Raw genomic sequence first — 57,671 nt, 5'->3', positions numbered from 1 at the left:
GGCAGCTGGTAACGTGCCAGGGTCAGATAGCCATAAGGAATCTTTTCCAGGTAAAGTTCATCACCCACTTTAAGATGTTGTAAATTTGAAGTAAATTTACCTTCAGGCACCACGATTGAGAAAAATTCCAGGGTTTCATCGAAAGGTGAAGACACCACTGAATATGCCCGGACAACGAGTTCATCTCCTATCTTCAAGCCAATACGCGCAAACTGCCCTGCAGTAAACTTGAAGTGTGCAGGTCTGGTCATGGTGAAACTAAACAGCGTATCGGTCCAACGGTGTACAGATAAAACCTTTTCTAAGCTAAATTTTTCAATAGACATGATTCAAACGTGGCATCAAAGACTATGCTCATGGTAGCATGACAGCATAATTTATTAATATTTTTTAAATGTTAAGGCTCTATTCATGCGCATGACTCTACGCCAGTTGGCTGTTTTTGTAGCAGTTGCTCAAGAAGGTACCGTCACCAAAGCCAGTGATGCAGTCAAACTCACCCAAAGTGCGGCGAGTATGGCTTTAGCAGATTTAGAAGATGGTCTTGGCGCACCTTTATTCGACCGTCTAGGCAAGCGTTTACAGCTGAATGATTTAGGTCGTTTTCTTCTCCCGCAAGCACTGGAAATTCTTGGTCGCTGTGAAGCTTTTGAACAAGCTGCTAAAGGTGAACTGCAAAGCATTGACCTGCGTCTCGGTGCGACCCTGACCATTTCCGACTATCTGATGCCAGACCTAATGGCGGATTTTTTAAAAATCCAGCCACAGGCACACTTGCAACTTCAGGTGGGTAATACTCGCCAGATGATTGAAGCTGTGAACCAGTTCCAGCTGGATTTAGCTTTAATTGAAGGTTCTTGTCACTTACCACAGCTGCAATGCATCCATTGGCGTGATGATGAACTCGCAGTGTGCTGTGCTCCGGATCATCCACTTGCTCAGTTAAACCGTCCACTGACTGCTGAAGACTTTAAATCTGTAGAATGGATTCTTCGTGAAGAAGGTTCAGGTACGCGCGAAGTCTTTGACAATGCTATTCTGCAAGATGTTCCAGATGCTAATATCCGTCTGACACTCGGTCATAACGAGGCAATTCTGAAGATAGTTGCAGGTGGCATAGGTATGTCCTGTATTTCTAAACTGGCAATTGAACCTTTACGTGAAAAAGGTCAGTTGGTGATTCTTGATACACCCTTCTGGTCTCTAACCCGTCCATTATTTATGCTGGTACACCGTCAGAAGTATCAAGGTCCAGGTTTAAAAGCTTTTATGAAATTCTGTGAAGCCTAAATTTCTGTTCAAATTAAAAAAGCGCCTTAAGGCGCTTTTTTAAGAATGGGACAAATATCTTATTAAAAACTGAAGACTGACCTAAATTTCTCCAAATATCATGAATCCAAGCGCTGATACAAAAGCCAGCCAGAGTGTAGGACTAAAGAAAATACTGTTACGTACTGGAACAGCCACCATGGCAGGTGCTAGAGATGGCAGTACGACTACTTCAGAAACAAGTTCCTGTTGGGGTTTAATATCTAGACGCACCATATTTTCCAGTTGAATCTTATTTTGTTCTTCAATGATTCTGAATTTAAGCCGCTCCCCAACTTGAGGCATTATCTCAGGTGAAGGTAATTGCTGTAACTGGAAACCTAACTCCTGTGCCGTGTTTGCCAGTTCAATGCTTCCAGTCCCGCTTAGGGAGTCATAGGTTTTAACTCTTCCATCTGTAAACATGATATATGTCCCTGAATCATCATAGATGGGTATTTTAAGTGGAAGGCTATAAGATATATTGTGAGCTTTAGTAGGTATTTTATTGTTTTAGCAACATCGCACAGCATTTAAGTTAAAAAACTCGTTATAAAATTACATTAAATAAAAAATCAAATAAAAAGAGGCTCTAAAGCCCCTTTTCAGTTTAAATGGAAAGTAAAAATTTAACGTTTTAAGCTAGACAATAATTCAGTGGTAATTGAAGTATTTACCGCGACAGCCTTGGCTTTTTTCGCTTTCTTGGACTTATCAGCTACGCGTTCAATTTTAATAGCTTTGTACTTATCACCATTTTGAATCACGTTAAACTTTACCCGCTCATTACGCTTCGGCTCACCTGAGTCTGCAGGAAAATCCGAAATATGGAAAAATACATCACCTTCTGGAGATGAAATAAAACCAAAGCCCTTCTCTGCATTGTATTGTTTGACTTTGCCTTGATATTGTTCAGAACTCATTTACGTACCCTAATCTGACCATTATATTGTTCAGTATATAAAAAAGAGGCTATAAAAGCCCCTTTCCTGTTCATCTTCAAAAATCAGTCTTTTTGAACCGAACCAAAAATTTTGTCGCCCGCATCGCCCAGACCTGGAACGATGTAACCATTTTCGTTCAAGCCATCGTCCACCGCAGCCGTAAAGATCACCACGTCTGGATGTGCTGCTTCAACACGTTTAATACCTTCTGGTGCAGCAACCAGTACCATCACACGAATGTCTTTACAGCCGCTTGCTTTCAGCACATCAATTGCAGCCACCAGAGAAGAACCCGTCGCCAGCATTGGATCAATGATCATCGCAATACGGTTTTGTACATCTGGTACCAGTTTTTTATAGTAAGTCCGTGCTTCTAAAGTTTCTTCATCACGCTCAAGACCCAGTACAGATACTTTAGCGCTTGGAATCAGGTTCAGAAAACCATCCAGCATACCAATGCCGGCGCGTAGAATTGGCACAACGGTAATTTTCTTACCAGCGATACGGTCTACAGTGACTGAGCCGTTCCAACCGTCAATTTCATGCTCAACAACAGGAAGATCCTTGGTCGCTTCATAAGTCAAGAGCATGGTCACTTCTTGAGCCAGCTCACGGAAGTTCTTGGTACTGATGTCTGCACGACGAAGTAAACCGAGTTTATGTCGGATTAAAGGATGACGGATTTCATGGATAGCCACGGGAGAACACCTAAAAGGTTAAAGATAAATTGCTGCTTATTATAAAGCGATTTTCGTTTTTATATAAATAAAAAAGCCCCCTATCGAGGAGGCTTTTTTTGTAATAACGTTCTAATCTTTCGATTAATTAGTTATAACCGCTTTGCACCAGAGTGAAAATGAACTGTTGAAGCTCAGGTGAGATTGCAAAGAAAGCAAGCTTAGAGAATGCAATCATTGGATCTGGATAAACACCCAGGATCAATACCAGTGCAGCCACTGCCAGCACCATAATACCACCCACTTTTTGACCCCAGTGATTTACAGCGTCAAGACGAGGCGTTTCTGGTGGAGTCATGTACATTACCACCATTACACGCAGGTAGTAATACAGACCAATACCTGAACCCAGGATGACCATTGCAGCAAGGAACCAAGACTCGCCTGCTACCGCAGTTTTTATAACCAGGAACTTACCAATAAAGCCCGCTGTTAATGGAATACCAGCAAGAGACAGCATCATCACCGTTAATACAGCAGTCAATACTGGACGGCGCCAGAACAGACCACGGTACTCAGCCAAACTACCTGCTTCATCGGTGTTGTTGTACGGACTAGACATCAGAGTTACTACACCGAATGCACCGATTGTCGTCAACACATAAGTGATGATATACACATTCACGCTTTCAAATGTCGCGAAGCCCTGGATTTGCAGGAAGTCGGAGTTACGTGCAGAAACGATGGCAACCAGTACATAACCGAAGTGAGCAATTGAAGAGTATGCAAGGATACGTTTCAGGTTCACCTGTTTCACTGCCAGCAAGTTACCAGCAAGAATCGAAAGCACTGCAAGGATCGTAATGATAGTGACGAAGCTGTCTGCCAGGATTAAACCTGAAGACAATACATAACGTACAAACAGACCCAACATTGCCACTTTCGCAACAGTCGCAAGGAAAGTTGCAACCGGTGATGGAGCACCTGCATATACGTCTGGTGTCCATTTGTGGAATGGTGCAAGCGATAATTTGAATGCCACAGTAAAGACAATTAGCGCAAGACCGATTACCACAGCTGGCTGACTAAATGCAGAGAACATTTTGCCTGGTTCAGCAGTGAAGTTCAGTGTACCTGTGTACGCATAGATGTAAGCCATACCCATCAGCAGCATTGCAGATGCAGTTGCTGACAATACCAAGTATTTCACACCCGCTTCAAGCGACTGAGAACGTTGATGTGTATACGCCAACAGGCCGTAAACCGGAATCGACATTAACTCAAGGCTGATGAAGAATGAAGCATAGTGCGTGCTTGCCACCATCAACATTGCACCTGCAACCGAACACAACATCAAGATGTAGAGTTCTTCGCGGTTGTCTTTATAGGTTTCAATGTATGCATGTGACAGTGTGCTACACGCAAGTGCAGCAATCAAGATCACAAACTGGTACAGCATCGTAAACGGATCTACAATGAACAGGTTCATCACGTTGGCAGGTGCAAATTTACCCGCCAACAGGACGAAGATCATATATAACGCAGCCAGGTTTAAACCAATAACTGTCGTCGTCGCAACCAGGTTATGGTTACGCTTAACTGCTGTCACCAGCATTGCAACGATCGCAGTCAACGCCACGATCATCACAGGTGCTAGGGGCATAAGCTCAGAAAAAGACATTGTGAAGTTCATGGCTTATTGGATCTCCACATTTTCAGCTGAAACGGCAGCTTGCTGCACAGCATCAGCTGCTTCAGACACAGGAATGTAGCTATTTGCTAACCACGCCATGCTTGAGTTTGAAATATCAAGGAAGCTTTGTGGATATAGACCAAGCCATAACAGACCAAACGCACAGATCAACAGAATTACCACTTCACGCGCATTTAAATCTTTCAGCGGATTCGTGTAATGCTGTTTTTGCTCTTCGTTTGGCGTACCAAACAGTGACTTGTGAATCATGATCAGACCGTACAGACCAGCAAACACCAAGCTGATTGCAGCAAGGATTGTATAAGTCGGATATTGACCGAATGCACCCATCAGGATCAGGAATTCACCGATGAAGTTACCTAAACCAGGAATACCCACCAACGCTGCTACGAAGAACATCAGGAAGAATGCCAAGTATGGGAACTGACCGCGCATCCCCCCCATCAGACGCATGTCACGTGTATGAACACGCTCATACACCTGACCACACATAATGAACAATGCCGCAGATGACAGGCCGTGAGCTAGCATCATGATCATCAGACCTTGGAAAGTCAGTACGTTACCTGCATAAAGTGCAAGTAGAACGAAGCCCATGTGTGAAATAGATGTGTACGCTAACAGACGTTTCATGTCGGTTTGCTGGAATGCACACCATGCACCGTAGAAAATACCAATCAGACCCAGAATGATCGCAATGTCTGCAAACTGAGCCGAAGCTGCCGGGAAGAACGGCATAACGAAACGCAGTAAACCGTACGCAGCAGTTTTAATCAGGATACCTGCAAGGTCAACAGAACCCGCTGTTGGTGCCTGAGCATGCGCATCTGGTAACCAGCCGTGCAGTGGGAAAACTGGAAGTTTGACTGCAAAACCGATGAACATACAGATCATGAAGGCATAAGCCAATGCTGGAACTTGCGTATCCAGTGTATTCGCAACACCCAACAGGAAGTTGTAGTCAAAACGGATTTCGCCAGTCATTGAGTAACCAGCAACCACCAGACCCAGGATACCAATCAGCATCACCAGACCAGCAACCTGTGTGTAGATGAAGAACTTGGTTGCAGCATATACACGTGACTTGCCTTCTGCCCCTTTATGCCCCCAAAGCGCAATCAGGAAGTAGATCGGTACCAGCATCATCTCCCAGAAGAAGAAGAACAGGAACAGGTCAATTGCCAGGAACACACCAATTACGCCACCCAAAGACCATAAAAGGTTTAAGTGGAAGAAACCAACGTTTTTCTGAATCTCACCCCATGAACAGCCGACTGCCAATACACCAAGCAGTGCAGTCAAGCCAACCATCAGTAAAGATAAACCATCCACCGCTAGGTGAATATTAATGCCCAGGGTTTGAATCCAAGGCAATTTGAACTCAGCAGCCCACGAAGGTGTAGCACCGCCTAATTCATAAACATAAGTACCGTTTTGCCAGAGAACCACGGTTAACACCAGGGTTACCAGCATCCCGATTAACGCGATATAACGCGGTAGAGACTGGTCGAGCTTGTCGACCAACCAGCATACAAAACCTGCAATGAACGGAATGAGGATCAGAGCCGGCAAAATCATGTTGTTTGGAGCTTCCATTTTATTTCCCCACTACCTGAATCACGAGCAAGATCATCAGTAGGACAACGACACCGAGCCCCATACTAGATGCATATTCACGCAGTGAACCAGTTTGACGTGAGCTGGTAAAGCTGTGACCACCTTTTACAAGTGCAGGCAGTACTAACCACAAGCCATCAATTGGATCACGACCGAACAATTTCGCGAAGAATAAATAAGGCTTCACAAAGATCAGGTCATACAGTGCATCAAAACCAAGTGCATTGCGGCAAATGTTCGCAAGACCAGCACCCAGTGAAGTTTTAGCAAACGATTTCACTGCATTATAAGCAAAGGCAAATAATACTACGCCTAGCGCAAGACCTGCCAGTGCAATACCTACCGCAATATATTCTGCAGTATGCATGCCATGCTCAAGTGCTTCAGGAATATTAAACGCAGGAACTTTAGCTGAATTCAGGATGCTTTCTACAGGTGCTTTTAATGCTGCACCCACGAAAGTAGAAAGAACCGCAAGAATCGCCAATGGACCCCAGTAAGTCACACCCTTGATTTCGTGATAAGGGGTATTTTCTTTACCGAAGAATACAACCCAGATCAGACGGAAGGTATAGATTGAAGTCAGGAATGCCCCTGCAACACCTACCCAGTACAGTGAGTTATATACTGCAACTGATTGACCTTGTACCCATACCGCACCCAGGATGGCATCTTTCGAGAAGAAGCCCACAGTGATGAATGGAATTGCAGCCAATGCACCGCCACCAATCGCGAAACAAGCAAACAGGAATTTGTTCTTGTAGAACAGACCGCCCATCTTGAAGATATTTTGTTCGTGGTGGTAAGCCAGAATCACTGCACCAGAAGACAAGAATAATAATGCCTTGAAGAATGCGTGAGTCAGCATATGGAACAGACCTGCCTGATACGCTTCAGCACCAACAGCCATAAACATATAGCCCAACTGACTCATGGTTGAGTAAGCAAGGATACGTTTGATGTCTGTTTGAACCAGCGCAGCAAAACCAGCTACAAGTAATGTCACCGCACCAGTAATCGAAATGAACATCATCACTTCAGGCGCAAGTTCAAATACTGTGAACAGACGGCAGCACAGGTAAACACCCGCTGTAACCATCGTTGCAGCGTGGATCAGGGCAGATACTGGCGTAGGACCAGCCATCGCATCTGCCAACCATGTTTGTAACGGGATCTGTGCAGATTTACCTGCAGCACCCAGGAACAACATTAATGCAGTCCAGATGGTCAGTGATGAGCTTTGAGTCATCACAGTCGCAGCATTTTCGACGATGTACTGAGTATTCAGCGTACCAAATTGCTGGAAGATCAGGAACATTGCGATCAGCAGGAATACGTCACCGACACGAGTAACAGTAAATGCTTTGATTGCAGCTAAACCGTTTTTCGGGTTCTCGTAGTAGTAACCGATCAACAGGTAAGAACACAGACCTACGCCTTCCCAGCCCAGGAACAATAATGCTAGGTTATCGCCTAGAACCAACAGCAACATGCTCGCAACGAACAGGTTGAAGTAAGAGAAGAAACGTGCGAAGTCTTCTTCACCGCGCATGTACCATGATGCAAAGATATGGATCAAGAAACCAACGCCAGTCACCATACCAAGCATTAACAGAGATAGACCGTCTAAATGCAGACTGATGCCAGGAGCAAAACTGCCTACATTGAACCAGGTCCAAAGATGCTGAACTTGAGCAACGGAACCGTTAGCCGTAAAGTCCATACCCGCGATCAGTGCAAATAATGCAGACAGACCTACGGCACCCACACCAATAATGGCTGCAACAGATTCAGGAAGCTTGTTACGCCCTGCCGCTAAAAGGACAAAACCAATGAGCGGAAATAAAATTGTTAGATATAAATAACTCATCCGCGCATCTCACTAGCAGCATCCACATCCAGATGATGGAAGCGATGATAGAACTGAAGGACGATCGCAAGACCAATACACGCCTCTGCCGCAGCCAGCGTCAGAATAAAGATGAACATGATCTGACCATCTGGCTGTGCCCAGGCACTGCCCGCCAGGACAAACGCTAAAGCAGCAGCGTTCATCATGATTTCAAGGCTCATTAGAATGAATAGCAGGTTGCGTCGCACCATTACACCGTAAAAACCCAGTGCAAAAAGAATGGATGCAACGATCAAACCATGCTCTAAAGGGATGTTGCCCATTATTTATTGTCCTCTTCTGCACCTGGTTCACGTTTGCCAAGATGGTAAGCAGCAACAAGTGCGCCTAACAGTAACATCGCAGCAACTTCTACCAATAGTAAGTACTGTGTAAAGAGCGTTTGACCAACTGCTTTAGGGCCAACAATTTCCGCACCCATCACCAGAGATGGCTGAGCGTAATCTGAGTTCAGCACCCAAACCAAGATCAGACCGATCAGGAAGCTCATGAGTGCCGGGTAAGCCCAGGCACTTGAAGTTAACCACTTACGCTCCTGCTCAATGGTTTGTTCACCCAGGTTCAGCATCATGACCACGAATACGAACAAGACCATGATCGCACCAGCATAAACGATGATCTCAAGAGCACCGGCAAACGGCGCTCCCACGATCATGAACATGCCTGCAACTGCAAGAAGTGAAACAATCAGACTTAACAAAGCATGTACCGGGTTCGCGTTAGTCACTACACGAACCGTAGAGACGATGGCCACAAGCGCCATCAGATAAAACGGCCACATCATGGTAATAGACTCCGTACATCAACAGGCGCACTTTCACGCTGTGCTTGACCTTTCTCTTTACCAGTTACAGCCATACCTGTTACGCGGTAGAAGTTATAGTCAGGATATTTACCAGGACCAGAAATCAGTAAGTGTTCTTTTTCATAGACTAAGTCTTGACGAACATATTCACCGAGTTCGAAATCAGGTGTCATTTGAATTGCAGTGGTTGGACATGCTTCTTCACACATACCGCAGAAAATGCAGCGTGAGAAGTTGATGCGGAAAAATTCCGGATACCAGCGGCCATCTTCTTTTTCTGCTTTTTGCAGAGAGATACAGCCTACCGGACAGGCAACCGCACACAGGTTACATGCAACACAACGCTCTTCGCCATCTGGGTCACGCGTCAATACAATACGGCCACGGAAACGTGGTGGCACGATTTCCTCGGCTGGTACTTCTGGGTACAAGATGGTGTCACGTTTGCGCGTTGCATGGCTGAACACCATGAACAACGAACGAACGATTGACCCGAATCCAGCTAGAAATTTAAACATTTTGTTCTCCCTGCTGTCTTAGGCCTGATTCATCAGAATCACAGCACCAGTCACCAAAAGGTTAACCAACGCCAATGGCAAGCAAATTTTCCAACCAAAGTTCATCACCTGGTCATAACGTGGACGCATTAATGAACCACGTGCCAGTACGAACATCATTACAAAGAATGCTGTTTTGATAATGAACCAGAATGCTGGTGGAATGAATGAAATTTCCAGGTTGAAAGGCGCTAACCAGCCACCGAAGAATAAGGTTACGATCAATGCAGAGATCAGTACGACGTTGACATATTCCGCAACGAAGAACATACCCCATTTCATACCGCCATATTCCACATGGTAACCTTCAGCCAATTCCTGTTCTGCTTCTGGTTGGTCAAATGGATGACGGTGAGTCACCGCCACACCTGCAACCACGAAGATCAGGAAGCCAAGGAACTGAGGAATCACAAACCATACATCGCGTTGTGCTTCTACAATTTCACGCATGTTGAATGAACCAGCAATTGCCACTACACCCATCAACGAGATGCCCAGAAACACTTCATAAGAAATAGTCTGAGCTGCAGAACGTAAACCACCTAAAAGCGCGTATTTGTTATTCGATGACCAGCCACCGAACAGTACTGCATAAACTGCAATACCTGCCATTGCCATGAAGAACAACAGGCCGATGCTCATGTCTGCAACACCCAGGTAAGGTGAAACAGGAATAACCATGAACGACAGCACAGCAGTTGCCATCGCCACTGCAGGCGCCATACGGAAAGTCAGCTTGTCAGCAAATTTTGGTGTCCAGTCTTCCTTGAACATGATTTTCAGCATGTCGGCAACGATCTGGAACATACCACCTGGACCTACACGGTTAGGACCGTAACGGTCCTGCCACAAGCCCAGTAAACGACGTTCAATGAATGACATCAACGCTGCGATCAGTACCACAACCAGCAAGATCACGATCGCTTGAATGACTGAATAGGCAATTGGCCAGTTTTCAGCCCACAGCGGCGTCTGACGGATCAATTCTTGTTCCATGAATTATACTCCTACCGCGACTGAAACAGGCTCTGCAAGAGATACCGTCGGTGCTAGACCAATTGGGTAACCAATATAACCTGTAGGTAAATATTCAATCACTTGTACAGGAAGAACGATTGAAGTCTCGCCTGCTTTCACAGTGATCTTCTGACCGTCTTGCAGGTTCAAGCGTGTAGCATCCTGTTCGCCCACTGCAAATACTGCATCCGGAATACGTGATTCCATTGCTGGTGTTTTGATCGTGAATTCGCCAGAGGCAAAGATGTGATGCATCGGTACCAGACGGAAGCTTTCAGCGTTCACAAGCACAGGTGCTGGTGCAACGAAAGTACGCGCTGGACGTTTCGGTAACAGGTCGAACAGACGGATACCAGAATCACCACCTTTCAGATGACCACCCACTTTATCCTGGAATTTGTTCCAGGCTTGTGGAGAGTTCCAGCCCGCTGACCATGCAAATGGCACAAGTGGAGATGGAGTCTGGTCACCCACATAACCTTCCATCGAGAAGGTTAACGCAGTGTCTTGGTCAGTCGGCTGTTTCGGCTCGTGTACAGAAAGCGGTGCACGCATTGCAGTACGGCCAGAGTAACGACGTGGTTCACGTGCAACTTTCAGACCATGAACACGGAAGCCCGCGTCTGGAGCAACGTCTTGAATCGCTTCAAGTGCAGGAACATTTTTCGCTACTGCATCAATCACGTCATCAAGTACAGTCCAGGAAATTGACTGACCTTTCACACCAGTTTCAATGGCATGCAACCAGCGCCAAGATTCTTTGATGGCCAGTTCAGGATTGTAATAGCTTGGGTCATACACTTGGTAGAAACGCTGTGCACGGCCTTCTTGCGAGACTACAGTACCGTCACCTTCAGCAAACGATGCAGCAGAAAGTACGATATTGGCTTTCTTCACTGTCTCAGTTTCAGAATGATCAAGCACGATCACTTCTTTACCTGCCAGTGCAGCATCTACCTGAGCGGTTGGTAAACGACGGTAAAGGTCGTTTTCAACAATCACCACAGTGTCGTAATCTTGAGCGAATGCTTGCTCAAGACTGTGACCACCGAAGATTGCCAGACCCATTGAGTTCACTTCAGGAACAGTCAAAGTCAGACCAGCATTATCAAGGTTCTGTGCAACCTGTGCAGCAGCTTCCATAATCGCAGCGTCTTGCAAGCTAGTACCAGAAACAATCAGTGGTTTCTTCGCAGCTTTCAGCGTATCTGCAATCGTTTGTGCAAATGCTTTGGCATCGTCATCCAAACCAAGGATGCTTTCGCCTTTCACACCTGCCGCAATGGCAAAACCTAAACGCGCGATGTCATTTGGAGATGCAACCACTTCACCTGTTGCTACGTCAGCTAGACGTGTTTGTGTTGCTGCCAAAATGTAAATCGGAGATTTTGCATCTTGCGCAATACGTTGAACAGGCTCAGCCAGCCAGTCTGGTGTACGGCGCTCTGCCGCCATTTCTTTGCCTTTATTTTTCGCAGCTTGGCGAACAGATAAAGCCATGCGTGGCGCAGTTTGAGTCAGATCTTCACCCAGAATCAGAACAGCATCGTAACTTTCGATTTCACGCATGTTCGGGTTGTAAACACCCTCGGTTTGCATGATTGAAGCAGCCAGTTCAACCAGGTTTTGCTCTTTTTGAGACATACCAGTTGAGTAGTTGTCCTGACCAACTAACTCGCGTAATGCATAGTTGGTTTCAAGTGACGCACGTGGAGAGCCGATACCCAGAACTTTTTTGCCTTGGATATTTGCAATCACAGTATCCAGTGCAGTATCAACTGAAATAGTTTCTACGTTGTTACCTGTACGGAACTGTGGCTGACGTGGACGATCTTCACGGTTTACGTAACCTGTACCGAAACGACCTTTGTCGCACAGGAAGTACTGGTTAACATCACCATTGAAACGGTTTTCTACACGACGCAATTCACCATAACGCTCACCCGGAGAGATGTTACAACCTGAAGAACAGCCATGACATACGCTAGGCGCATACTGCATGTCCCATTTACGGTTATAGCGTGCTGAGTGAGTCTTATCGGTGAATACACCAGTCGGACATACTTCAGTCAGGTTACCCGAGAATTCAGATTCCAAAGTCCCTGATTCTGGACGGCCGAAGTACACACGTGATGCATTGGCATATACGCCAAAGTCGGTACCGCCAGCATAATCTTTGTAGTAACGCACACAACGGTAACATGCGATACAACGGTTCATCTCGTGCGCAATAAACGAACCAAGTTCCTGGTTGTAATGCGTACGCTTGGTGAAACGGTAGCGACGACGGTCATGCTGTGTCATTACTGTCATATCTTGCAGGTGACAGTGACCACCCTCTTCACAGACTGGACAGTCGTGCGGGTGGTTGGTCATCAAGAATTCAACAATCGAAGCACGAAAATCTTTTGCTTCTTTGTCTTCAATCGAGATATAGGTATTGTCAGACGCAGGCGTCATACATGACATGACCAAACGGCCACGCGTATCTTCTGGATTCGCGTACTGGGTCACAGCACATTGACGGCAAGAGCCGACAGAACCTAAGGATGGATGCCAACAAAAGTATGGGATGTCGATGCCCAGACTCAAACATGCTTGTAGCAAGTTCTCTGAGCCGTTGACTTCATACGATTTTCCATCGACATGAATTGTAGCCATAGTCGAATTCCTTAAGCTTGTTCTACGTTGCTGGTTTGAGCTGCGGCATTCACCACTTTTGCTTCAAACTCGCCACGGAAATGTTTGAGTGCGCCCATTAACGGTTCCATCGCACCTGGTGCGTGAGCACAGAAAGTTTTACCAATCCAAAGCTTACGGGTAAGCTCTTGTAAGTGATCGATATCTTCTTTCTTACCTGTACCATCTTCTAGTGCTTTAAGCGCTTTCACCGCCCAAGGTAAGCCATCACGGCAAGGCGTACAGAAACCACATGATTCGCGTGCAAAGAATTCTTCTAGGTTACGTGTCGCTGAAACCATACATTGGGTTTCATCTACCACCATCAATAAGCAAGTTCCTAAACGCGAACCTGCCTTCATGATGCTTTCCGCATCCATAGGAAGATCAATATGCTCGGCAGCCAGGAAGTCAGTTGATGCACCGCCCGGTAACCATGCTTTCAGTTTCAAACCGTCGCGCATACCACCCGCATGGTCTTCAATCACTTCACGTGCTGTCGTACCAAATGGAAGCTCCCATAAACCCGGGAATTTCACCTTACCTGAAGCACCATAAATTTTGGTACCTGGATCTTTCGACTTACCCGCAGACAAGTTGATATACCATTCAGGACCACGCAGCATGATTGCCGGTAAGTTGTTGTAGGTCTCTACGTTGTTGACAATCGTAGGGCGACCCCAAGCACCTGCAACCTGCGGGAATGGTGGTTTAGTACGCGGATTGGCACGGCGACCTTCAAGCGAGTTAATCAATGCGGTTTCTTCACCACAGATATAACGGCCTGCACCGGTATGCACGTGTAATTCGAAGCTCCAGCCTGAATCCAGGATGTTGTCACCCAGGTAACCTTTGGCACGAACTTGCTCAAGTGCTTCATTTAAGTACTGAGCAGCTTCGATGTATTCACCACGGATGAAGATATAACCATGGGTTGCTTCAAGCGTATAACCTGCAATCAACATACCTTCAATCAGCTGGTGTGGAAGATCTTCCATCAACAGACGGTCTTTGAAAGTACCTGGTTCCATCTCATCGGCATTACAAATCAGGTAACGAGGACCTGAATTGTCATTTGGCGCCATCAAAGACCACTTGATACCTGCCGGGAAGCCTGCACCACCGCGACCCTTAACAGTCGCTGCTTTAATGATTTCAAGCACATCTTTAGGCGGCATGGTGAGCGCTTTCTTAAAGCCTGCATAACCTTCTAAAGCTTCGTAGTCATCCACACTACGAACATTGGCTTGTTTGCTCAAACGCCAGGTCAATGGATGCGTTTCTGGATTACCGTCGCCATAAATTGGTTTTGGTTCAGTATTCATACATACTTCTCCAATAACTGTTTAATTGAGGTCACTTCAACCAGACCATGAGTATCTTCATCAATCATCAGGGTTGGACCTTTGTCACAGTTACCTAAGCAGCAGATTGGTAGCAAAGTAAAACGACCATCAGCGGTTGTTTGACCAAACGAAATCCCCAATTCACGCTGGAAAGCTTCTGCTAAAGTTTCCGCACCCATCAAGAAGCACGCGATCGAATCACATAACAAAATCACGTGACGGCCTACCGGCTGACGGTAAATACGGTTATAGAAAGTCGCAACACCTTCAAGGTCGGCAAGGCTCATGCTCAGCATCTGCGCGATGGCATTCATCTGTGCATCGTCTACCCAGCCATTGCGACGCTGTACACACTTCAGCGCATCTAGGCACGCTGCACGTGGGTACGGATAGTGACCAATGTGATGTTCAATCTCGTGGATTTCGTCAGCTGTCAAAATCCCTTCAACATTCACACGTGGCTTTTTATCAGTCAAAATCATCATAAAGCGTTTACCCCTTAGCGATCCACGTCAGCCATTACGACGTCAATTGTCGCTAAATAAATGATTAAGTCAGACATCAGACTGCCGTTAATCACGGAAGGCATTTGCTGCAAGTGGGTGAAGGTCGGTGTACGGATACGGGTACGGTAACTCATGGTTGACTTGTCTGAAGTCAAGTAGTAGTTCGATGCACCTTTTACCACTTCCGCCATTACAGATGCTTCACCTGCAGGCATTACAGGACCCCATGACACGCTCAGGAAGTGCGTAATCAAGGTTTCAATATCTTGTAAAGTCTTGTCTTTTGGTGGTGGAACAGCCAGTGGGTGATCCGCTTTGTATGCACCAGACGGCATATTGTCCAGACATTGCTTGATGATTTTCAGCGATTGTTCAATTTCACGATAGTGAACGATCACACGTGCATAGGCATCGCCTTCGTACTCCACCGGCACTTCGAAATCGTAGTTTTCATAACCACTGTATGGACGGTATTTACGTACGTCAAAGTCGATACCTGTTGCACGCAAACCAGTACCTGTTACGCCCCAAGCCAATGCAGATTTTGCATCGTATTGCGCAACGTTACGGGTACGGCCTTCAAATACTGAGTTTTTTAGTGCTGCAGTGTGGTATTCCTTCAAACGTTTTGGCATCCAATCCAGGATTTCACGGATCAGGTGCTGCCAGTTGTTTGGAAGGTCATGCGCAGTCCCGCCGATACGGAACCATGCTGGATGCATACGGTAACCAGTGATCGCTTCAATCGCGTCATAGATCTTTTGACGGTCGGCGAACATATAGAATACTGGCGTCATACCACCGGCATCCTGAATCGCAGTACCGATATACAGCAAGTGGTTATTGATACGGAACAGTTCCGACATCATGACACGGATACATTGCGCACGCTCAGGCACAGTAATGCCCGCCATTTGCTCTACACCCATCACGTATGGCATGTTCTGCGCACAACCACCAAGGTAGTCGACACGGTCTGTATACGGAATGAATGAATGCCAGGTTTGACGTTCAGCCATCTTTTCCACACCACGGTGGTGATAGCCAATATCTGGTACGCAGTCTTTAATTTCTTCACCGTCCATCTGCAAAATCACACGGAATGCACCATGCGCAGACGGGTGGTTAGGACCCAGGTTCAGGAACATGAAGTCTTCATCGGCTGTGCCGCGTTTCATGCCCCAGTCTTCAGGAACGAAACGAAGATGTTCCTGTTCGTAGTCCTGCTTCGCCTGGTTCTGACGGTACGGGGTATATTCAGTCGCACGTGCAGAATATTCTTTACGAAGTGGATGACCTTCCCAGTAAGTTGGCAACAGGATACGACGGAGCATTGGATGCCCTTCGAAGTTGATGCCAAACATATCGTAGGCTTCACGTTCGTACCAGTTGGCATTTGGCCAGATGTTGGTTGCAGTCGGGATATTGAGATCGCTCTCACTCAATGCAACTTTAATACGGATGTCCGTATTACGCTCTAGCGACAACAGGTGATAGAACACGGTGAAGTCAGACGCAGGTAAACCGTCGCGGTGCGTACGCAGACGCTCATCTACCGCTGACAGGTCGAACAACATCACGTATGGACGTGACACTGTACGCAAGAACATTAAAACGTCTTGTACACGTGCGCGCTCAACCCAAACCGTCGGGAAATCCTCGAAAGTTGTTTGCACATAGAAGTTCTCACCAAACTTGGTTTTGAGCTCTTCTACAATTGCAAATGCAGGGCGGGAATCAACAGATGTTGATTCTGGCATAGCAATGTCAGTTTCAGCCATTGGCTTGGCTTCCTATTTAATACAAATTCAGTCAACCTAAACGACAACTACACCCAAGTCGGGTGCATAAAGAAATTTGTCGCTTAAATTATTTAATTTCATCCATTGAGCGCAGATTTTTCACAGCAATACGCTGATCTTTCTTACGGTCACGTTCTGGCATCATCTTTGGCTTATACACTGGCTGAAGATCATCACCAATCACCGCAGAAAGCGGACGACGCTCAAGTTGAATCTGGTCTTGCAATAGCATGAGTGCTTGAATCAATGCTTCAGGACGTGGCGGGCAACCTGGAATGTACACATCCACCGGAATAATTTTATCCACGCCTTGTACAACTGAATAAATGTCGTACATACCACCTGAGTTGGCACATGCACCCATTGAAATAACCCATTTCGGTTCAAGCATCTGTTCATACAGACGTTGAATCACCGGAGCCATTTTCACGAAGCAGGTACCTGCAACAATCATCAAATCCGCCTGACGCGGTGAAGCACGAATAACTTCGGCACCGAAACGTGACAAGTCATGCACGCCGGTTAAGGTCGTTGCATACTCTACGTAGCAGCAAGATGTACCAAAGTTGAACGGCCAAACTGAGTTCTTACGACCCCAGTTTACTGCAGTGTGCAGCACATCTTCTAAGCGAGTCATGAATACGTTTTTATTCACTTCTTCTTGTAGTAACGGATCGTCGACAACAATACGTTCCTGAAGTGGATATTGATCAGCATCCGGATTCGCACGGGTTAGAGTGTATTTCATCCCGGGTTACTCCTTATCAGATAATGGAGCCGGTGAACCTTTCACACGACCAGATGATTGAGCTGGAATTTGACCAGTCGGGTCTATAACCAATTCTTCAATTGAGTTGAAGCGAGTGATTTCTGCGATATCCATGTTTGGCGAACCAATCTTAGTTTTAACTCCTGTCGCCTTACGTTTGTCTGAAGGTGCCCAGTTAAGTGCGCCGGTGGATAATTCGTAAATCAAACCGACAAGTAAAACTAAAATAAAGATAGCTGCAGTTGCAAAACCAATCCAACCCACTTCACGAACAGAAACTGCCCATGCATATAGATAAAGTGCTTCTAAATCGAATACGACGAAGAAGATTGCAACTAAATAGAATTTTGCAGACAAGCGGATACGAGCTCCACCTGCGCTGACTACGCCTGACTCAAACTGCTCCTGCTTGGCACGGCCCCATGATTTACCCCCGAGGAGTAATGGGACAGTAAGCATAAAGACGCATAAAAATGTAACGCCGATCACGAAGGCAATAATTGCCCATTCGTATGGAGTAATGGCACTCATGCGGGGATAACTCCTGGCAGGCCTATGTATTAACAAAGAATGTATGTATTGGCCTTCAAATACACCAAACACAAAATTAATCCCGCCAATTGTACCTGATTTTGGATTTCACTTGCTAGCTTATAAGCCTTAGTCTTTTGGATGATTTTTTGGACGAATACCCGATTTTTCTAGGTTCTATCGCCCATGTTGCGAAATAATCGCTTTAATAAATCAAAAACAATAAATTCATTATTTTTTCCAAAATCAGTTTAATTGTTTTAATGGCTGATTCTACTGAAACATAATTACTGCCTGTGAATTGTGTACTTTTTGCAACCACTTGCATCTGCAACTTCATCCCTTTATCTCTTTGTGTTATTCCTATAAACAGCATAAAAATGAACAAGAAGGATTGAATATATGAGTTTAAAGTTCACCCATAAACCTGATTATTTTCTCTATGCCCAGCTATTTGTTCGACATCTTGAAAACTATATTGTGAAGCATCCTGAGGAAAATGCTCCTAATTTCAACTTGCAGGATATTTATGATCTATTTGGCAAGGATTTCGCTTCTGCCTCGACAAATTTAGAAGGCATTTTAAATATTGCTGATGAATATCGCGTGGAAACTCTGCATGGCGACCAAAAACTGATTCAAGGCTATAACATCGATGGAAAGTACAATAACCTTCTGGTGAATCTGAATTCGGAAGCGGCCAAAAGTTTACGCGAAGGTAAACCGATCATTGAGCCCGATGCTGAAATCCACGAATAAAGCGAATTAAAAAACCTGAGTGCTTTCATAAATTAGCCTCAATAAAAAAACGATGCGGATGCATCGTTTTTTATAATCTACAGACACCTTTTTATAAGGAATCCAGGTCTTCTTTATGCTCTTCAACAGCCTTAAAGCGGGATTTCTTCTTATAACGTTGTGCTGGCCAGCTCATGGTAAAGCGTGCACCACCCAGTTTAGGACTTTGATCTACTTCGACCTTGCCACCAAACCAGAAGGCAATCCGGCTAACAATCGACAAACCCAGGCCATAACCACCAGATGCACGGGTACGACTGTCATCTAGGCGCGAGAAGGCTTCAAAGACGCGAGCACGATCTTCTTCCGGAATCCCCGCACCATCATCTTCTACGCAGATATAAGCCTGATGATTGGCATCAATACCACCGCTAATCATGATTCTTTCATCACAATAGCGCACAGCATTCCCGACCAGATTTTGTACCACACGATGCAAATAACGACGCTCGGCCTCAACCTCGATATCCATCGGCACCTGATGCAGCTCGACTTTCTTGCCAGTTTTTAGCGCTTCAGTTTCAGCCACAACCTGATCCAGCACTTCATGCAGATTAATCTTCTCGAAATCAAGGGAAGGTGTGCCCTGCTCCAGTTTGGCATAGGTCATGATCTCATCAATCAGCTTGTTCAAAGCCTCGATGTCTTTATCGATCTGTTCCATCTGTTGCAGACGATATTCATAATCATCTTCATCCGCCAGCATTTCCATAGCAAAACGGATCCGCGCAACAGGGGTCCGCAGTTCATGTGAAACTGCACGCATCAACTCACGCTGAGCTTCGATCAGACGCTGAATATGATCCGACATGGCATTATAGCTGGATGCCAATAATGCCATTTCATCCTTACCATCTATCGCCAGACGCACTGACATGTTACCGGACTTCATCTTGTTCAGGGCATAGCTAACTTCACGCAGCTTACGTTGCATCGGCACCAGCAAACCATATACCCCCAGACTCAGCACAAACATACTTAGCAAGGTAATCCCGGCTGCCAACTGGAATGGCATCCAGTTAAACAAAGGCACAGGCCCCATCACCAGTACTTCAGACACTGAGCTCGGAATCGGAGAAACAATTGAAATAGTGGTACCGCGAATCGTGGCACTATCACGATAGAGAATAATGCTGTGATCTAGACGTAGACGGCCAATCTGTTCTGAATCGAGCGGCAGGCTTTGCACATCCTGAATACTGATTGGATAAGAAAAATACTTCTGGATCTTTTCCAGATATTCTTTTTCCTGACCTGGGTAATAAACCAGATAGTCCAGAATAAATACCGGCAGCGCCTTCATCTGGCGCTCGGTAATATTGTCTGCCTTTATATATAGAAAATGCTTTGGATCATCACGCAATCCAATGACCACATAAGCCACTGAGGTTTGTGCATCCCAACGCACTACCGCCTTACGGTCTTCAATACGACGTTTCTCTGCACGGGTCAGATCAACTTTTTCAGCTTCTACATAATAGATCGGAAGCTCCAGCAAATCTGAAGCATCCGAAATCCAGTCCAGTTTCTGCTGCATATTCGGCTGGCGTGCCACCCCTTCACTCATGATATAGGCCATACCATCAGTCAAGGACTCACGATATACCTGCGCCCGCTGGTAGTTAATAATCTGCACCAACAGATAGCCGAACAGGGTCACCAGGAGTACCAGAATGACAAGTCCTGCATAAATACGCAAAAATATATTGTGTTTGAACACTTATAAGCTTTCCCGCTTATTCAGCTTAGGAATGGCATGTATTTACATGCCATTGGTTTCCTTAACGAACAGATAACCTTTACTACGAACTGTTTTAATACGTTTAGGGTTTTCTGGATCGTCCCCAATTTTCGGACGGATGCGCGAAATACGAACATCAATTGAACGGTCCTGGCCATCATATTCAATGCCACGAAGACGCTCGAAAATATCTTCACGCGAAAGAATACGGCCTGCATTTGATGCAAGCAACCACAACAGATCATATTCTGCACTGGTAAAGTCTACCAATTCACCATTCAAGGTCACAGAACGGCCACCATTGTCGATCACAAGATCGTCAAATTCAATACGTTGAGCCACTTCATCTTCAGGTACTTTATCAGTACGACGCAACAAGGCACGAATACGCGCCAATAGCACACGCGGCTGAACCGGTTTAGCGACATAGTCGTCCGCACCCATTTCCAGACCCAATACCTGATCCATATCTTCAGTACGTGCAGTCAGCATCAAAATCGGTTGATGATAATGTGGACGAACTTCACGACAGATGGTCAATCCATCCGCACCTGGCAACATAACATCTAAAACTACCATGTCTGGCTGCTCGGCGATAATGCGACGAATCGCACGATTACCGTCGGGCTCTACCCCTACCTCAAGTCCGTTACGAATAAGATATTCTTGAGTTAAACGAGCAAGACGCTCATCATCTTCAACGATTAGAATTTTGGGTAACTTTTCTTCTTGGCTCATATATTGTGCACCTTTATTCGATGGACGTATCCTTTTGAAATCTGATAGATACGGTGGATATAGCAAGCAATATACACACGTTTACATTGTAAACAAGATAGCGTTCACCAAACTGATACATCAAAGTAGCATTTTGTAATATTTTTTTGCAGATATTTCTGTTAGCGACATTTTTTATACAAAACATTGAACAAATCTAGGCTAGGTAACCGTCTATCTGAATAAAAAATGCCCCTCAATTTGCTCAAAAAGAGTTATCCACAATGTTATCTATAAGGACTTCTTGCCAGCTTTGTTATGCTATGCCTTGCCGAATAAGGCTTGCACCAAGATGATAAAAAAAGGATTTTTTTAATAAAGTTTCTCAGGTTGTTTCACTAAAATATTTATTAAAATGTCAATATTGATCTACCCTAAATTTTCCCGTATCTTGTGTTCAATTAATTTTTAAACCACTAGGTATTGTGTTTATTCCTCAAACACTGTGGCATAAAAATTGCCCAGTTCAAACGGTCCATAAACATAAAAATAGATGACAATGGAGCTATGCTAAAATGAGCGTAATTACTTCAACTCCTGGTCAACTTCAGGTGATTAAACGCACCGGTGATGTTGCCACTTTTGATGCAGAAAAAATTTCTGTCGCAATTGGTAAGGCTTTTTTGGCTGTTGAAGGCCAACAAAGTGCTGACTCAAGCCGTATTCACGATCGTATTGAGCAGCTGACGGAAATGGTCATGAACACTTTCAAACGTCGCTTGCCTTCTGGTGGGACGATTCACATTGAAGAAATCCAGGATCAGGTTGAACTTGCGCTTATGCGTACCGGCGAACAGAAAGTTGCGCGTGCCTATGTCATCTATCGCGAACAACGTTCTGACGCTCGTAAGCAGCTGGGTGCCAACCATCACCCTACCCTGCAAATTACTGATGCAGCGGGCAAACTCAAACCGCTTGACCTGAGCCAACTGACTGAAACTGTTGCTAAAGCTGCTGAAGGCCTTGAAGGAATCGACGTTCAGGCAATTGTCGATGAGACCGTAAAAAACCTGTATAACGGCGTAAAAGAGTCAGATATCTCTACAACCATGATGATGGCGACCCGTACCCGTATCGAACAAGAACCAAACTATACTTATGTAACTGCTCGTCTATTACGTAATGACCTGGTGGCAACTGGTTTAGAGTTCCTGGGTTTACCTACAGATACCGTTGAAGGCGATGCGCTAGAAACTTACCTGAAAAAAGGGATTGAGCTAGAACTTCTTTCACCTGAACTTCTTAACTTTGACCTGACTAAATTGGCTGCAGCGATTCAACCAGAACGCTCTAACCAGTTTACTTATCTAGGTCTGCAAACATTATTTGACCGTTATTTCATCCACTCGGATGGCGTACGTTTCGAATTGCCGCAATTATTCTTTATGCGTGTTTCAATGGGTCTGGCCCTGAACGAAGAAAACCGTGAAGAGCGTGCAATCGAGTTCTATAACCTGTTATCTAGCTTCGACTACATGGCATCTACGCCGACCCTGTTTAACTCAGGCACGCTTCGTCCACAGTTGTCTAGCTGCTACTTGACCACGATTGATGATGACCTGTTTGATATCTATGGCGCGATGCGTGATAACGCAATGCTGTCTAAATGGGCAGGCGGTTTAGGTAATGACTGGACACCAGTTCGTGCCCTGAACTCATACATCAAAGGTACAAATGGTAAATCACAAGGTGTGGTTCCGTTCCTGAAAGTAGCGAACGATACAGCTGTTGCAGTAAACCAAGGTGGTAAGCGTAAAGGTGCAGTATGTGCATATCTTGAAACTTGGCACTTGGACATCGAAGAATTCCTGGAACTGCGTAAGAACACTGGTGATGACCGTCGTCGTACCCACGACATGAACACAGCGAACTGGGTTCCTGACCTGTTCATGCAACGTGTATTCGAAGATGCAGAGTGGACACTGTTCACCCCTTCTGAAACGCCTGATCTGCATGATTTGACTGGTGCTGAATTCGCTGAGCGTTATGCTTACTACGAAAGCATTGCCAAAGAAACAAACATGTTGCACAAGAAAATCCGTGCAAAAGATTTGTGGCGCAAAATGCTGTCGATGCTGTTTGAAACAGGTCACCCGTGGATCACATTCAAAGACGTATGTAACCTGCGTTCACCACAACAACACGTGGGTGTAGTTCACTCTTCTAACCTGTGTACAGAAATTACGCTGAACACTAGCAAAGAAGAAATTGCAGTATGTAATTTAGGTTCAATCAACCTGGTTCAACACGTTCAAGGTGGTGTACTAGACCGCGAAAAACTTGCTCGCACTGTTAAAACTGCAGTTCGTATGCTTGATAACGTCATTGACATCAACTACTACGCTGTTCCTCAAGCACGTAATTCAAACCTGAAACACCGTCCAGTGGGTATGGGTATCATGGGCTTCCAGGATGCGCTCTACGAAATGAACCTTGCTTATGGTTCTGAAGCGGCGGTTGAATTTGCTGATGAATCGATGGAAGTGATTTCTTACTACGCAATTTCAACTTCAAGTGACCTTGCTGTTGAACGTGGTACGTATGAAACATTTAAAGGTTCACTGTGGGATCAAGGTATTTTACCAATTGACTCGCTTGACCTGGTTGCGAAAACTCGCCCAGAACGTATGTTCGAAGTCGACCGCACTCAACGTCTGGACTGGGATACTTTACGTGCCAAAGTTCAAAAAGACGGTATGCGTAACTCAAACGTGATGGCGATTGCGCCAACTGCAACGATTTCAAACATCTGTGGCGTGTCTCAGTCAATTGAGCCTACATTCCAGAACTTGTATGTGAAGTCGAACTTGTCTGGCGAATTCACCGTGATTAACCCGTACTTGGTACGTGCGTTGAAAGAACGTGGTCTTTGGGATGCTGTGATGGTCAACGACCTGAAACACTTCGAAGGTTCTGTGCAGAAGATTTCCCGTATTCCTGAAGAGCTAAAAGCGATCTTCGCGACTGCGTTTGAAGTTGAAACTCGCTGGATCGTAGATGCTGCTTCACGTCGTCAAAAATGGATTGACCAGGCTCAGTCTCTGAACCTTTACATCGCTGGTGCAAACGGTAAGAAACTGGACATTACTTATAAGATGGCTTGGTTACGTGGTCTTAAGACAACTTATTACCTACGTGCATTGGGTGCAACGTCTGCTGAGAAATCGACGATTAACACTGGCGCACTAAATGCTGTTAAAGCGACTGCAACTGCAGCGCCGGTTGCGGCAGTCGCTCCAGCAGTTGAAGCGAAACCTGAAGTTCCTGCAGAGGAAGAAGGTTTTGCAAATGCAGCACCAGTGCCAATGGCATGTTCAATTGACAATCCAGATTGTGAGGCTTGTCAGTAAGCTTCGCTTGACCTCCCCTAACCCCTCCTAAAAGGAGGGGGATCACAGCTCAGTCATCTGACATGTGAAAGTCCCCCTTTGCAAAAGGGGGATTTAGGGGGATTCAAAAGAAATTAGAAAATAAAGGAAACCACCATGCCGCATATGACTCACAATTACCTGTTAGGACTTGTGGCACTGGTCGTTTCCTTTGTACTTACCTTTTATTTGCCAATTGCCTATTTCTGGTTAAAGGCTCATAAATCGCGCAAGCAAAATAAGTAGTGGGGATTTTTGCTCTTCCGTACAAAAGCAGAGCAGTCATCGACAAAACTTAATTTTGCTTACATAAATTGAGCGTATAGTAGGACATTTCAGCGAGGCTGAATGTCTAATAAAAGATATAAGCATCGAAGAGAGAACTGATATGTCTATCTTAAGTTGGGACGATTTCGAAGATGATTCGCAAAAACCAGCTGCACAAACACAGCAGCCTGCGCCCGTCGAGCCGCAAAAAGCGTCTAATTCACAGGTGGTACCTGATGCAAGCAACACATCGTCGGATGTGGCAGCTGCACAACCCCTTAGAGCCACTCAAAACCGAGGATCAAATCCAACCGATTCGCTGGCAAGAGCATCTGCTTCCCTAGAGCAGCTTGATGTTGCTCCAGGCTTGGAAGAGCTTGAAATGGGCGCGCAACGTGTACAAGTTGACGACAAGGCAATGATTAACTGTCGGGCGGACTTGAACCAGCTTGTTCCATTCAAATACGAATGGGCTTGGCAGAAATATCTAGACGGTTGTGCAAACCACTGGATGCCGCAAGAAGTGAATATGAACCACGACATCGCGCTATGGAAGTCTGAAAATGGCTTGACTGAAGATGAACGTACCATCGTGATGCGTTCACTTGGTTTCTTCTCGACTGCGGATTCACTGGTTGCAAACAACTTGGTACTGGCGATTTATCGTCACATTACCAACCCTGAATGCCGTCAATATATCCTGCGTCAGGCATTTGAAGAAGCGATTCACACGCATGCGTACCAATACTGTATCGAATCTTTAGGTATGGATGAAGGCGAAGTCTTCAACATGTACCGCGAAGTACCGTCAGTTGCACGTAAAGCGGCGTGGGGCCTAAAATATACCCAGTCTTTAAGTGATCCTACTTTCAAAACTGGTACACCTGAAAACGACCAGATTCTGCTTCGCAACCTGATCGCATTCTATTGTGTACTTGAAGGTATCTTCTTCTACTGCGGTTTCAGCCAGATTCTGTCGATGGGCCGTCGTAACAAGATGAATGGTGTTGCCGAGCAATTCCAGTACATTTTGCGTGATGAATCGATGCACCTGAACTTCGGTATCGATATGATCAACCAGATCAAGATCGAAAACCCGGGTTTATGGACCACTGAATTCCAGGAAGAAATCATCCAGATGATTCTTGAAGGCACTATGCTGGAAATCGAATATGCGCGTGACACCATGCCACGCGGTGTACTCGGCATGAATGCTGGCATGATGGAAGAATACCTGAAGTTCATTGCGAACCGTCGTCTAGCGCAGTTGGGCTTGCCTGAACAATTTGCTGGTGTGAATAACCCGTTCCAGTGGATGTCAGAGATGATGGACTTGCGTAAAGAGAAGAATTTCTTCGAGACGCGCGTAACAGATTACCAAACTGGCGGTGCATTAAGCTGGTGAGGTTTAGCTTCGTCATGCGACACAAGGTTTGTCAAAAACGACACATGGTTTGTCATAAGACGACGCAAGGTTTGTCAAAACATCAATAGACACAGAAATTATCATTGATGCTAATTTCAATATATACCCAATAAGAGATCTAGGTTTCTTATTGGGTAACTTAAAAACATATCACTTTAAAATTTTAAATCTGAAATTGAATATAAAAGTTTGGCTAATTCTGGCTAAGGGGTAATTGTGCTTTGAATAATCAAACAAATAATTAATTTCAAAATAAATAATCGATTAAGAAGGTAAAAATGGGCTTACAAAGTAAATTTTTAACATTTAACACCAATATCTACATAACTCGTCAAAGCGAGGAATATAAGAATGCACGTGAAAAAGACGATAGCATTACAGAAGACATTCGCAAAAAATTTCGAGAAAATGGCTATCCTGTTCAAGAAGATTTCATTCAAGGTTCTTTAGCAACTAACACAGCAATCAAGGAAAAAGGAAAAGACTTCGATATAGATAGAGCGATAGTCATCAATGAAAATGACGCCCCTACTGATCCAACTATACCGAAGAAGGTTGTCTTAGAAATTCTAGAAAATAGAGGTTTCAAGAACGCTAAAATAAAAAAACCTTGTGTCACTGCTGACTATAAAAATGAGGATTTACATATTGATATCCCTATTTATAGTAAATCGGAGAGCGGTTATTACAAATTAGCTGTAGGCAAGAAAAATTCTGATGAAAATAATAGGGAGTGGTCTGACTCAGATCCCAAAGGATTAATTGATTGGATCAATGCTAAAGATAGTTCAGGTATTTATGAAACACAGAAACTCCAGCAATTTAAACGAGTAACTAGATATATAAAAAGATGGAGAAATATCAAATTCCATGAAGACATATGTAGAAAAATTTTTTCAATCGGTCTAACCGTGATGATTAAAGAAAAATTTCAGAGTTCGATTAATGATGAAGGTCTTGAAAATGATCTAGAAGCTTTGAAGAATACTATCGATCAAATACTAGATCAGTCAAATTACTTTTTATACCAAAATGAGAGTCAATGGAAAGTAAAAGTTGATTTACCCGTATCACCATACAGAGATATTTTCTCTGGCAGTAGTATAGATACAGGTACTCAATTGAAAAATAAACTATCCACCTTGAGAAATAACTTAAAGAACGTCATTGATGAATCAGATGAATCCAAACAATGCGATCTATTAAGAGAAATATTTGGCGAAGATTTCCCTGAAGGTACTAAAAATAACTCAAAAAATGAAGCAGCTAAGGTTGTATTCCCTTCAGCTGGATCTGTAGGAACATCTCAAGGCGCATGAATTATCAATTAATAATTCAGCATCTACAAAGCTGTGGATACTCAGTATCTGCAGCCAATGTACTTGCTCGAGATACTATAGAAGTTAATGTGACTATTGGTAGTTATACCATTACACTTATTCATTTTGAAGTTGATGAAATAACTTCAATGCCCGTATTTTACTTAAAAAATCCACAACAGTTCCCTAGGTTAGCACATACGACATCTTACAAAGATTTCAATTTAGCTAGTCTATGTGTAAATGTCACAGATTCTGTCTCAATTAATTATGAAGTTCCAGAAATTGCATTTGAAGACTCCTTAAAGAGACATATTGAATTACTAACAAAAAGTTTAACCAATTCGACTTGGAATAAAGATGAACTATTAAGAGAATTTTTAGCTAGTTGGTATAGCTTAAATGATACAAAATTTAATGATGTTCTTTGTCTAGTAGATTCACCTGAATTTTGTAAATTAAAAGTTTATGCACCTGAGGGGAAATATGGATTAAAAAGTAGCGTGTTAGTTCACCCTGAAAATTATGATCTTGCAACAAAAGAACCTTTTTTTAAAGTCCAAGTAGCTCAAAGAAAAAAGAGTCCTGATTTGGGTTGTGTTCTCCCTTTACCTGATCTTTCCTCTATTCCATGGAATGTATCAGACCTTCCTGTATGGTTTTTAGAACATATTGAATTATTAGATTTTGATACAAGACAACGCTTCTTAACTACTTTTGCTCAAATTAGAAAGAATATTTTTTGGATAATATTCAATATTGACACTCCATCAGGAAAATCTTGGTTTGGATTAAAATTTCAGCATAAAAAAAATAAAGTTAATAAGACCCTTCCGCTTAAACTAGAAAGCTTCGCCGAATGGAATATAGAGGCATGCTCGATTAAATTATTTGATAAATTAAGCTTAATACCCCGTGGCGGTGCTTTTTGTGATCTTCAAGACAAACACGTTTTATTAGTAGGCTGTGGGTCTGTAGGTGGTTATATAGCAGATCAACTAGCATCATGTGGGCTAGGAAACCTAACTCTAGTTGATTCAGATACAATATCAATTGAAAACACCTATAGGCATTACCTTTCAATTGATTATTTAAATTGGGAAAAAACTAAAGGTTTACATTTTAGGATTGCAACAAAATATCCTTGGATCAACATTAAACCTGTTTCGCTAAGTTTATTAGATCTTCGAGATGTTTCTATTTTGAATTCATTTGATCTAGTTATTATTGCAATAGGTTCTCCAACAAAAGAACGAATATTTCATGATTACTGTATTAAGAATGACGTAGAAACATCTGTAATTAACACATGGACAGAAGGTTATGGAGTTGGTGGACATGCAGTTTTAGATATTCCTGAGCAAAAAGGTTGTTTAAGATGTGCTTATGTTGATAATGAAAATCTATGCAGGGGCTTAGTTTCTAATCTTAACTTTTTAAAACCAAACCAAGATTTGACTAGGAATCTTTCAGGATGTGGAAATGCCTTTCTACCCTATTCAAACTTATCTGCCATTCAGACCGCCAACATCACTACAGATTTAGCTTTAAAATTTTTACAAGGGAAAGTAAAAAATTCTTCAAAGGTAAGCTGGAAAGGTTCTGATGTAGACGCTTTAAATGAAAACTTAGAGTTAACTGATCGTTATTATAGCTTTTCAAAATCATTACTAATCACACCACTATTGAATCCAGAATGTGATATTTGTAATGAATGACCAATTAACTGTTCATGTTTCTGACGCTACTGTTCACATCAATAAAGACATCATTGAAATATGGGAACAGTATCGTCAAATCTCATCTGAATCTAAAGAAGCGTGCGGAATCTTGATAGGACATCAAATTCAAGGTACTGAAATATTTCAAGTAGAATTTGTTACTACTCCACAAAAACTAGACATTAGAACTAGGTATAACTTTGTGATGAAAGATCCATTTCACCAGAAGTTTCTCGATAAAAAGTATAAAGAATCTAATGGTACATCTGTTTATTTGGGTACATGGCATAGCCATCCCCAAAACATACCAATTCAATCTAGCATTGATGAGGAGGACTGGAAACACTGTATAGCAAGAAATGTAGATCGAAATTTATTTTTTATTATCGTTGGAGTCCAGGAAATTAAAATTTTTCGTTTCAAAAAAAATTTACTGAATACTGCTTCTGTCATTAGGTTTTAATTACTTTATGAATATTACATCTTCTGAGCTAACATTAGATCTCATTCAAACCAAACACCTTCCCTTTGATAGTCTAATACTTGCTAAAGCCTTTATTGATCATGTAAAGCCTATTTTAACTTGGGATAAAGTCACGCTTTTAAGGGATAGTACAAGAGATAATTTAATTTTTCTTATCTACAAAACTGAGGAATTACAATCAGCTTTCCGTGTAAATTTGAATAAAAATGAATTTTTAGAATTTGTCGAGTACATTCTAGGACCTAGACAATCACTCGAAGTTCGATCTATTCCTGATAAACAAATAACCCATCAGGAAGTTATCAATCTTAACCTTTTACAAGATCTTTGGGCTAACTACCAATTCACATCAATTGTACTTAAAAACAAAACTGAAAAATCTCAATTCATTACAACTTTTTATAGTAATGAAATCAAAACAGGAAGAGGCAATCCATTTACTAGCAAAACTATTCACCAAGTAATGTTAGATAGTCATGGCCGTTGTATGTTTACAGGATGTGGAGAAAACTTAAATATTGACAAACTAACTGGGCGAAAAGGCAACTATGCATATAACGCACACAATATCGCCTCTTCAGATAATGGAGAAAGAGGATTACCGTACCTTTCAGAAGCACTTTCAAATAAAGCAGAAAATGTTCTTCTACTCTGTGACAAACATCATCGCCTAATAGATAAAGTAGCAGCTGCAGAATATGATGCTCTCACTCTAAATAAAATGAGAGAAATGCATAAGACAAATTCTGAAAAATTATTAGATGCTCTAGCCTTTGAACCAATTCAAGTATATTCCATTTTATGGCCAGTTCATGGGAATGTATCTTCAACACCTGATTTAAAAGAAATTTCAACTAGTTTATATCCTTTAAATTACAGAATTAATGGTGCTTTAATTCCTCAATCCTCAATACCTCATCCTGATTTATTTGATCAAGCTTTTATACAATGTATTGAAACAGAAGCTAATATAATTCTAAGACAAACTCAGCACCACAATCATAAGGCCGCAATATTCGCATTTGGTCCTATGCCAGCTTTGATTGGATTAGGAGCACTCTTGGGAAATAAAGGAGAGTTTATTCCTATGTTTAAATCAAGAGACACTCAAAAATGGGAATGGCCTAGTACTGCTATGATTGATCCAATAAATGAAGTCACTGGTTTAGATAATCTCGAGAAACAATCTGAAATAGTATTATGTATTCATGCCACAGCAATTGCAGAACCTTTACAACAAACAGCTAGAGCTATAGCGGCAGAAAAGAATATACAAATTATCGAAATTACGAACCTAGAACAATGTAGAGGTAGCCAAAGTATCCCTCATCCTAAAAATGTAAAGGCTCTAACAGCACAAATCCAAAAACTGTTAATAAAACTAAAAAGTGACTATGGAATAGCATTGGTCCACTTACTTGTCATTGCTCCAAATGCTGCATGTGTAGCAATAGGTCAAGGGATCGATAAAAATCATCCTGATGTCATAGTTTATGATTTTAAAGGCGATGGTATACAACCAGTATTAAGAATTAATAGTACAGAACAAGGTAATAAACTTATATCTATTTAAAAACAATAGGCTTAGGAAATATTCTGAGCCTTTTAATTTAAAAATCACAGAGTGTTAGAAAATCTAAAATATTAATATCCAATACTTTTAACCAGTCTATTAACTCAATCACATCAAGTCTTCTTTCCAATCTTTCAACTTTTGAAACATACGATTGAGGCTTATTCAAAAGACGTGCAAGCTCAACCTGAGTCACATTTTTAGACTCACGAAGTTCTATAAGTTTCTTAATTAGGTCTTGATACCTAGGGTCGTGTATTGAGCGCATGGCTCAATATCAGTTACAATTAAAAATATCCCAAAATAGGATATTTTTAATTTAACCCTATCTGTTTACTGAATTTTTTTATTTTGAATAATCATTGAACAATAGTCTAGGAATTCACTGTGAAGCAAAAATTTTCTGTAGCTCAAATCAACAATATTGTTAAAAAGAATTTAGCAGGTACAACTGTCGAACAAATTTGTGAAGAGTATAAAATCAGTGTCGCTACTTTCTACCGTTGGAAAGCAAGTTACATAGATATTAATGAGCAAATTTTGATTCGATTAGATAAATTGGAACAAGAAAATTTAGCTCTTAAACAAATGTATGCTGAAGAAAGACTGTCTAAGCGACTAGAAATGTAAGGCGCTCATAAAAGAATCTCGAAAGTATTTTAAATAGCATCTACTGTCATGATAGTTGATTCTTTAAAGAGATTATGAAACCTTACCTTTTCCAAAAAATCGGATGAGATCCTAACGTCTTTTTTCCAAGTATTGGTAACCAATTTTTCACTGTTCATCTTTGAAAATTGAGTCATTAACATTTGTAGATCCATTAGAAAATCTTCTTTGAAGCTATCGCCTAATATTGATTCCTTAGGGCCCACTAAAGAAAACACTTGGGAATGCATCAATAAAATTAAACTTTCACTAAAATTTGAATATGGTTTTTTCATGCAAATAATAAGTAAAGTTCGATAAATAGCTCGACTGATATCGACAATGCTACTAGTGTCTTCGACTCCCATTCGATAAAAAATTACCAGTGCAGCTAAAGCATCTAAGCTAGCTAATCGCTCCAGCTGTATCAGTTTTTTAGACGATAAACTTTCAACTAACTTCCTATCACAATTATATTTATTGGGTTTATAGAGTATCCTTTGAACTTCCCACGACAGTTTTCCAATACCGTCTTTTAAAAGTAAATCTAAATTTATTGAATTTTTCATGGCTTGCCAAAGCACATGATTAATTATTAACGAACTACCTTGTACGGCTGCTTCAGCTTTATCTATAAGTTTTGGATGAGGAACATTTAAACCATTCTTATAGTTTCTCCACTTCCGATCATTATCAGTTACCCCCCCATTCACTACTCTAATTTTATCAGGCTCAATTATTTTTGCTATTTCAGATGGTAGTTGCGCATCTAAACCAAGCTTTATGCGCGAATACCATAGTGCAACCCGTATTTGATCGACTACATCCCTTTTATTAATTCTAACTTTTCCAATATTTTCGTTTTGCAAAACATAACCCATAAAATTCAAATAAAATCCTTAAATATTAATTGTTTAAAAAAATATTTCCGGAAAAAGTTTAGTGATTTATTCAACTTGTACAGATATAGTCTCAAGTATAAGCTTTTGTTGAGACAGGTTACTACCAGGAACTCAATGGAAATCCATCCCATAGTCGATGCAACTACAATAGAAAAAGAGTTATTCGATCGTTACGGCCCGCTAATGACAGATGATGCACTACGAATCGCTTTAGGCTACAAATCCACGGAAGCCTTTCGACAAGCGTTAACGCGTAAAACAGTCCCAGTTCCTGTTTTTAGTATCCCCAATCGGCGTGGCAAATATGCCTTAGTAAAGGATGTTGCTACATGGCTAGCAAATCAAAGGAATGCTATTTTAGATTCTCAAGATAACCATTAAATTCTCAATAATCGAAAATGACCTTGGAGTGATTATGAAAAGTTAGAAAAAAAATCAATAAAAAAAACGGACCCTTTAAAGGATCCGTTTGTGACTTTATATAGAAGAATATAAAGACCTGAGAATCATAGTATCTTCTCTATATCGTCACCAGTCAAGTGAGTGCTATTCAATAGTAATAGTACAGATTAGCTCATTCTCAAAAATCTATTGAGAATAGGATTACTTCTGGATGAACAGATATGCCTTTTCAAACCATATTGTTAAAAACTGATATTCAAACAAGTATCCTAGAACAAATCAGGATAGCCTTTGAATCGACTGCAAATGTAGCAGCCACACTTCATGGACAACGTAAAATCTACCAAGGTGCTTTTGGTCGTCGAACTTCACTTTTCCCGAGTGAAAAGTGTTGTGGAGCAATCCCCTTAGAAAGCCGACTTGAACTCGCTCATGCAATCTCATTAGAACAAGATCCCAATATCTTAAATTATCGCTCACAAGCATTAAAAATCTTGCTAGCCAATGAACAGTATTGTTATCCAGATTTCTTGGTTCAAACCAAAGATGGTGCTTATGAGGTTCATGAAGTCAAACCATCTATAGCATCATTGTCAACTAATGACTTAAACCGCTTTACAATACTTTCTGATCTACTCCACTCAATGGATATTACTTTTAGGCTAATAGATCACACAGACTTACCAAGTGAAACAGAAATATCTCAACTGCTTTACTGGTATCAGAGAGGACATCGATTCAGCTGGAGTACTTTTGAAGTCAATTATGCTTTAGACCTGTTAAAGCTCAATGAATTTGAAAACTCACATCAAGCCTATAAAACACTTGAATCAATAGGCCTCAAACAAGAACTAGCTGATTACTTATTTTTTCATCAAAGAATAACAATTGGCCCAGTCAAACAAGAAATCAGTGAGGCCTATTGACATGGACAATGTTCTTTTAACCCCACAACCAGGTTTTCGTTTTTATTTTAAAGAACATCCTGACTATATTTTTGAAATCGGTTCTGTAACCTATAATGATATACGATATGCAGCCATCGCTGGTGGAAAGTCATTTTCAATTACTCCGAATGAGTTTGAAAACCGCTACAAAGAAGGTGAAATTCTATGTGTATTTTCACCTGATAAGCTGATGATCAACCCTAAACACAGTTCAGAAATACACCGTAAAGAACGTTATGTTATAAGTGCTCTTCAAACTCTAAAATCCCCTACGAGCCCTCAAAATTTATCAAAATTAATAGAGCATATCTCGACTGAAATTCAAGATCCCAACCCTCCTTCCTGCCGTACTGTCGCAAGGTGGATTACTAAATATAAAAATTTTTCGCAGAACAAGCTCTGTTTACAAGATAAATATATAGGTAATCATCACTTAAGATTCCCACCTGAAGTCTACCAAATTCTGAATCAAGCAATTAATGAAGTCTATTTAAAACCTGAATATAGAACTGGTAAAGACGTACAAGCCTATATGCTTGGTCGATTCATAGAGCAAGGGATATCATTGGAACAGTTACCAACACTGAGGAGTATCCAACGACACATCAAAAAACTAGACCCTTATATTGAATTAAAAATAAAGAAAGGATCTCGTATAGCGAAGAAAACTTTTCAAGCTGCCGGCAAAAGCATTATTAGTCCTTTTGCTCTTTATATGGTCGAAATTGATACACATTATCTCGATATTATTATAGTAGACCCAAAGAATAAGGTTGCTTTAGGACGACCATTTCTTGCTTGTGCAATTGATGTTTATTCAAGAGCAATTGTAGGTACATATATCAATATGTATCCACCTAGCGCTGCAACTACTTTAGAAACAATTAAGGACATGGTTACTCGGCCGAATCATAAATTACCAGGAGGTATTCCGAGTATTATCATTCCTGATAATGGAATTGAATTTAAAAATAATTCACTTGCGCGAGTCTGCGAACAGCTGAAAATTACTTTAACTCCATCTCAAGTCGGTACTCCAAATAACAAACCTCATATTGAACGCTTTTTTAGCACACTCACTCATGGGATCCTTCAAAAGCTACCTGGCACAACTTTTTCAAATCCGATAGATAGAGGAAGTTATAACTCCAATAAAATTGCTCAACTAACTTTAGAACAATTGAAACAATATATAGATACATGGATCCACGATGTCTATCACAAATCTATTCACCATACGACTGGCCGCTCTCCAATTATTATGTGGCAAGATGCAATTGATGATATTCGCCCCAGTTTTCTCACTGATATAGATGCAAAAATTTTATGTCGCAGGCCTATTGAAAGAAGTATTAATCACGGTCAAGTCCGAGTAGACGGCATTAGTTATTTTTCTCATTCACTTACTACTTTACAAGCACAAGGCATAAAAACCGTTACTGTGCTAATTGATGATTTAAATTTAAATGAAGTTTATGTTGTAGACCCTAATAATAAAGATGTGGTTATTCAAGCAGACTCAACCAATCAAAATTATACATTTGGCTTGTCACGCGTAACACATCTTGAAGTGCAAAAGCTAAAGAAAGCCCAAACTCGATCCGACAAACAGAGGATTGGTCCAATGTCGGACTTATACCACCTGTATAAACTTATGCACGAGATACAAAACAATCTTATTAAACATAAACCGAGATTAAAGCCCCTTACTTTAGAACTTCCCAAACAATTAAAAAAAGTTGAAGAACAACTTTTTTCTAAAGAAAAGGATCTTTCTGAACAGTCTGTATCGCCTATAAATATACCTACTCCAATTGAGAAATTTGGTTCTTTGGAGGTATTTAAACATGGAAAAATTTGATAATCGATTCGATAAAATTCGATCTATTAACAATATCGTCATTACTTCAAATGAATTTATGGCAGCTTTTACAGGTATCCAAGATTGTGTCAACAGAAGCATTTCCTATAGTGAACCAGTTGGAAGTATGTTGCTCGCAGAAGGTGGATTAGGAAAAACAACGTTGTGCAAAACAATCTTAAGTTTGATGCCACGTTCAGAAAAAACAGAAAAGGATTATAAAAAATCTATTATTCCAGTATGTTATGTCGAAGTACCCTCACCTGCCACCGTAAAGTCATTAGCCATAATGATGCTCAAAGAACTAGGGGATCTTACTTGTGAAAATGGATATGGAACGACTGACTACCTAACAAGTAGGCTTATTCATTTACTTGCTCAATGCGAAACTAAGCTCATATTTTTAGATGAGTTCCATCATTTATTTGAGCGTAAACCTACGTCTACAAGAATGAATAGGACTACAGGGAATTGGATTAAAACCTTAGTGAATAGAACTGGGATCAGCTTTTGTTTGGTTGGTTTACCTGAGTTTGTTCCACTACTTCAAATTGATAGCCAAATTGCACGTAGATTTCCATTCATCTACCACCTAAGCCCATTAACTGTTGATCCATCACAGGGTAGCAGTATGTTTGCATTTCTTGCCGAAGTTTCAAGAACTCTTAATAAGCAAAATATCACTTTTATGCCGGCACTAGATAGCCAACTTGTCGGTATGCAAATTCAATTAGCTACGAAAGGTTATCACTCATACATCATGAGTCTGATTAGAGAAAGTATTACGCATGCTTTAAACGATGGGAGGCAAGTCGTTAATTCTAATGATTTTAGTTATGCCTGGAAACTAGGTATCACACTATACATTAGCAAACAAAGTAAAAATCCATTCGAAATGAATATTTCTCAAATCATATCACTCATGAAATAAACATAAATATGCAAAATTCTCTTTTAATACAAGCAATCCCTTATGAAGATGAATCGCCAATCAGCTTCCTACTCAGAACAGCAAAACTTAATGCACATAGCTCAATCTTTAATTTAATTGGCAAAGAAAACTATCAATCCATCATTAAAAAATCTCTTAATTACCATCTAGCGGATGATGTTCGCTTTAGTTTAGTTTTGAACGCTTTAAATATAGATAGTGAATATGCTTGTCTAGCTTTTGAAAGATCAGGTCCTACAAATAGATCTCCAAGAACAATAGGTGCTATTGAAGTTCCTCATGAGTTATTTGAATTAGACAACATACGCTACTGTCCGATTTGTCTTGGAGAAAGTGCATATTTAAAAAAATTATGGATGCTCAAACCAATTTACGCATGTCCGATTCATTCATGCTTTTTAATTGATTCCTGTCCAAATTGTGAGAATCCAATTACATCAAAAGCAGGTATTCAAAACTGTTCTTGCTGTGGTTATGAACTTGGTAAAGCCCCAATCAGAGAAGCAAAGTCTATTGAAACCATTTATTGGTTTATCGACGTTCTAAACTTCAACTCCAACAAATTATTCAAAGAGTTTGCAGCTTGCTGGAATGCTTTTAATGACTTTTTTAAGTTCGATGGATCTAACACCGATTTGAAAGTTTTTCTTTCTGTCTATGAATATTTTTATAATCCTGAACTTTCAGCACTCAAGCTCAGTGCTGTTATTAATTCTAGAATCAATTACTCACATCCTAGAGTGCAGTTAATACCGTTTTTAAAGTATGAGAATTTTTTCAAGAAGCACATTAAAGTCATTGAAAAAAATGCTGATGAATACAAAATTAGTGAAAAAAGTATTTCTAGAAAACTTAGAAACCATCAGATAAAACGTATTTTGAAAGTTTCACGTTTTGAGCTTGAGAAATTGATTGAAAGCGACTATCTAAAGCTAGGCAAAAAGGAGCTTTATCGTGGAAATATATCGAGTATAGATATAGAACGCTTTCTTTTAGGTTTAATAGACAATGATGAATCTATAGCTGACACACTGAGTAACAAGACTATCGTTAATGACCACATTTTTCTAAAAGAAATTTCTGAAGTTTTAGAAATCAATTATGAAACTGCTCGTAAACTAGCAAATATTGGATGGTTCAATTTAGAACAAAATAAACTAGATATAGATACTCCTAAGCAATATTCAAAGAACAAACTGCATGAATTTGATAAAAAATATATGCTGATCGCACCTTTAGCAAAACGGTTGAACGTAACCCCTACAAATCTCGTGGAGAAATTAGCATCAATAGGTATTAAGCCCGTTCATGGACCTCATATTGATTCAACACCCATTAATATTTTTTTAAAGACAGATGCTCAAGATATTAGTACAACTGATTTAGAGGTAATTCAACACTATCCAACACGTACAGGTAGACATAAACACAAGTCGGAATCAATAACTACCAGTACAGATTATTACTCCTTAAAAGAAGCAGCTACACTTTTAGAAATTAGTCCAAATAAGGTTGCTGTACTAGTTCAAAGAGGTATTCTAAGCAAAGATAAAGACAATCCTCTCTCAATTCAAATCCAGGCTAGTTCGTTATTTAATCTTAAGAACAAACTGAATTGCCAAGATTATGTTCCTTATTTAGAAGCATCAGAGCAATTAAATTGTCCTATCAATTGGATGAAAACATATTGGTGTGATACGGGATTTTTAAACATTGAAGATTTAATCTATTGGAAACTTATCAAGAAAAATGAATTAGCTAAAATTTTGAAGTTAAAAGAGGAATACGTCACAGGTGCTGAAGCAAGTACCCTCTTAGGTATGCGTCACTCTCATATCACTAACTTACAGAACCAAGATCTTATAACACCTTATTATTTAGGTAAAACAGATAAAAAAGTTCGGCTTTTTAAGAAAGTTGATATTTTAAAACTTTGTAATTAATAAATTAATTTAAATTGTTCCCCGATCCCATCTAGTCCTTTTGTTGGGATCTTCTTACAATTAAAAGCGCTTCATTCGGGACTTCTACTTTAATTTTGATTTTAACTTCATTTCCGTTTTTATCTTTAGTTTTTGCTGAGTATTGAATTAAAGCATTTTTACCAATCCCTTTTAATAATATTTCTCCTCCTTTTATCTCAATATATCCACCCTTTTTTTCAGCATCTTTCGACTCTGGGAAGAACTCTTTAAACTCTGACTTTATGAAAATTAAGCTATTTTTTTCATCTTCTCGTACAGAACCTAGTGCCATATTGATAAAAATATTTTTTGATTTTTCAGTATAAAAAACATATACAGAACTAGGAACAAGTAGAATATAAAGCAGTATCATTGAAAGTCTTATATTTTTATCTTTATTCTCATCGTCTGTTAATTTCACGTTTGTAGTCTTAAAATCTTCTATAAATTTATCAATAAATATTTTTAAAAGAATGCTTAAAAAGACCATAATCAATAGGCTTACTGATTTCCCACTATAAAAAATAAAAACAAAGACCAAGCCAAAAGTTAGAAATAAAAGCCTAATAAAATTTTTACCTAGATAATTCAAAATTTTATGAAAACTTATCTTGATAAAAATTAGATCAATTAATCCTTTAGATAAACTTTCTCGTAGAGAAAATAAGACTTTGAAAAAATTTGTTAGACATCGAATAACAAATATAACAACGCTGCCAAGTGTATAATGTGAACCCAAAAAAAATGCATAGACTAATAGAAACTTTATTGTAATTAAGAAAAATAAAAGACCATCTCCTAATGATAAATCTGTAGGAAAGTAGTCAATATGCCAAAAATATAAGAGGATAAGACATATACCAATGCCTATAATAAATTTGGCGATAAACCCACTATTATCGACAATTACCTTAATTGTTCGAAATAAAAAAAGAGTAAAATTCACTTACCACCCATTTTATATTTTCCCTTTCAAATCAAAATTTTAATCAATAAAAAAGCATGCTAATATTATGAGTAAGTTACTAATTCATACCACAATATCAATTAAGTTAGATCATGATCCCTAGAACTCTGTGGTATCAAGCTGATGATACTAAAAAAAAAGTCAGTCAACATGAAATACCTGGAATAACGAACCCATTAGTTATTGTAGGTGAAGCAGGAATGGGAAAATCTAGCCTTTTAGAATGGCTAGGAAATTTAGAAAATTATGCTTACTGTACTGCTAGTCGACTACTAAATCGAGTAAATCCAAGTCTTTTACTCGGCAGCAATAATGTATTAGTTATTGATGCACTTGATGAAGTAAGTTCTAAAAATGATGGGGACAGTGTAGATAGAGTATTACAGAAACTTGAAGTTTTAGGATATCCAAAATTTATTCTAGCCTGTCGTGTAGCAGATTGGAGAAGCGCAACTGGTTTAAGAAACATACAAGAACAATACTCAGAAATCCCCTTAGAACTTCATTTAGAGCCTTTTACTCAAAAGGATATGATTGAATTCCTAGAATCTAATTTTAGTAAAGAAAGAGCGAAGGAAATCATTGATCATTTTATAGATCGAGGGCTCCATGAATTATTAGGTAATCCTCAGACACTTAGCTTCATTGCGGCTGTTGCAAAAAAAGAAAACTTACCTGAATCTATTACTCAATTATTTGAACAAGCTATTAAGCTGTTAATAATTGAACATTCAGAATTTAAAGCCGAGGGACAACTACCAAGTACAATTGCACTTGATGCCGCAGGAGCAGCATTTGCGAGTCTTATTTTAACTGGTAATGAAGCAATTTCTCGAAAAGCAGTTGCAAATATAATTGATGGTGAATTACCTATAAGCGAGATTAAATTACTCCCTGATTCTGAGAAAATTGAATTTATACTAGGCTCTCGCCTTTTTCGATCTACTGGAATAGAGCGTTTCAGCTACCTTCACCGCCGAATTGGAGAATTCTTAGGTGCGAAATGGTTATTAAAACAAGCAAATACTGATCGAAAGCGTAAGCGTCTTCTATCCTTATTTCATAGTTATGAGTTTGTACCCACTAACTTACGCGGTTTACATTCATGGTTAATGAATGATCCTGCTCTAGCTTCAGCTATCATTAAAAAGGATCCTATTGGTATTCTTGAATATGGCGATGTAGATAGCTTAACAACGGATCAAGCCAAAATTTTACTAGACAGTATCTATCTTTTAGCCGAAAACAACCCTAGATTTTATAATTTTCACAATAAAGACACCTACTACATCCGAGCATTTGCAACACCAACATTACTATCGCTAATCCAAAAGATTCTAAGTCAACCTGATATACCCTTTAGCTTTAGAGTTTTTTTAGTTGATGTTATTAAAGGAAATCAACTGCCAAAAGATTTTATTGAAATACTTAAACAACTTGTTAATGATCCCAATATAGAATTTGCAATTCGTAAATCTGCTGGTGAAGCTTTGGCTATTCAGGAGCAAGTTATCGATTGGGATAACATTTATCTTCATCTTTCTACGTTAGCAGACGAATCATCTATCAGACTTGCAATAGAACTATTAGAAGACACTGGTTACGATAAAGCTAATGATGAGTTAATAGCTAGTCTAGCGATATCCCACTTGGAAATGAGTGATCATATCCTTGGACCATTATGGTTCTTACAAGAAAATTTACCTAAAGAACAAATTGAAAATGTCCTAAACTTTTTTGTTTCTCGAATCGAAAGGATGGCTATTTCTAGTGATTCAGAAATTAAGAATGAAGCTAAAAATTTTGCATGTCACTTGATTTTACGTTTTTTAGAAAATTATGATATTTCAGCAGAAAAACTTTTGAATTGGCTTGAGCCGTTCCACAATACATTTGGATATCATGATGAATATATTAATAAACTTGCAAAGTACTTTAGAAACAATCACGATTTAAGACATGCTATTCAATATCTTGCTTTACTTAAAAGACCAAGTGAAAATAATATTAGACTAAAGAATCTTTTACTACACAGATGTTCGCATGGTCTTTCAGTTACGCCCGAAGATGTAATCCAATTACTTGAGAGATTATATGTAGAGAATCAAAACGATCTTCGATGGAAAGAACTTGTTCAATTAGCTTACTATGATGGTGAAATTGGACAAGATGTGCGAGAAGCAGCTTTACCGTTCACTAATAAGGATCAAAATACTAAGAATTGGCTTAACCAAATTGCAATCAGACAGCTAGCAGATTGGGAGATTCAAGATCTTAAGCGGAAAAAACAAATAGAAGAAAAAAAATTAGTATCTCGATCAGAGCAAAGAGCATTCTATCTTCAAAATATTGAACGATTACGCCAAGGTGAGTACGGTGTGATAATCAAACCTGCAAAAGTATACCTACAACATTTTTCAGATATCAGTAAAGAAACACCAGCCCATCAGCGTATTTCTGATTGGATAGGAGCTGATATATCAGAAGTATGTATGGAAGGTTTCGAGGCTTTTCTAATGCAATCTCCTCCAAAAGTTACTGCTCAAGATATTGCAAATATTTTACCTCAAGGAAAGTTTTATGAAGCTAGCCATATTTTAATTGTTGCTATAGCAGAACGTATTAGAAAAGAAAAAGGCTTAGCTGATCTTCCTAATGAAAGATTATTGGCGGGATATTACTCATTACTACATATTCGTCATGATACACATGCAGGGATACCAAGTATTTTTGAAATTATTGAAAATGAAATTCAGCAAAGAAGAATTTTTTTAGAAGCGTTAAAAGCATTTTATGAGCCACAGTTTCAAGCTAGATCTGAGCATATAGATGGGTTATCCCGTTTAATGAGGATGAGTGAGAATAATGCTATCGCAATTGATCTAGCCAAAAAATGGCTAAAAAACTATCCAGATATGCCAGCAAATATAGAAACTGAACTTCTCGATTGTTTAATTCAAACAGGACAATATGATGATATACGTGAATTAGCTCAAACACAGAAAATAATAACGGATGATGAACAAAAACTAAATTGGATTGCTATTAACCTTATCGTTGATTTCGACGCAACTTTAAAAAGATTGGAAACCCAGCCTATTGATCCAAACTTAATATGGAAACTTAGAGATCGTCTTGATGGAAGATATAGAGAGAATAAATCTCACGCTATATTAGATATAGATCTATTTTTTTGGATTATTTCAACTTTTAGAAAACTCTATCCTAATGTAGGTCACCCTAATGGTGTGTCAGGCGGAGATAGAAATGCATGGGATGCTTCTGAATTTATTATCAGCATTATTCAACAATTAGCCAAAAACCATAGTGACCAAGCCTGTGATGCACTTCAAAAACTTAAAGATTCACCTACTGATGACTACACAGATTTAATCAAAACAATGCTCTTTGAACAAAAGCAAATGCGAGCTGAAAGCTTCTACTCTGTTCCTACGCTTCAATCAATTAAAGCAATTATGGATGATCAACATCCTCAAACAATTATTGATTTACAAGCATTTGTATTAGATGAACTAAATATTGTTCAGGCAAAAATCAAAAGTGATGATGCTGAATCTTGGCGGGGATTTTTTAATGATCAAGGTAAGCCTTTTGAGGAGGAACGATGTCGTGACCATTTAATCGGTTTACTTCGTCAAGGTGATAATACAATCACATATGAACCTGAAGCACATGTTGCAAATGATAAAGAAGTTGATATCACTTGCTCTGTAGGTAAACTTCGTCTACCAATTGAAATAAAAGGTCAGTGGCATCGCGACCTTTGGACAGGAGCTGACCAACAACTTGATAAATTATATACCACTGATTGGAGAGCCGAAGGTAGGGGTATTTATTTAGTGCTTTGGTTTGATAAGAGATCTGATAATAAAAAGCTAAAAACGTTAGGTCGAGGAAAACCAGTTCCTAATACTCCTAAGGAACTACAAGAAATGCTAATTGCAAATAGTCGATCAGCTCAGGAAGGTAAAATTCAAGTTGTTGTTATAAATTGCAATAGAACTGCTTCTTGAAAACACATTTTCAAAAATTGACACAGGTTGTGTCGTTTTATCAAAAAATTGACATAGGTTGTGTCGCTGATTCTTGTCATCATGTGTCGCAATGCTTTCTAAGTAATTGAATTAATAAGTATCGAAATGACAAACCTTGTGTCGCATGACGAGCTTAAAATGATCCGATATCTGTCATTTTAGCTTTAAATAAAAAGCCACCCTTGCGGTGGCTTTTTTGTGATCTGAGCGATCGACTTTAAATTCTGAAAGTTATTTTAACCGCTTACCTGCTTCATCAATAATCATCTCCCCATCTTCCTTGCTAAAAGCTGCGCGCTGCGGAGCGGAAAGAATATCTAAAACAACTTCTGATGGTCGACACAATCTCGCACCCAGTTCAGTCACCACAAATGGACGATTAATCAAAATCGGATGTTGCAGCATGAAATCAATCAATTGATGATCTGTCCAATCACTGCTTTCCAAGTTCAGTTCTTCATAGTGCTTTACATTTTTACGAATCGCTTCACGTACCGACAGACCCGCATCCTGGATTAACTGAATCAGTTCCTCTTTGGTCGGTGGTGTTTTCAGATATTCAATCACCTGTGGTTCCTCACCGGTATTACGGATCAAGGCCAAAGTATTTCGAGAGGTTCCACACTCGGGATTATGATAAATCTTGATCTTTTGCGACATGACTTTTCTCAGTGCATAAACAATATTGCTTTTATATATGGATATCCGTATATTCGCAATAGTAAATATATCAGGATATCGCGATGCATCAGACCGATTTTTTTAAATGTCTTGCCGATTCAACACGTTTAGATATTTTAAAGCTGGTCATGGCCAAACAGAATGTCTGTGTTTGTGAATTCACAGAACAATTAAATCTGAGCCAGCCCAAAATTTCCCGTCATCTGGCTTTATTGAGAAATCTGGGTATCTTGCTGGATCAACGCCAGGGGCAATGGGTTTATTACCGTTTAAATCCGGATTTGCCGGTCTGGGCAAATGAAGTATTAACAGTCATCGCACAAGATCCGGAAATTCAAAAATTAAAATCCACCATTTCAACATCTTGTGAATTATCCTGAGCCCAATTTCATGTCTGCTTCAAAAATGTCATTCTTAGATAAAAATCTGACTATCTGGATTTTTATCGCCATGCTGCTGGGGATCGGGATTGGGGTTTTCTTTCCTCAGGCGTCGATTGCTTTAGACCGGATGAGTATTGATTCGGTCAATATTCCGATTGCTATCGGTCTGATTATCATGATGTATCCGCCACTTGCCAAGGTGGACTATGCCACCTTGCCGCAGGTATTTAAGGATAAACGCACGCTCACCCTGTCTCTGCTTCAAAACTGGCTGATTGCTCCCTGCCTGATGTTTGCATTGGCGCTGATTTTTCTACAGTCCTATCCTGAATATATGACGGGTGTTATTTTGATCGGCTTGGCGCGTTGTATTGCCATGGTCTTAGTCTGGAATGGTCTGGCGTGTGGCGATAACCAGTATGTGGCCGGACTGGTGGCATTTAACAGTATTTTCCAGATCCTGTTTTTCAGTACCTATGCCTGGCTGTTTTTGACCTTCCTGCCGCCTTATTTTGGTGTTGAAGCACAGGTGATTGATGTCAGTTTCTGGACGATTACCCACGCGGTTCTGGTTTATCTGGGTATTCCATTTTTGCTGGGCTTTTTGACACGTTTAATTCTGGTCAAGCAAAAAGGTCTGGAATGGTATCAAACGCAGTTTATTCCAAAAATCAGTCCGCTCAGCCTGCTGGCCCTGCTGTTTACTATTGTTGCCATGTTTAGCCTTAAAGGCGGTGATGTGGTCAGCCTGCCACTGGATGTACTCAGAATCGCCATTCCCTTGACCATTTATTTCGTGGTGATGTTCTTTATCAGCTTCTTTATGAGCAAGTGGATGGGCAATGATTATCCTAAAACCGCGGCTATTTCTTTTACCGCAGCGGGCAACAATTTTGAACTGGCGCTGGCAGTTGCGATTGCCACTTTCGGTCTCGCGTCCCCTGTGGCATTTACCACCGTGATTGGCCCTCTGGTTGAAGTTCCAGTTCTGATTGCGCTGGTCAGCGTTTCATTATGGCTAAGAAAAAAAGTGTTTAAAGAGGCATAACCCGATGGATCTCCCGAATATCAATGTGAATCTGCTAGAAACACCGACACTGGACAAAGTTCAGGCCAAAGCACTGGATCATCCACCCCGTATTCTGCTGCTATATGGTTCAAACCGTGAACGGTCCTACAGTCGCCTCGCCGTTCAGGAAGCCGGCCGGATACTGGAATATTTTGGCGCCGAGGTTAGAATCTTCCATCCCAAAGGATTACCCTTACCTGAAGATGCAGATACGAATCATCCTAAGGTAAAAGAACTGCATGAGCTTTTGGCCTGGTCAGAAGGCATGGTCTGGTGTTCACCGGAACGTCATGGTTCGATGAGTTCGATTTTAAAAGCCCAAATTGACTGGATTCCTCTGGCAGCTGGTGCAATTCGTGCCACTCAAGGCAAGACACTGGCCGTGATGCAGGTTTGTGGTGGTTCACAATCCTTTAATGCAGTGAATCAGTTGCGTGTTTTAGGACGCTGGATGCGGATGATCACCATTCCAAATCAGTCTTCTGTACCCAAAGCTTTCCTTGAGTTTGAGGAAGATGGGCGCATGAAAGCATCACCTTATTACAACCGCATTGTGGATGTGATGGAAGAACTCTACAAGTTCACCCTGCTCACTCGCGGTCAGTCTGCTTATCTCACCGATCGATATTCTGAACGGGTGGAAAGTGCCGAGGAATTATCAAAACGAGTGAATCAGAAAACGATTTAGTTTTATCTCAAATCAACTGGTCAAAGCTTAAATATAAAAAAATCCCGCTCAGGAAGCGGGATTTTTTATTTTGAAAATTGAGCAGCCACAAATTATTTTAATTAAAACGCTTTGGTTATACTCAATCCGGCACTCCAGTTTCGCCCTTCTGCCGGCTCATAGAAACGACCATTGCTTTCATTGACGATGACTGAACCTGAATAGTCTTTATCAAACAAATTATCTACACGCGCAAAAGTTTTGACAGACCAGTCTTTCATATTCCAGTTATAGCCAACACTGGCACCGGCAATGGTATAACTTGGCGCATACTGTGAATTAATGTCGTTGACATAAATACGGTCTGAATAACGTACATCTAAACCCGCATTTAAGCCATTTTCAGGTTTCCAGCCTAAACCAAGAAAAGCCTGATTTTTAGCAATACCCGGAATGTAGTTACCGGATGCCACTCTAGATACTACAATCTCTCCTTCATCATTAAGAATTGCAGGAATATCTGCATCAAAAGTTGCATCTATATAGCTATAACTGGCTTGAGCAGTGAGATCACGCCAGAGGTCTTTACTCCAGGAAAGTTCTAGCCCTTTTCTTAAGGTTTTATCTGCATTACGGAAAGTAGAGCGACCATTATCATTGCCTGCAGACACAATGTCATTTTCAGTCTGGGTCTGGAAAGCGGCTGCAGTAAAGTCACCGAAGCGATTAGCAGCCTTTAAGCCAATTTCATAAGTTTCACTTTCTGCCGCATTTAAGCTCAAGCTGTTATTACTGTTATCCGCTGGATAGGCCATTTCTGTAAAAGTTGGTGTTTCAAAGCCTTGGGCATAGCTGGTATAGGCCATCAATTCGGGTAGAATCTGCCAGCTTAGCGCGGCTGAAGGCAGTAATTTCTCATAAGTGGTTTTACCTGAATTATCGCCATTACTTAAGTAATGATCATCAGATTTAAAATGCACATTGCTATAACGCAAGCCTGCGTCTAAAGTCCAGTCTGGCACAAAGTTATAAGATATCTGTAAATAAGGGTCTGCATTCCATAAGGTATTGTCTTCATTACGACGTAATTCACCTTTAACACCTAAAGTATTACCCACAAAATTTTGATAGCCTTTCCGCTCTTCGGTCATGGCATCTACGGCGACACCAGCAATCAGTTTGGTATTTGGCAGAATCTCTCGCCCTGTCCAACGCAAGTCAGTCCCATAAAACTGACGGTCAAAATCAATTACCCCACCTGGATGTTTAGCAGCTAATTGACTAGTATCTGGCACACAAATGTTATTTTCAAATCTACATTTAGGAATAGACTGATATTGGGTAACCTCACGCTGCCCCCAATACGCCATACCGTACAATTCATGCTGATCATCAATAGGTTTGTTCCAGGTTAAACCTGTTTGAAACTGTTCAATCTCTTTTCGGGCGTTATAAAGCAGCACATTATTTGCAACCTGTTTAGGATTTTCTCGCCATTGCTCACGGTTTAAACCACCCGGGTCATCGGCAGAAATTTTGACATAGTTGTTGATCCAGTTAATCTTAGAACCATCGTCCAGCTCCCAGGTCAGCTTGGCATTATTCAGGACTTTATGCGCACTGCTGTGGTCACGGTAGCCGTCCGTATCAAAATAGGATGAACTGATAACATAACTTGGCTCAGAAGCATTGTCCGCACCGCCTTGCAGCACCAGATTGGTTTGGCCTTTATTTTGACTGCCACCTGAATATCCTAAAGTGACTGAATCAGGTCCTTGCCCTTCACGGCTTTGTGTCAGGATGGTTCCGCCAGAAGAATTACCATATAGCGAGGAAAATGGACCACTCAGCACTTCAATATGATCCAGACTATTCAGGTCAATATTCGAGGTTTGCCCCTGCCCATCCGGCATAGTCGCAGGAATACCGTCCACATATAAACGTACTCCTCGCACACCGAAAGTCGAGCGTGCGCCGAAGCCCCGCATTGAGATCTGTAAATCCTGAGCGTAATTTTCGCGGTTATTCAGCTGCAACCCTGGTACACCTTTTAAGGTTTCAGAGAGATTTACATTCAGGCTATTTTGCTGACTCTGACTCAGGTAATAAGCTGAAGCCGGGGTGTTTAGCAATGTACGGTCAGTACGGGTTGCTTCAACCACGATGGGTGCCAGTCGCTGTATCTCCGTCACTGGTTCTTCCGCATGAATGCCTTGACTGATACAGACGATCAGGTAGGACAATGTTGATTTCATCGGTAACCGTCTTATATGAAGGTACATAACTTATATTCCTGAAGTCTGGCGTCTATGCATGTCATGGAAGCCAAAATATTTATAAAGTGTTTTTTGCTGTATCTCGAATGCTCAGCAGCATGAGATCAGTGCATCATGTTTATAAACATGCTCATCTGACCAATCATGATTTGCTGCTTAAGATTCATTGTTATAACAGCCTGTATTCTGCATAAAAAAGCCTGACGAATCAGGCTTTTTTACTTAACTACAAAACTTCATTATTTGTTGTCTGGTAATGCATAGGCCACTAAAGAGTCGCCCATTTTGGTACCGAAGGAACCATGACCACCCGCCATAATTACTACGTACTGTTTACCGTTGGCTTCATAAGTCATTGGAGTGGCTTGACCACCTGCTGGCAGACGACCTTTCCATAACTCATCCCCATTGTTTACGTTAATGGCACGGATATAGTTATCCTGAGTTGCACCAACAAACATCACATTACCCGCAGTCGAAATTGGACCACCGAGCATTGGCACACCCATTTTAAATGGAGGTAATGGAATACCCGGCATACTGTCACGAATCGTACCAATACGGCGTTTCCAGGCAACTTCATGGGTGGTCAGATCTATACCCGCCACATAGCCCCATGCAGGCTGCTTACATGGCAAGCCAAATGGAGACAGGAAGGCACTGATTTCAACACCATACGGCACCCCATACATTGGCTGTACCCCCGCCTCAGTACCTGCACCTTTGGCAGTCTGCTTACGGTTCGGATCTTGCGGAATCAGACGAGATACAAATGGCAAACCAATTGGGTTGGTCAATGCAATCTGACGGTCTGGGTTCACAGACATACCGCCCCATTCGAATACCCCCAGGTTACCCGGGAAGACCAGCGTCCCGTTTTCAGAGGGTGGTGTATAAATACCGTCATAGTTCAGTTTTTTGAACGATACACGACACATTAACTGATCAAACATGGTGGCACCCCACATGTCCTTATCCGTCAATTTATCTTGAGGAGCCAGGTTGAAGTCAGAGAATGGTTGAGTTTTTGAATACCACTCACCTTTGGTTTGTGGACCACGTTTTACAGATTGAGGCACCGGTTTCTCAGTGATTGGTATAATCGCTTCACCATTACGACGGTCTAATACAAAGGCATTACCAGTCTTGGTCAGCACGTAGATGGCTGGCACCATATTCCCGTTTTTATCTTTGATATCAGTCAATGTTGGTTGAGCTGGTACGTCCATATCCCATAGGTCATGATGGGTAGTCTGGAAGTTCCAGACTAATTTACCAGTAGAGGCATTCAATGCCAGCATTGAATTGGCATAACGCTCGTCCAGTTCAGTACGATGACCACCATAGATATCTGGTGTACCGACACCTGTAGGTACATAAACAATATCCAGATTGGCATCATAAGCTAAAGGTGCCCATGCATTTGGTGAGTTATGTACAAACTTTTGCCCTGGAGCAGGAATCGCATTTGGATCTTCCGCACCCGTATCAAATACCCAGAGCAATTCACCAGTATTTACATCATAACCACGAATGACACCTGAAGGTTCTTCAGTTGAATAGTTATCTGTGGTTGAACCGGCGATGATAATGGTTGTACCTGTCACCACAGGAGGTGAAGTCGGGTTATAACCGCCTGGATATGGGAATGGCATGTCTTTTTGCAGATCGACTTCGCCGTTATTACCAAAGTCGGAACATACCTTACCTGTAGTTGCATTGACCGCCACCAAACGTCCGTCATTCACTGGTAAGATTACTTTCTGAGGACATTCGGCAGACGTTGTAGAACGAGCAGCTAGACTGCTTTCAAAACCGGTAGTGTTATTGGCATCGTAATAAGACACTCCACGGCACGTTAAATGCTGGAAGGTATTGTCCGCTTTCAGCTTAGGATCAAAACGCCATTTTTCCTTACCCGTCGCAGGATCAAGTGCAATCAGGTACTGGTGAGTGGTACACATAAACAGGTTATTACCCACTTTAATCGGGGTTACCTGATTCGTAGTTTCACCAGAATCTTTGTCCGTTTTTACATCACCGGTATGAAATTCCCAAGCCAGCTCCAGATCTTTTACGTTATCAACAGTAATCTGTTTCAATGGAGAATAACGTAGACCAGATTGAGTACGGCCATAGGCTGGCCAGTCTTCGTCAGCAATACCGGGAATAGACTGATGCACTGCAGGCTGCTGTGATTTTAACTCACCACGAATTTCTTGCGGGTCATTAAATACAGAATAGATCATTACCGCAACGGTAATTGCCAAAGTACTGGTGAGTGCAATCTTGGCACCTTTCGTCTCCCCAAAACCACGCGTCACGGCTGGAATGAGAAGTGCTAAACCGAACAGGCCTAAAATGTCTAAACGAGGTGCGAGTGCGAAGAAGTCCGAACCAACTTCCCATAGCCCCCATACCACTGTGCCTAAAATCAGCACGGCATATACGATCAGTGCTGTACTTTTCTGTTTATGTAATAACACTGCGGTCGCAATAAAGAAAATACCGGCAATGATGTAGTACCAAGACCCACCAAGTACTGCCAGGTAAATCCCTCCGATCAGTAGTACCAGACCGAAAATAACAGCAATGACTGCCATAACCGTTTTCAGTACTGAACCTGAAGACGAAGTATTCATATTGAACACCTTTATAAGATTTCTTTTCGCTCATGCAATTCGAATGCATGAGCACCATATTGTTAAGTTCTTAGTTATAAATACATACCTGAGGCATCTGTTTATCAATGCCTCAAAGTCATGGGAGATTCAATTATGTATTTGCAACTAAGAACTCTTTTTAGAAGGAGGTATTAAACTTGATACCGCCTACCCAAACGCTTTCACCGTCTTTATATGCGCCGACATGATGGACATATTGCAGGTTTGGACGGATGGTTAGCCAGTTCGTGGCATGAATGCCGTAATAGATTTCTGCATCGACTTCTTCACTACGGTTACCCAATACATCATTGTTCATATTGATCCGGCCAACACCCAAAGCGATTTCATCCTGTGGACGGGCATCCATCGCGCCTTTATACACAAGGCCAATATTTTGCATATCAGTCTTTTCATTGGTTTTGGCATCATGAAGGGTGAGATTTACGAATGCGCTGAGACCACGAGATATATCGTCTTGCTGTGCCGTCAATTGTTGCTTGGCAACAATCCAGCCACCTTGATGATGGTCTGTTTTAGTCTGGATCTCTTGAGGCGTTACACCGTCAAGAATTTTTGAATCTGCGGTACTGTAGTAATACCCGGCACGATACTCCCCTGGAAGTTTTCGCTCACCGAGTTTTGGTGTCCACACTACTTCTGCCGGAATGATCGCGCCTTTAGAGCCGTCTGTGCTCAGGTTAAAACCTTTGCCACGTTCCAGATTCTCAGGGTTATATTCATAGACGCCCACTTGGGTAAAGATTTCAGGTGTGACGTTGTATTTCACACGTGCTGCCCACTGTGATACTGGCCAGTTATACCATTGGTCACCGACCCAGTTGCCTACCTGTGAACCACACAATGCCAGGTTCTGGAAATCGCAATCAAAACTGTTAAAGTCTTCACCTTCACCAAAGCGACCAACTTTGACATCCAGTTTCTGATCCAGGAATTTTTTCTTGATCCACAAGTCAGTTAAACGCCAGGTTTGACCACGTCCCCATACTTCCTGCATCGAGCTTAAGTGTCCATCAAGCGCTTCAGCAGTATTGGATAAGTTACGACCGTTACGCTGAGTCACCGTAATTTGTGCTTCGGTATCTTTCCATCCTGCAATTTTTTCCAGATCCAGATGGGCCCCGATTGCGAACTGGTCGGCGTATTCAGTACCGTGATCAGATGAGTTTTTAGCATCAATGAGTGTTGCTACTTCACCGGTATAACCAAAACTGAAATCATAACCTTGTTGTTGAAGTTGAGTACGCTGACCATTCCAGTCGCCTAACATCCATGGATTTTCTGTACTAAGTCCATCCGCAGCATGAGTAGCAGTATTTGCCAATAGCAAAGCAGCCAAGCATGTATATACAGCCTTGGATAATTGGGAGATAGACATTAAATGTGTCGCCTTAATCACACTTATATGGAGAATATATTACACCTCTTTATATAAATTGTTTGTTTTTAATATAAATTAAATATTATTAAGTAGTTTAAAAATGAAATTTATATAAATATCAAAATCTTAATAATTATTCAAAATTTTTTAATGAAATTTATTTATATTTTTTAAGTAAATTAAAAACTTATTTTTGAACAGGTCATGCCAATAAGAGTTTAATATTTATTCACTACTGATCAAATCCCTTAATCTTTCTGAAATTGATCAAAAAATCTTTTTATCTGTATAAACAAACAAAGAGGCTTCGAGAAGCCTCTTTGTGTTAGTCATTTTCTAAATAATTATCTTAGTTTTAGTAAATGATATGACCATTTGAAAGCAACTCTTCCAAGTTCGTATTCACACCGTCAAGAGTAATAAGTTCAACTTTGTCCCGGAATTGCGTACCAGCTCCATCACGATCAATTGATATCACTGTGGCATTGTTGTCATTTACTTCTACAGAAATATATTCACTAATATTCTCTGCATTTGCCCCTGTTAACAATGCACTCACATCAATTGCATCACCCTCAGTGAGACTGAAATCAGTCCAGATATCTGTACCATTTCCGCCGGTTGCATCTGTTTCTGCACCTTCAAGTACATTATAAATAACAGTATCTGCTACGCCTACATGGCTTGAATAACTATCATCATAACGGCTGCCTGTAATTGAAGCGCCTATTCCAATATTCAGGTTCGCAGTATCAGATAAACCGCCCACATCATTTACAGTATAAGTAAAGCTCTCTATTTGACCAATACTGTTGCCATCTTGCGTTGTGTAAGTGTATTTACCACTTGCTTCAACATTTAATATTCCATAAGTACCAGTAATATTTACAGAATCCTGATTCTGCAGCAAAACATCATTCTGGTAAATATGCCCATTTTCAAAGCGATATATTTCTGCGCCTTGTTGAATGGTGAAAGTCGCTATATTAGAAACGATATCATCTTCCAGTAAATTACCCTCTTCACTATATATACCCTCTATAGTTGTAAAGTCATTTAACGAAGTTTCAATCACTGAAAGTGTTGTATCAACTGTAAACTCACCATTATTTGCAGGTCTTACTCCCACACCTGTATTAGTGGTTATATTTTCCACATTAACATTAAGTACATAATCACCCGCAATTAAATCATTAAGTGGAATGCTTGCTGTATAATAACCATCAGACACTGAGTTATTCGCAGTTAAAGTTAAAATACCCGATGTCACTTCACCATTTTGACCAGTAAGTGTGTAAGTCGCAGTAACACTCCCCCAATTCTCAGTTACAGAGTTATTCAATACCGTACCTAATAATTCAGCTGTAACAGTTAATGTTCCATTAGCTACAGTATTTTCTGTGATATTAAAGCTTTCTGAGAGCGTATAGGTATTTGTCCAAGTTGTATTAGTAATAATCTTTCCTGTAACAGGTCCATTAGTTCCGGTAGCCTGAGCACCTACAACTTCAACTTTTGATAACAGCTCACTGACTGTATTAATTTGGGCAATTGATACAGTTGTCTCATCATCAAGTGCATTTACAGTAATCACCCCATCAGCTTGAAGATCATTTTCATTCCAAATAATCGTTGCACCTTCTGCATCAGTACGGATATTAAGATAGGCTTGCGAGGTATTACCAGCTGCATCAGCTACTGTATACGTGAATGTATCAACTTTAGCTACATCATTGGCATCACCATTACTTACATAACGGTATGACCCATCTGCTTGCATATAAAGAATACCGTAACTGCCTGCAATTGCTGTCTCTCCTATGTTTGCGATTGGCGTATTGACGGCATATGTCGTTTCAGCAGAAATGACTTCTGTCACCTTCATACCATCACCGATATCTGCTACATCCGTACCCGTTCCACCCGCTAATACATTACCTATAGCATCTGCTGTCGAATATTGCGTTGATGCATCTATATTGATTCTAACACCACTGAGTAGTCCTACATCAGCAATCGCATTTAACAACTGACTTAGAGGACCATTACCCGATGGAGTAGAGAAAGCAATCGTATAATTACCTTCTGGGATACTAGTAAACTCAATATTGTCTGCTCTCATCACAGTAGTCAGTACTGCTGGAGTTAGCTGAAGAGCATTAGCTGCTGTTGCCACAACCTCACCACTATCAAGATTCACCAGCATTAAATCTGCAGAAAGTGTTTGACCGAATAGTGCTCCGATTGAGGTAATTAATGCACTTAAATCTACACCTGTTGCACCGCTCACATCTATCGAAACATCTTGAGTCGTATCAGCTTCAACCGTGAAGTTAAATGCGCCCGCACTTAAATTAATCTTAGCTAGCCCCGATAACACATCAGCGGAAGCTAATCCAAAAATAAAACCACTATTGGTCAGATTATTTTCGACAACCGTGTCTAGTACATTCACATTATTTAAATCGTCATTGGCAAATAGAACCGCCTCAACCACTAAACTTTCTGTAATTGTACTTTCATTACCTGCGACATCAATAGCTTGCACAGTAACATTATAACTACCATCAGCTAATTCTGGAAGCTGGCCATCAGCAAGTGTCCATGTATCATCACCATTATTTACTGCTGCATAATTAATGCCATCTACAGTCACAACAACTGTTGCAGTAGGATCATTAATTGCACCTTGCAAAGTTGGCGTACTATCACCTGTTGTATTTGTCACAAGAGTTATTATTGGAGCTTGGGCATCAACGATTGTACTTGCGGCTTGAGAAGGATTACCCGCTAGATCAATGGTTACGGCATTCAGTATTGTTCCATCTGTTAAGCCTGGATTTGGGATTGACCATAAACCATCTCTCCCTGCTACTGCCCTGCCAATTTCATTACCACCCTCAGTAGTTATAATCACTGTTGAGCCAGCTTCTGCGGTACCTGTAATATCATTAATATTATTTATTGGATTAACTGTAGGTGCATCAGGCGCATAACGATCCAAAATATTAATAGTTAAAGTTGCAGTATCAGTAGTTACTCCATCTCCATTTAACACTGTATAAGTAAATACTTCTGATTGTCCGATAGATGCAAATTCACCGTTCCCAACATAAGTATATGACCCATTAGAATAAATGGTTAAAACACCATACTCTCCATTGATTGTTGTACCAGCCGCACTCACACTTTGAGGTGTTTCTACTCCAAATTGGATTTGAGTAACCGTTGCTAAAGTACCACCCTCATCATTGGCCAAGACATTATCCTCCACAGTATTATTTTCAAATGTTGTGGAAGTTACTTGTGTCGTAATCGTGGTTTGCTGCAATAAGGTCAAGGTATTGGAAAGCAGCGCAGTTGCTGCTGCATCAACAATTGTATCTAACAAACCAGTTACACTGAAACCGAGTATAGAAATCGCATTAGCATTACTTAAGAGACTTTCGTTTAATGCACCAACAAGTTCATCTACTGGTAGACCATTCACTAAAGCGAGCACAGGCGGTAATATGATATCTGTCACCAATGTTGCGATCGCACCACCACCTAAAGCATTACTAACAGCATCAAGAATGACTTGTTGATTATCAGCACCTAACAACACACCAGCATCACCAAGTTCTTGAAGTGAAACACCACCACCATCTGTATCAAGTAAATTCGTTAATGCACTTGCGTCATTGCTCACTACGACATGATATGTACCTGCTGGTAGACCTGTTACATTTGCAGTTAATGTATTGTCACCAGTAATACCTAAGATATCTAACCCAGCAACATCACCGACTAATTCAGAGTCCTGGGTGACTGCTGAATACACAATATTGCCATTTTCATCTAAAACATCAACACGATACGCATCGGCTACTGCAAGTAATGATGTTTGTGAAATTGAAATTGCAAGGCTATTTGTAGAACCAGAAAGTACCACTTCTGTTCCTGCATCCGCACCGCCAGTTGATTCAAGTAAATTAATCACTTGAACATTCTCATCAACAACAGCTGTCTCGGTTGTTGTGATTTCACTCCCCATATCTAGATTTACATTGTCATCATAAGCAAAGCTTACAGCTGGTATCTCTGGATCTGTTAAGCCGTCTAAGCGTGTATCCAAGGCATCTTTTTCTGCCTGGATCGTTTCAGGTAATGCATCCACAAGGGCTTTTGCATC

At 40.9% G+C, this 57,671-nt stretch carries 45 protein-coding genes (1 of these 45 running past the window's edge); 18 read left to right on the top strand and 27 right to left on the bottom strand.

From position 1 onward, the window contains the following. Positions 1-326, bottom strand: partial view of a ferredoxin--NADP reductase gene (locus tag F955_RS04305; protein ID WP_004814709.1) — the start only. 436 nt of this gene lie to the left of the window's left edge; the window shows 326 of its 762 coding nt (coding positions 1-326); it begins with the start codon at positions 324-326; its stop codon lies off the left edge, out of view. 85 nt (positions 327-411) lie between these two features. Here F955_RS04305 and gigC point away from each other — a divergent pair, with 85 nt between their 5' ends. Further along, the gene (gene gigC / locus F955_RS04300) at positions 412-1,290 is read left to right on the top strand and encodes a LysR family transcriptional regulator GigC (protein ID WP_004814707.1); all 879 of its coding nucleotides are present in this window, start codon (positions 412-414) and stop codon (positions 1,288-1,290) included. Positions 1,291-1,371: 81 nt separating this feature from the next. Here the strand turns inward: gigC and F955_RS04295 are convergent, their stop codons facing one another. From F955_RS04295 to F955_RS04220, 16 genes are all read right to left on the bottom strand, one after another. Then, positions 1,372-1,734 carry a hypothetical protein gene (locus F955_RS04295; RefSeq protein ID WP_004814705.1) on the bottom strand — a complete coding sequence of 121 codons (363 nt, stop codon included), beginning with the start codon at positions 1,732-1,734 and terminating at the stop codon, positions 1,372-1,374. A gap of 203 nt (positions 1,735-1,937) precedes the next feature. Then, the gene (locus F955_RS04290; protein ID WP_004814703.1) at positions 1,938-2,231 is read right to left on the bottom strand and encodes a cold shock domain-containing protein; all 294 of its coding nucleotides are present in this window, start codon (positions 2,229-2,231) and stop codon (positions 1,938-1,940) included. An 83-nt stretch (positions 2,232-2,314) separates the two neighbouring features. Beyond that, a complete protein-coding gene (gene upp, locus F955_RS04285; protein ID WP_004814701.1) occupies positions 2,315-2,950 on the bottom strand; it encodes a uracil phosphoribosyltransferase in 636 nt (211 codons plus the stop codon). A 127-nt stretch (positions 2,951-3,077) separates the two neighbouring features. Next, positions 3,078-4,622 (bottom strand): NADH-quinone oxidoreductase subunit NuoN, encoded by a 1,545-nt coding sequence (gene nuoN / locus F955_RS04280; RefSeq protein ID WP_004814699.1) that lies wholly within the window; start codon positions 4,620-4,622, stop codon positions 3,078-3,080. 3 nt (positions 4,623-4,625) lie between these two features. Continuing rightward, entirely contained in the window at positions 4,626-6,239 is a 1,614-nt protein-coding gene (gene nuoM, locus F955_RS04275; RefSeq protein ID WP_004814697.1) for an NADH-quinone oxidoreductase subunit M, read from the bottom strand. 1 nt (position 6,240) lies between these two features. Beyond that, on the bottom strand, positions 6,241-8,130 hold the full coding sequence (nuoL, locus tag F955_RS04270) for an NADH-quinone oxidoreductase subunit L (protein ID WP_004814695.1): 1,890 nt from the start codon (positions 8,128-8,130) through the stop codon (positions 6,241-6,243). Beyond that, positions 8,127-8,435, bottom strand: a complete 309-nt coding sequence (gene nuoK / locus F955_RS04265; protein ID WP_004814693.1) for an NADH-quinone oxidoreductase subunit NuoK — start codon at positions 8,433-8,435, stop codon at positions 8,127-8,129. Before nuoK ends, nuoL begins: the two co-directional genes overlap by 4 nt. Further along, positions 8,435-8,953, bottom strand: coding sequence for an NADH-quinone oxidoreductase subunit J (gene nuoJ, locus F955_RS04260; RefSeq protein ID WP_171058617.1), 519 nt, complete (start codon positions 8,951-8,953; stop codon positions 8,435-8,437). Before nuoJ ends, nuoK begins: the two co-directional genes overlap by 1 nt. Continuing rightward, positions 8,953-9,495: an NADH-quinone oxidoreductase subunit NuoI gene (gene nuoI / locus F955_RS04255; protein WP_004814689.1), complete on the bottom strand. Its 543-nt coding sequence runs from the start codon at positions 9,493-9,495 to the stop codon at positions 8,953-8,955. The genes nuoJ and nuoI overlap by 1 nt, the downstream gene beginning before the upstream one ends. 18 nt (positions 9,496-9,513) lie before the next feature. Continuing rightward, positions 9,514-10,530 carry an NADH-quinone oxidoreductase subunit NuoH gene (nuoH, locus tag F955_RS04250; RefSeq protein WP_004814686.1) on the bottom strand — a complete coding sequence of 339 codons (1,017 nt, stop codon included), beginning with the start codon at positions 10,528-10,530 and terminating at the stop codon, positions 9,514-9,516. A gap of 3 nt (positions 10,531-10,533) precedes the next feature. Continuing rightward, positions 10,534-13,212, bottom strand: a complete 2,679-nt coding sequence (nuoG, locus tag F955_RS04245; RefSeq protein WP_004891706.1) for an NADH-quinone oxidoreductase subunit NuoG — start codon at positions 13,210-13,212, stop codon at positions 10,534-10,536. Between the two features lie 11 nt (positions 13,213-13,223). After that, positions 13,224-14,555, bottom strand: a complete 1,332-nt coding sequence (gene nuoF, locus F955_RS04240; protein WP_004814681.1) for an NADH-quinone oxidoreductase subunit NuoF — start codon at positions 14,553-14,555, stop codon at positions 13,224-13,226. Next, on the bottom strand, positions 14,552-15,061 hold the full coding sequence (nuoE, locus tag F955_RS04235) for an NADH-quinone oxidoreductase subunit NuoE (RefSeq protein WP_004814680.1): 510 nt from the start codon (positions 15,059-15,061) through the stop codon (positions 14,552-14,554). The genes nuoF and nuoE overlap by 4 nt, the downstream gene beginning before the upstream one ends. A 14-nt stretch (positions 15,062-15,075) precedes the next feature. Beyond that, a complete protein-coding gene (gene nuoC, locus F955_RS04230) occupies positions 15,076-16,863 on the bottom strand; it encodes an NADH-quinone oxidoreductase subunit C/D (protein ID WP_004891702.1) in 1,788 nt (595 codons plus the stop codon). An 88-nt stretch (positions 16,864-16,951) separates the two neighbouring features. After that, positions 16,952-17,632, bottom strand: a complete 681-nt coding sequence (locus F955_RS04225; protein ID WP_004814676.1) for a NuoB/complex I 20 kDa subunit family protein — start codon at positions 17,630-17,632, stop codon at positions 16,952-16,954. Positions 17,633-17,638: 6 nt separating this feature from the next. Then, positions 17,639-18,184 carry an NADH-quinone oxidoreductase subunit A gene (locus F955_RS04220; RefSeq protein WP_004814675.1) on the bottom strand — a complete coding sequence of 182 codons (546 nt, stop codon included), beginning with the start codon at positions 18,182-18,184 and terminating at the stop codon, positions 17,639-17,641. Positions 18,185-18,586: 402 nt separating this feature from the next. On the opposite strand from F955_RS04220, the gene F955_RS04215 reads away from it, so the two are divergent. Continuing rightward, entirely contained in the window at positions 18,587-18,943 is a 357-nt protein-coding gene (locus F955_RS04215; RefSeq protein ID WP_004891698.1) for a hypothetical protein, read from the top strand. 91 nt (positions 18,944-19,034) lie between these two features. Here the strand turns inward: F955_RS04215 and bfmS are convergent, their stop codons facing one another. Next, positions 19,035-20,702 (bottom strand): sensor histidine kinase BfmS, encoded by a 1,668-nt coding sequence (gene bfmS, locus F955_RS04210; RefSeq protein ID WP_004891695.1) that lies wholly within the window; start codon positions 20,700-20,702, stop codon positions 19,035-19,037. Between the two features lie 42 nt (positions 20,703-20,744). Further along, positions 20,745-21,461 carry a response regulator transcription factor BfmR gene (bfmR, locus tag F955_RS04205; RefSeq protein WP_004891693.1) on the bottom strand — a complete coding sequence of 239 codons (717 nt, stop codon included), beginning with the start codon at positions 21,459-21,461 and terminating at the stop codon, positions 20,745-20,747. A gap of 554 nt (positions 21,462-22,015) precedes the next feature. Here bfmR and F955_RS04200 point away from each other — a divergent pair. The 6 genes from F955_RS04200 (at position 22,016) to F955_RS04175 (ending at position 31,658) form a co-directional block, all read left to right on the top strand. Further along, positions 22,016-24,850: a ribonucleoside-diphosphate reductase subunit alpha gene (locus F955_RS04200; protein WP_004891691.1), complete on the top strand. Its 2,835-nt coding sequence runs from the start codon at positions 22,016-22,018 to the stop codon at positions 24,848-24,850. A 406-nt stretch (positions 24,851-25,256) separates the two neighbouring features. Next, positions 25,257-26,540, top strand: coding sequence for a ribonucleotide-diphosphate reductase subunit beta (locus F955_RS04195; RefSeq protein WP_004891690.1), 1,284 nt, complete (start codon positions 25,257-25,259; stop codon positions 26,538-26,540). A 299-nt stretch (positions 26,541-26,839) separates the two neighbouring features. After that, positions 26,840-27,880, top strand: a complete 1,041-nt coding sequence (locus F955_RS04190; protein ID WP_004891687.1) for a nucleotidyltransferase domain-containing protein — start codon at positions 26,840-26,842, stop codon at positions 27,878-27,880. Continuing rightward, positions 27,877-29,598 (top strand): ThiF family adenylyltransferase, encoded by a 1,722-nt coding sequence (locus F955_RS04185; RefSeq protein WP_004891684.1) that lies wholly within the window; start codon positions 27,877-27,879, stop codon positions 29,596-29,598. The genes F955_RS04190 and F955_RS04185 overlap by 4 nt, the downstream gene beginning before the upstream one ends. Then, positions 29,591-30,064: a Mov34/MPN/PAD-1 family protein gene (locus tag F955_RS04180; protein ID WP_004891681.1), complete on the top strand. Its 474-nt coding sequence runs from the start codon at positions 29,591-29,593 to the stop codon at positions 30,062-30,064. Before F955_RS04185 ends, F955_RS04180 begins: the two co-directional genes overlap by 8 nt. A gap of 7 nt (positions 30,065-30,071) precedes the next feature. Beyond that, on the top strand, positions 30,072-31,658 hold the full coding sequence (locus tag F955_RS04175) for an SAVED domain-containing protein (protein WP_004891679.1): 1,587 nt from the start codon (positions 30,072-30,074) through the stop codon (positions 31,656-31,658). A gap of 37 nt (positions 31,659-31,695) precedes the next feature. Here F955_RS04175 and F955_RS04170 read toward each other — a convergent pair whose 3' ends face one another. Then, complete coding sequence (locus F955_RS04170; protein WP_004891676.1) at positions 31,696-31,926, bottom strand: helix-turn-helix domain-containing protein; 231 nt, start codon at positions 31,924-31,926, stop codon at positions 31,696-31,698. A 119-nt stretch (positions 31,927-32,045) separates the two neighbouring features. Between F955_RS04170 and F955_RS04165 the strand changes: the two genes are divergently transcribed. Further along, positions 32,046-32,288: a transposase gene (locus tag F955_RS04165; RefSeq protein ID WP_004891674.1), complete on the top strand. Its 243-nt coding sequence runs from the start codon at positions 32,046-32,048 to the stop codon at positions 32,286-32,288. A 29-nt stretch (positions 32,289-32,317) separates the two neighbouring features. Here the strand turns inward: F955_RS04165 and F955_RS04160 are convergent, their stop codons facing one another. Further along, positions 32,318-33,187 carry a hypothetical protein gene (locus tag F955_RS04160; RefSeq protein WP_004891671.1) on the bottom strand — a complete coding sequence of 290 codons (870 nt, stop codon included), beginning with the start codon at positions 33,185-33,187 and terminating at the stop codon, positions 32,318-32,320. A 135-nt stretch (positions 33,188-33,322) separates the two neighbouring features. Between F955_RS04160 and F955_RS04155 the strand changes: the two genes are divergently transcribed. The 5 genes from F955_RS04155 to F955_RS04135 all read left to right on the top strand — a co-directional run bounded on the left by F955_RS04155 (position 33,323) and on the right by F955_RS04135 (position 39,313). Beyond that, positions 33,323-33,589, top strand: a complete 267-nt coding sequence (locus F955_RS04155) for a hypothetical protein (RefSeq protein ID WP_004891668.1) — start codon at positions 33,323-33,325, stop codon at positions 33,587-33,589. A gap of 242 nt (positions 33,590-33,831) precedes the next feature. Continuing rightward, on the top strand, positions 33,832-34,536 hold the full coding sequence (locus tag F955_RS04150) for a TnsA endonuclease N-terminal domain-containing protein (protein WP_004891665.1): 705 nt from the start codon (positions 33,832-33,834) through the stop codon (positions 34,534-34,536). A 1-nt stretch (position 34,537) separates the two neighbouring features. Further along, on the top strand, positions 34,538-36,418 hold the full coding sequence (locus F955_RS04145) for a Mu transposase C-terminal domain-containing protein (protein ID WP_004891662.1): 1,881 nt from the start codon (positions 34,538-34,540) through the stop codon (positions 36,416-36,418). Next, positions 36,405-37,349, top strand: coding sequence for a TniB family NTP-binding protein (locus F955_RS04140; RefSeq protein ID WP_004891659.1), 945 nt, complete (start codon positions 36,405-36,407; stop codon positions 37,347-37,349). Before F955_RS04145 ends, F955_RS04140 begins: the two co-directional genes overlap by 14 nt. 8 nt (positions 37,350-37,357) lie before the next feature. After that, a complete protein-coding gene (locus F955_RS04135; protein ID WP_004891657.1) occupies positions 37,358-39,313 on the top strand; it encodes a TniQ family protein in 1,956 nt (651 codons plus the stop codon). A gap of 31 nt (positions 39,314-39,344) precedes the next feature. Here the strand turns inward: F955_RS04135 and F955_RS04130 are convergent, their stop codons facing one another. Next, entirely contained in the window at positions 39,345-40,280 is a 936-nt protein-coding gene (locus tag F955_RS04130; RefSeq protein WP_004891654.1) for a hypothetical protein, read from the bottom strand. 113 nt (positions 40,281-40,393) lie between these two features. On the opposite strand from F955_RS04130, the gene F955_RS04125 reads away from it, so the two are divergent. Beyond that, a complete protein-coding gene (locus tag F955_RS04125; protein ID WP_004891653.1) occupies positions 40,394-44,335 on the top strand; it encodes an NACHT domain-containing protein in 3,942 nt (1,313 codons plus the stop codon). Between the two features lie 252 nt (positions 44,336-44,587). Here F955_RS04125 and arsC read toward each other — a convergent pair whose 3' ends face one another. Continuing rightward, positions 44,588-45,016 carry an arsenate reductase (glutaredoxin) gene (gene arsC / locus F955_RS04120; RefSeq protein WP_004814597.1) on the bottom strand — a complete coding sequence of 143 codons (429 nt, stop codon included), beginning with the start codon at positions 45,014-45,016 and terminating at the stop codon, positions 44,588-44,590. An 83-nt stretch (positions 45,017-45,099) separates the two neighbouring features. Here arsC and F955_RS04115 point away from each other — a divergent pair, with 83 nt between their 5' ends. The 3 genes from F955_RS04115 to arsH are packed head-to-tail and all read left to right on the top strand — an operon-like array spanning position 45,100 to position 47,177. Next, positions 45,100-45,417: a metalloregulator ArsR/SmtB family transcription factor gene (locus tag F955_RS04115; protein WP_004891649.1), complete on the top strand. Its 318-nt coding sequence runs from the start codon at positions 45,100-45,102 to the stop codon at positions 45,415-45,417. 10 nt (positions 45,418-45,427) lie between these two features. Then, positions 45,428-46,468 (top strand): ACR3 family arsenite efflux transporter, encoded by a 1,041-nt coding sequence (gene arsB, locus F955_RS04110; protein ID WP_004891648.1) that lies wholly within the window; start codon positions 45,428-45,430, stop codon positions 46,466-46,468. A 4-nt stretch (positions 46,469-46,472) separates the two neighbouring features. Next, a complete protein-coding gene (gene arsH, locus F955_RS04105; protein WP_004891642.1) occupies positions 46,473-47,177 on the top strand; it encodes an arsenical resistance protein ArsH in 705 nt (234 codons plus the stop codon). A gap of 101 nt (positions 47,178-47,278) precedes the next feature. Here arsH and F955_RS04100 read toward each other — a convergent pair whose 3' ends face one another. From F955_RS04100 to F955_RS04085, 4 genes are all read right to left on the bottom strand, one after another. After that, complete coding sequence (locus F955_RS04100; RefSeq protein WP_004891639.1) at positions 47,279-49,438, bottom strand: TonB-dependent receptor; 2,160 nt, start codon at positions 49,436-49,438, stop codon at positions 47,279-47,281. 233 nt (positions 49,439-49,671) lie between these two features. After that, positions 49,672-52,074, bottom strand: coding sequence for a glucose/quinate/shikimate family membrane-bound PQQ-dependent dehydrogenase (locus F955_RS04095; RefSeq protein WP_004891636.1), 2,403 nt, complete (start codon positions 52,072-52,074; stop codon positions 49,672-49,674). A gap of 160 nt (positions 52,075-52,234) precedes the next feature. Continuing rightward, positions 52,235-53,494, bottom strand: a complete 1,260-nt coding sequence (locus tag F955_RS04090; RefSeq protein ID WP_004891634.1) for a carbohydrate porin — start codon at positions 53,492-53,494, stop codon at positions 52,235-52,237. Positions 53,495-53,852: 358 nt separating this feature from the next. Continuing rightward, complete coding sequence (locus tag F955_RS04085; RefSeq protein ID WP_155757523.1) at positions 53,853-57,656, bottom strand: beta strand repeat-containing protein; 3,804 nt, start codon at positions 57,654-57,656, stop codon at positions 53,853-53,855. Between the last annotated feature and the right edge of the window lie 15 nt (positions 57,657-57,671).

The organism is Acinetobacter schindleri CIP 107287, from assembly GCF_000368625.1.
Classification (GTDB): Bacteria; Pseudomonadota; Gammaproteobacteria; order Pseudomonadales; family Moraxellaceae; genus Acinetobacter; species Acinetobacter schindleri.
The sequence above is the reverse complement of the archived record's forward strand: the minus strand, read 5'-3'. Positions and strand labels throughout refer to the sequence as shown.

Bases quoted from the DNA above. Each gene is read 5' to 3' on its own strand.
- gigC (WP_004814707.1), top strand. From the start codon at position 412: ATGCGCATGACTCTACGCCAGTTGGCTGTTTTTGTAGCAGTTGCTCAA.
- F955_RS04295 (WP_004814705.1), bottom strand. From the start codon at position 1,734: ATGTTTACAGATGGAAGAGTTAAAACCTATGACTCCCTAAGCGGGACT.
- F955_RS04290 (WP_004814703.1), bottom strand. From the start codon at position 2,231: ATGAGTTCTGAACAATATCAAGGCAAAGTCAAACAATACAATGCAGAG.
- nuoN (WP_004814699.1), bottom strand. From the start codon at position 4,622: ATGAACTTCACAATGTCTTTTTCTGAGCTTATGCCCCTAGCACCTGTG.
- nuoM (WP_004814697.1), bottom strand. From the start codon at position 6,239: ATGGAAGCTCCAAACAACATGATTTTGCCGGCTCTGATCCTCATTCCG.
- nuoL (WP_004814695.1), bottom strand. From the start codon at position 8,130: ATGAGTTATTTATATCTAACAATTTTATTTCCGCTCATTGGTTTTGTC.
- nuoK (WP_004814693.1), bottom strand. From the start codon at position 8,435: ATGGGCAACATCCCTTTAGAGCATGGTTTGATCGTTGCATCCATTCTT.
- nuoJ (WP_171058617.1), bottom strand. From the start codon at position 8,953: ATGTGGCCGTTTTATCTGATGGCGCTTGTGGCCATCGTCTCTACGGTT.
- nuoI (WP_004814689.1), bottom strand. From the start codon at position 9,495: ATGTTTAAATTTCTAGCTGGATTCGGGTCAATCGTTCGTTCGTTGTTC.
- nuoH (WP_004814686.1), bottom strand. From the start codon at position 10,530: ATGGAACAAGAATTGATCCGTCAGACGCCGCTGTGGGCTGAAAACTGG.
- nuoG (WP_004891706.1), bottom strand. From the start codon at position 13,212: ATGGCTACAATTCATGTCGATGGAAAATCGTATGAAGTCAACGGCTCA.
- nuoF (WP_004814681.1), bottom strand. From the start codon at position 14,555: ATGAATACTGAACCAAAACCAATTTATGGCGACGGTAATCCAGAAACG.
- nuoE (WP_004814680.1), bottom strand. From the start codon at position 15,061: ATGATGATTTTGACTGATAAAAAGCCACGTGTGAATGTTGAAGGGATT.
- nuoC (WP_004891702.1), bottom strand. From the start codon at position 16,863: ATGGCTGAAACTGACATTGCTATGCCAGAATCAACATCTGTTGATTCC.
- F955_RS04225 (WP_004814676.1), bottom strand. From the start codon at position 17,632: ATGAAATACACTCTAACCCGTGCGAATCCGGATGCTGATCAATATCCA.
- F955_RS04220 (WP_004814675.1), bottom strand. From the start codon at position 18,184: ATGAGTGCCATTACTCCATACGAATGGGCAATTATTGCCTTCGTGATC.
- F955_RS04215 (WP_004891698.1), top strand. From the start codon at position 18,587: ATGAGTTTAAAGTTCACCCATAAACCTGATTATTTTCTCTATGCCCAG.
- bfmR (WP_004891693.1), bottom strand. From the start codon at position 21,461: ATGAGCCAAGAAGAAAAGTTACCCAAAATTCTAATCGTTGAAGATGAT.
- F955_RS04200 (WP_004891691.1), top strand. From the start codon at position 22,016: ATGAGCGTAATTACTTCAACTCCTGGTCAACTTCAGGTGATTAAACGC.
- F955_RS04195 (WP_004891690.1), top strand. From the start codon at position 25,257: ATGTCTATCTTAAGTTGGGACGATTTCGAAGATGATTCGCAAAAACCA.
- F955_RS04190 (WP_004891687.1), top strand. From the start codon at position 26,840: ATGGGCTTACAAAGTAAATTTTTAACATTTAACACCAATATCTACATA.
- F955_RS04185 (WP_004891684.1), top strand. From the start codon at position 27,877: ATGAATTATCAATTAATAATTCAGCATCTACAAAGCTGTGGATACTCA.
- F955_RS04180 (WP_004891681.1), top strand. From the start codon at position 29,591: ATGAATGACCAATTAACTGTTCATGTTTCTGACGCTACTGTTCACATC.
- F955_RS04175 (WP_004891679.1), top strand. From the start codon at position 30,072: ATGAATATTACATCTTCTGAGCTAACATTAGATCTCATTCAAACCAAA.
- F955_RS04170 (WP_004891676.1), bottom strand. From the start codon at position 31,926: ATGCGCTCAATACACGACCCTAGGTATCAAGACCTAATTAAGAAACTT.
- F955_RS04160 (WP_004891671.1), bottom strand. From the start codon at position 33,187: ATGGGTTATGTTTTGCAAAACGAAAATATTGGAAAAGTTAGAATTAAT.
- F955_RS04155 (WP_004891668.1), top strand. From the start codon at position 33,323: ATGGAAATCCATCCCATAGTCGATGCAACTACAATAGAAAAAGAGTTA.
- F955_RS04150 (WP_004891665.1), top strand. From the start codon at position 33,832: ATGCCTTTTCAAACCATATTGTTAAAAACTGATATTCAAACAAGTATC.
- F955_RS04145 (WP_004891662.1), top strand. From the start codon at position 34,538: ATGGACAATGTTCTTTTAACCCCACAACCAGGTTTTCGTTTTTATTTT.
- F955_RS04140 (WP_004891659.1), top strand. From the start codon at position 36,405: ATGGAAAAATTTGATAATCGATTCGATAAAATTCGATCTATTAACAAT.
- F955_RS04135 (WP_004891657.1), top strand. From the start codon at position 37,358: ATGCAAAATTCTCTTTTAATACAAGCAATCCCTTATGAAGATGAATCG.
- F955_RS04125 (WP_004891653.1), top strand. From the start codon at position 40,394: ATGATCCCTAGAACTCTGTGGTATCAAGCTGATGATACTAAAAAAAAA.
- arsC (WP_004814597.1), bottom strand. From the start codon at position 45,016: ATGTCGCAAAAGATCAAGATTTATCATAATCCCGAGTGTGGAACCTCT.
- F955_RS04115 (WP_004891649.1), top strand. From the start codon at position 45,100: ATGCATCAGACCGATTTTTTTAAATGTCTTGCCGATTCAACACGTTTA.
- arsB (WP_004891648.1), top strand. From the start codon at position 45,428: ATGTCTGCTTCAAAAATGTCATTCTTAGATAAAAATCTGACTATCTGG.
- arsH (WP_004891642.1), top strand. From the start codon at position 46,473: ATGGATCTCCCGAATATCAATGTGAATCTGCTAGAAACACCGACACTG.
- F955_RS04100 (WP_004891639.1), bottom strand. From the start codon at position 49,438: ATGTACCTTCATATAAGACGGTTACCGATGAAATCAACATTGTCCTAC.
- F955_RS04095 (WP_004891636.1), bottom strand. From the start codon at position 52,074: ATGAATACTTCGTCTTCAGGTTCAGTACTGAAAACGGTTATGGCAGTC.
- F955_RS04090 (WP_004891634.1), bottom strand. From the start codon at position 53,494: ATGTCTATCTCCCAATTATCCAAGGCTGTATATACATGCTTGGCTGCT.